This window comes from Micromonospora sp. DT31 (assembly GCF_049841795.1).
In the GTDB taxonomy this organism is placed as follows: Bacteria; Actinomycetota; Actinomycetes; order Mycobacteriales; family Micromonosporaceae; genus Micromonospora.
Genome location: NZ_JBNCKZ010000015.1, coordinates 56,357 through 113,260, shown reverse-complemented (window position 1 = coordinate 113,260; position 56,904 = coordinate 56,357). Strand labels below are relative to the sequence as shown.

At 73.7% G+C, this 56,904-nt stretch carries 50 protein-coding genes (1 of these 50 running past the window's edge); 25 read left to right on the top strand and 25 right to left on the bottom strand.

The features are described 5' to 3' along the window. A protein-coding gene (locus ACLQ2X_RS22375; protein WP_425683031.1) for a hypothetical protein crosses the window boundary here: on the bottom strand, nt 1–337 show its 5' end (the start). 509 nt of this gene lie to the left of the window's left edge; only the first 337 of its 846 coding nucleotides appear in the window; its start codon is at nt 335–337; its stop codon lies beyond the left edge, outside the window. 188 nt (nt 338–525) lie between these two features. On the opposite strand from ACLQ2X_RS22375, the gene ACLQ2X_RS22370 reads away from it, so the two are divergent. From ACLQ2X_RS22370 to ACLQ2X_RS22360, 3 genes are all read left to right on the top strand, one after another. Then, the gene (locus ACLQ2X_RS22370) at nt 526–1,194 is read left to right on the top strand and encodes a class I SAM-dependent methyltransferase (protein WP_425683047.1); all 669 of its coding nucleotides are present in this window, start codon (nt 526–528) and stop codon (nt 1,192–1,194) included. A gap of 102 nt (nt 1,195–1,296) precedes the next feature. Then, on the top strand, nt 1,297–2,229 hold the full coding sequence (locus tag ACLQ2X_RS22365; protein ID WP_425683030.1) for an ABC transporter ATP-binding protein: 933 nt from the start codon (nt 1,297–1,299) through the stop codon (nt 2,227–2,229). Continuing rightward, a complete protein-coding gene (locus ACLQ2X_RS22360) occupies nt 2,226–3,047 on the top strand; it encodes an ABC transporter permease (RefSeq protein WP_425683029.1) in 822 nt (273 codons plus the stop codon). Before ACLQ2X_RS22365 ends, ACLQ2X_RS22360 begins: the two co-directional genes overlap by 4 nt. A gap of 20 nt (nt 3,048–3,067) precedes the next feature. Here the strand turns inward: ACLQ2X_RS22360 and ACLQ2X_RS22355 are convergent, their stop codons facing one another. From ACLQ2X_RS22355 to ACLQ2X_RS22340, 4 genes are read right to left on the bottom strand one after another with little or no spacing between them, the layout of a single operon-like run. Then, a complete protein-coding gene (locus ACLQ2X_RS22355) occupies nt 3,068–3,745 on the bottom strand; it encodes a response regulator transcription factor (protein ID WP_425683028.1) in 678 nt (225 codons plus the stop codon). Next, nucleotides 3,742–5,259, bottom strand: a complete 1,518-nt coding sequence (locus ACLQ2X_RS22350) for a sensor histidine kinase (RefSeq protein WP_425683027.1) — start codon at nt 5,257–5,259, stop codon at nt 3,742–3,744. Before ACLQ2X_RS22350 ends, ACLQ2X_RS22355 begins: the two co-directional genes overlap by 4 nt. Nucleotides 5,260–5,305: 46 nt before the next feature. Continuing rightward, complete coding sequence (gene bioD / locus ACLQ2X_RS22345) at nt 5,306–6,037, bottom strand: dethiobiotin synthase (protein ID WP_425683026.1); 732 nt, start codon at nt 6,035–6,037, stop codon at nt 5,306–5,308. Beyond that, a complete protein-coding gene (locus ACLQ2X_RS22340) occupies nt 6,034–7,170 on the bottom strand; it encodes an 8-amino-7-oxononanoate synthase (protein ID WP_425683025.1) in 1,137 nt (378 codons plus the stop codon). Before ACLQ2X_RS22340 ends, bioD begins: the two co-directional genes overlap by 4 nt. Nucleotides 7,171–7,337: 167 nt before the next feature. Between ACLQ2X_RS22340 and bioB the strand changes: the two genes are divergently transcribed. Genes bioB through ACLQ2X_RS22325 form a run of 3 tightly spaced genes read left to right on the top strand, consistent with a single transcriptional unit; the run spans nt 7,338 to nt 9,072 of the window. Continuing rightward, entirely contained in the window at nt 7,338–8,333 is a 996-nt protein-coding gene (bioB, locus tag ACLQ2X_RS22335; RefSeq protein ID WP_425683024.1) for a biotin synthase BioB, read from the top strand. 7 nt (nt 8,334–8,340) lie between these two features. After that, entirely contained in the window at nt 8,341–8,562 is a 222-nt protein-coding gene (locus ACLQ2X_RS22330; protein WP_425683023.1) for a hypothetical protein, read from the top strand. A 3-nt stretch (nt 8,563–8,565) separates the two neighbouring features. After that, nucleotides 8,566–9,072 (top strand): GNAT family N-acetyltransferase, encoded by a 507-nt coding sequence (locus ACLQ2X_RS22325; RefSeq protein ID WP_425683022.1) that lies wholly within the window; start codon nt 8,566–8,568, stop codon nt 9,070–9,072. A gap of 224 nt (nt 9,073–9,296) precedes the next feature. Here ACLQ2X_RS22325 and ACLQ2X_RS22320 read toward each other — a convergent pair whose 3' ends face one another. The 3 genes from ACLQ2X_RS22320 to ACLQ2X_RS22310 form a co-directional block, all read right to left on the bottom strand. Then, a complete protein-coding gene (locus tag ACLQ2X_RS22320) occupies nt 9,297–11,756 on the bottom strand; it encodes a non-reducing end alpha-L-arabinofuranosidase family hydrolase (RefSeq protein WP_425683021.1) in 2,460 nt (819 codons plus the stop codon). Between the two features lie 212 nt (nt 11,757–11,968). Continuing rightward, the gene (locus ACLQ2X_RS22315) at nt 11,969–14,869 is read right to left on the bottom strand and encodes a glycoside hydrolase family 9 protein (protein ID WP_425683020.1); all 2,901 of its coding nucleotides are present in this window, start codon (nt 14,867–14,869) and stop codon (nt 11,969–11,971) included. Between the two features lie 180 nt (nt 14,870–15,049). Then, nucleotides 15,050–15,262, bottom strand: coding sequence for a hypothetical protein (locus tag ACLQ2X_RS22310; RefSeq protein WP_425683019.1), 213 nt, complete (start codon nt 15,260–15,262; stop codon nt 15,050–15,052). Between the two features lie 548 nt (nt 15,263–15,810). On the opposite strand from ACLQ2X_RS22310, the gene ACLQ2X_RS22305 reads away from it, so the two are divergent. Then, entirely contained in the window at nt 15,811–17,376 is a 1,566-nt protein-coding gene (locus ACLQ2X_RS22305; RefSeq protein ID WP_425683018.1) for an aldehyde dehydrogenase family protein, read from the top strand. Nucleotides 17,377–17,550: 174 nt separating this feature from the next. On the opposite strand, the gene ACLQ2X_RS22300 is transcribed toward ACLQ2X_RS22305, so the two are convergent. Continuing rightward, a complete protein-coding gene (locus tag ACLQ2X_RS22300) occupies nt 17,551–18,645 on the bottom strand; it encodes a GNAT family N-acetyltransferase (RefSeq protein ID WP_425683017.1) in 1,095 nt (364 codons plus the stop codon). A gap of 80 nt (nt 18,646–18,725) precedes the next feature. Further along, entirely contained in the window at nt 18,726–19,430 is a 705-nt protein-coding gene (locus ACLQ2X_RS22295; RefSeq protein WP_425683016.1) for an amino acid-binding protein, read from the bottom strand. Nucleotides 19,431–19,581: 151 nt separating this feature from the next. Between ACLQ2X_RS22295 and ACLQ2X_RS22290 the strand changes: the two genes are divergently transcribed. Both ACLQ2X_RS22290 and ACLQ2X_RS22285 read left to right on the top strand, forming a co-directional pair. Further along, nucleotides 19,582–20,646 (top strand): phosphotransferase family protein, encoded by a 1,065-nt coding sequence (locus ACLQ2X_RS22290; protein WP_425683015.1) that lies wholly within the window; start codon nt 19,582–19,584, stop codon nt 20,644–20,646. After that, a complete protein-coding gene (locus tag ACLQ2X_RS22285; RefSeq protein ID WP_425683014.1) occupies nt 20,646–21,857 on the top strand; it encodes an acyl-CoA dehydrogenase family protein in 1,212 nt (403 codons plus the stop codon). The genes ACLQ2X_RS22290 and ACLQ2X_RS22285 overlap by 1 nt, the downstream gene beginning before the upstream one ends. A 32-nt stretch (nt 21,858–21,889) precedes the next feature. On the opposite strand, the gene ACLQ2X_RS22280 is transcribed toward ACLQ2X_RS22285, so the two are convergent. The 5 genes from ACLQ2X_RS22280 to ACLQ2X_RS22260 form a co-directional block, all read right to left on the bottom strand. Further along, the gene (locus ACLQ2X_RS22280; RefSeq protein ID WP_425683013.1) at nt 21,890–22,936 is read right to left on the bottom strand and encodes a LacI family DNA-binding transcriptional regulator; all 1,047 of its coding nucleotides are present in this window, start codon (nt 22,934–22,936) and stop codon (nt 21,890–21,892) included. A gap of 87 nt (nt 22,937–23,023) precedes the next feature. Further along, nucleotides 23,024–24,457 carry a GH1 family beta-glucosidase gene (locus tag ACLQ2X_RS22275; protein WP_425683012.1) on the bottom strand — a complete coding sequence of 478 codons (1,434 nt, stop codon included), beginning with the start codon at nt 24,455–24,457 and terminating at the stop codon, nt 23,024–23,026. Continuing rightward, nucleotides 24,454–25,350: a carbohydrate ABC transporter permease gene (locus ACLQ2X_RS22270; protein WP_425683011.1), complete on the bottom strand. Its 897-nt coding sequence runs from the start codon at nt 25,348–25,350 to the stop codon at nt 24,454–24,456. The genes ACLQ2X_RS22275 and ACLQ2X_RS22270 overlap by 4 nt, the downstream gene beginning before the upstream one ends. A 9-nt stretch (nt 25,351–25,359) precedes the next feature. Continuing rightward, nucleotides 25,360–26,340, bottom strand: coding sequence for a carbohydrate ABC transporter permease (locus ACLQ2X_RS22265; RefSeq protein WP_425683010.1), 981 nt, complete (start codon nt 26,338–26,340; stop codon nt 25,360–25,362). A 119-nt stretch (nt 26,341–26,459) separates the two neighbouring features. Next, complete coding sequence (locus ACLQ2X_RS22260; protein ID WP_425683009.1) at nt 26,460–27,779, bottom strand: extracellular solute-binding protein; 1,320 nt, start codon at nt 27,777–27,779, stop codon at nt 26,460–26,462. 585 nt (nt 27,780–28,364) lie between these two features. Between ACLQ2X_RS22260 and ACLQ2X_RS22255 the strand changes: the two genes are divergently transcribed. The 10 genes from ACLQ2X_RS22255 (at nt 28,365) to ACLQ2X_RS22210 (ending at nt 40,501) form a co-directional block, all read left to right on the top strand. Beyond that, nucleotides 28,365–29,150 (top strand): pyrimidine reductase family protein, encoded by a 786-nt coding sequence (locus tag ACLQ2X_RS22255; RefSeq protein ID WP_425683008.1) that lies wholly within the window; start codon nt 28,365–28,367, stop codon nt 29,148–29,150. Nucleotides 29,151–29,888: 738 nt separating this feature from the next. Beyond that, nucleotides 29,889–31,637, top strand: coding sequence for an ATP-binding protein (locus ACLQ2X_RS22250; protein WP_425683007.1), 1,749 nt, complete (start codon nt 29,889–29,891; stop codon nt 31,635–31,637). A 12-nt stretch (nt 31,638–31,649) separates the two neighbouring features. Beyond that, nucleotides 31,650–32,798 (top strand): exonuclease SbcCD subunit D, encoded by a 1,149-nt coding sequence (locus tag ACLQ2X_RS22245; RefSeq protein ID WP_425683006.1) that lies wholly within the window; start codon nt 31,650–31,652, stop codon nt 32,796–32,798. Further along, nucleotides 32,798–35,272 (top strand): AAA family ATPase, encoded by a 2,475-nt coding sequence (locus tag ACLQ2X_RS22240; protein WP_425683005.1) that lies wholly within the window; start codon nt 32,798–32,800, stop codon nt 35,270–35,272. Before ACLQ2X_RS22245 ends, ACLQ2X_RS22240 begins: the two co-directional genes overlap by 1 nt. 16 nt (nt 35,273–35,288) lie before the next feature. Beyond that, complete coding sequence (locus tag ACLQ2X_RS22235) at nt 35,289–36,269, top strand: hypothetical protein (RefSeq protein ID WP_425683004.1); 981 nt, start codon at nt 35,289–35,291, stop codon at nt 36,267–36,269. Then, nucleotides 36,269–37,126 (top strand): spermidine synthase, encoded by an 858-nt coding sequence (locus ACLQ2X_RS22230; RefSeq protein WP_425683003.1) that lies wholly within the window; start codon nt 36,269–36,271, stop codon nt 37,124–37,126. The genes ACLQ2X_RS22235 and ACLQ2X_RS22230 overlap by 1 nt, the downstream gene beginning before the upstream one ends. A gap of 81 nt (nt 37,127–37,207) precedes the next feature. Continuing rightward, nucleotides 37,208–37,906 carry a sigma-70 family RNA polymerase sigma factor gene (locus ACLQ2X_RS22225; protein ID WP_425683002.1) on the top strand — a complete coding sequence of 233 codons (699 nt, stop codon included), beginning with the start codon at nt 37,208–37,210 and terminating at the stop codon, nt 37,904–37,906. Next, nucleotides 37,903–38,682: an anti-sigma factor family protein gene (locus tag ACLQ2X_RS22220; RefSeq protein ID WP_425683001.1), complete on the top strand. Its 780-nt coding sequence runs from the start codon at nt 37,903–37,905 to the stop codon at nt 38,680–38,682. Before ACLQ2X_RS22225 ends, ACLQ2X_RS22220 begins: the two co-directional genes overlap by 4 nt. Nucleotides 38,683–38,805: 123 nt before the next feature. Then, nucleotides 38,806–39,444 carry a hypothetical protein gene (locus ACLQ2X_RS22215; RefSeq protein WP_425683000.1) on the top strand — a complete coding sequence of 213 codons (639 nt, stop codon included), beginning with the start codon at nt 38,806–38,808 and terminating at the stop codon, nt 39,442–39,444. Nucleotides 39,445–39,586: 142 nt separating this feature from the next. Further along, on the top strand, nt 39,587–40,501 hold the full coding sequence (locus ACLQ2X_RS22210; protein WP_425682999.1) for a DNA-3-methyladenine glycosylase family protein: 915 nt from the start codon (nt 39,587–39,589) through the stop codon (nt 40,499–40,501). Between the two features lie 4 nt (nt 40,502–40,505). Here the strand turns inward: ACLQ2X_RS22210 and ACLQ2X_RS22205 are convergent, their stop codons facing one another. Further along, nucleotides 40,506–41,033, bottom strand: a complete 528-nt coding sequence (locus ACLQ2X_RS22205; RefSeq protein WP_425682998.1) for a DUF1990 family protein — start codon at nt 41,031–41,033, stop codon at nt 40,506–40,508. Between the two features lie 47 nt (nt 41,034–41,080). After that, a complete protein-coding gene (locus ACLQ2X_RS22200) occupies nt 41,081–41,503 on the bottom strand; it encodes an SRPBCC family protein (RefSeq protein ID WP_425682997.1) in 423 nt (140 codons plus the stop codon). A gap of 329 nt (nt 41,504–41,832) precedes the next feature. Between ACLQ2X_RS22200 and ACLQ2X_RS22195 the strand changes: the two genes are divergently transcribed. Further along, nucleotides 41,833–42,096 (top strand): hypothetical protein, encoded by a 264-nt coding sequence (locus ACLQ2X_RS22195; protein WP_425682996.1) that lies wholly within the window; start codon nt 41,833–41,835, stop codon nt 42,094–42,096. A gap of 265 nt (nt 42,097–42,361) precedes the next feature. Here the strand turns inward: ACLQ2X_RS22195 and ACLQ2X_RS22190 are convergent, their stop codons facing one another. Beyond that, complete coding sequence (locus ACLQ2X_RS22190; protein WP_425682995.1) at nt 42,362–42,574, bottom strand: hypothetical protein; 213 nt, start codon at nt 42,572–42,574, stop codon at nt 42,362–42,364. 135 nt (nt 42,575–42,709) lie between these two features. On the opposite strand from ACLQ2X_RS22190, the gene ACLQ2X_RS22185 reads away from it, so the two are divergent. Genes ACLQ2X_RS22185 through ACLQ2X_RS22175 form a run of 3 tightly spaced genes read left to right on the top strand, consistent with a single transcriptional unit; the run spans nt 42,710 to nt 45,919 of the window. Beyond that, the gene (locus ACLQ2X_RS22185) at nt 42,710–43,822 is read left to right on the top strand and encodes an ATP-dependent DNA ligase (RefSeq protein ID WP_425683046.1); all 1,113 of its coding nucleotides are present in this window, start codon (nt 42,710–42,712) and stop codon (nt 43,820–43,822) included. 34 nt (nt 43,823–43,856) lie between these two features. Continuing rightward, entirely contained in the window at nt 43,857–45,446 is a 1,590-nt protein-coding gene (locus ACLQ2X_RS22180; RefSeq protein ID WP_425683045.1) for an alpha/beta hydrolase, read from the top strand. Between the two features lie 20 nt (nt 45,447–45,466). Further along, nucleotides 45,467–45,919 carry a GNAT family N-acetyltransferase gene (locus tag ACLQ2X_RS22175; protein WP_425682994.1) on the top strand — a complete coding sequence of 151 codons (453 nt, stop codon included), beginning with the start codon at nt 45,467–45,469 and terminating at the stop codon, nt 45,917–45,919. Nucleotides 45,920–45,961: 42 nt separating this feature from the next. Here the strand turns inward: ACLQ2X_RS22175 and ACLQ2X_RS22170 are convergent, their stop codons facing one another. The 6 genes from ACLQ2X_RS22170 to ligD all read right to left on the bottom strand — a co-directional run bounded on the left by ACLQ2X_RS22170 (nt 45,962) and on the right by ligD (nt 55,508). Then, on the bottom strand, nt 45,962–46,678 hold the full coding sequence (locus tag ACLQ2X_RS22170) for an ABC transporter ATP-binding protein (RefSeq protein WP_425682993.1): 717 nt from the start codon (nt 46,676–46,678) through the stop codon (nt 45,962–45,964). Further along, complete coding sequence (locus ACLQ2X_RS22165) at nt 46,678–47,667, bottom strand: ABC transporter ATP-binding protein (protein ID WP_425682992.1); 990 nt, start codon at nt 47,665–47,667, stop codon at nt 46,678–46,680. Before ACLQ2X_RS22165 ends, ACLQ2X_RS22170 begins: the two co-directional genes overlap by 1 nt. Then, on the bottom strand, nt 47,667–50,390 hold the full coding sequence (locus ACLQ2X_RS22160; RefSeq protein ID WP_425682991.1) for an FtsX-like permease family protein: 2,724 nt from the start codon (nt 50,388–50,390) through the stop codon (nt 47,667–47,669). The genes ACLQ2X_RS22165 and ACLQ2X_RS22160 overlap by 1 nt, the downstream gene beginning before the upstream one ends. Then, nucleotides 50,387–53,572: an FtsX-like permease family protein gene (locus ACLQ2X_RS22155; protein WP_425682990.1), complete on the bottom strand. Its 3,186-nt coding sequence runs from the start codon at nt 53,570–53,572 to the stop codon at nt 50,387–50,389. Before ACLQ2X_RS22155 ends, ACLQ2X_RS22160 begins: the two co-directional genes overlap by 4 nt. Nucleotides 53,573–53,709: 137 nt before the next feature. Next, a complete protein-coding gene (locus ACLQ2X_RS22150; protein ID WP_425682989.1) occupies nt 53,710–54,453 on the bottom strand; it encodes a hypothetical protein in 744 nt (247 codons plus the stop codon). A gap of 29 nt (nt 54,454–54,482) precedes the next feature. Then, nucleotides 54,483–55,508 (bottom strand): non-homologous end-joining DNA ligase, encoded by a 1,026-nt coding sequence (gene ligD / locus ACLQ2X_RS22145; protein ID WP_425682988.1) that lies wholly within the window; start codon nt 55,506–55,508, stop codon nt 54,483–54,485. 47 nt (nt 55,509–55,555) lie between these two features. Here ligD and msrB point away from each other — a divergent pair, with 47 nt between their 5' ends. Both msrB and ACLQ2X_RS22135 read left to right on the top strand, forming a co-directional pair. Further along, a complete protein-coding gene (gene msrB / locus ACLQ2X_RS22140; protein WP_425682987.1) occupies nt 55,556–55,966 on the top strand; it encodes a peptide-methionine (R)-S-oxide reductase MsrB in 411 nt (136 codons plus the stop codon). Between the two features lie 163 nt (nt 55,967–56,129). After that, nucleotides 56,130–56,390: a Prokaryotic metallothionein gene (locus ACLQ2X_RS22135; protein WP_425682986.1), complete on the top strand. Its 261-nt coding sequence runs from the start codon at nt 56,130–56,132 to the stop codon at nt 56,388–56,390. A 10-nt stretch (nt 56,391–56,400) separates the two neighbouring features. Here the strand turns inward: ACLQ2X_RS22135 and ACLQ2X_RS22130 are convergent, their stop codons facing one another. Beyond that, nucleotides 56,401–56,883 (bottom strand): LuxR C-terminal-related transcriptional regulator, encoded by a 483-nt coding sequence (locus tag ACLQ2X_RS22130; protein WP_425683044.1) that lies wholly within the window; start codon nt 56,881–56,883, stop codon nt 56,401–56,403. Nucleotides 56,884–56,904 lie beyond the last annotated feature (21 nt).

Below are 56,904 nucleotides of genomic sequence, written 5' to 3'. Positions count from 1 at the left end.
GGCGGTCGGTCAGCCGGGCGGTGTCCCCGTCGGTGCGGACCTCCAACGGGAACGAGCCGGTCTCCTCCACCCGGTCCACCTTCAGCTGGTCCAGCCGTACGCCCTGCACCCGCACCAGCATCGACCAGCGGACCTTGACACAACCACCCCCGTCGGAGCGGGACACCACGGCGGAGAGCGTCTCTGCCCGGTCCCCGCCGGTGAACTCGTCCGGCAGGCCGCTGAGCTCCGTGGAGAAGACGGCCGCCGCCCGCGCCGGCTCGCCGCCGCCGTATCCGACGCCGGCCAGACAGGTCAGCACCAGTCCGATCCGCAGCGCGTGCCGCCACCTGTCCACCAGGCCTCCTCACCTCGGTCGTGCCCACGGGCAACGCTAGGAGCGCGCCCCGCCGGCCGGTAGACGGGCGTGTTCGCATCCCCCGCCACATCCGGGGGGCGATTTCACCGACCGTGGTGAACCGGTCACCACCCCACCACGACACGCCCGGGATCAGTCAGGGTCGGCGGGTGGGACACAATCTGGCGGTGTCCGAGCTGTCCGCCGCGTTCGTCCGGCTGCACGCCCGCCTCGCCCCGGTCGCGTTCGTCCCCGAGGTGCGGCTGCACCAGGCCGACGAGCCGATCGGCCTGTGGGAACTGACCGAGGGCGAGTTCCGAAGCGCCCAGCCGCCGCCGTTCTGGGCCTTCGCCTGGGCCGGCGGGCAGGGCCTGGCGCGCTACGTCACCGACCACCCCGAGCTGGTCGCCGGCCGCCGGGTGCTCGACCTGGCCTCCGGCTCCGGCCTGGTCGCCATCGCCGCCGCCCGGGCCGGCGCCGCCGCGGTGCGCGCGGTCGAGGTGGACGAGCGGGCCGTCGCGGCAGTCGCGCTCAACGCCGACGCCAACGGGGTACGCGTCGACGCCGAACTCGGCGACATCCTCGACGGCGACGCCGGCGACGCCGAGGTGGTGCTCGCCGGGGACGTGTTCTACAGCGAGGCGATGGCCCGGCGGATGCTGCGCTTCCTGCTCCGGGCCGCCCGTGCGGGCGCGCGGGTGGTGGTCGGCGACCCGGGCCGGGCCTTCCTGCCCCGTGAGCGCTTCCACGAGCTGGCCGCGTACGACGTGCCGGTGCCGGAGGCGCTGGAGAGCGTACGGGTCAAGCGCACCACCGTGTGGGAACTGGACCCGACCCCACCGGGGGCGCGTCGCTAGCCCGTCCCCCTGTCGAGAAGGGGCCTTTCCTGACGAAAGTCAGGGTGGGTGGGTGCCGAACGGTGGCGGTGACACGCCGGCGCCGCCGCCTAGCGTCAGGACATGATCACACTTCGTGGATTGACGAAACGGTTCGGCGGGCTGACCGCCGTCGACGACCTGACCGTCGAGATCCGCCCCGGCGAGGTCACCGGGTTCCTCGGCCCGAACGGCGCCGGCAAGTCCACCACCATGCGGATGGTGCTCGGCCTGGACCGGCCCACCGCCGGGCAGGCGCTCCTCGGCGGCCGGGAGTACCGCAGCCTGCGACATCCGCTGTACGAGGTCGGCGCGCTGCTGGAGGCCGGCGGCGTGCACCCGGCCCGCTCCGGCGCGGCGCACCTGACCGCGATGGCGCGCAGCAACGGCGTACCGGCCCGGCGGGTGGCGCAGGTGCTCGACCTGGTCGGCCTGGACGCCCGGGCCGCCGGCAAGCACGGCCGGGCGCTGTCCCTGGGCATGGCGCAGCGGCTCGGCATCGCCGGCGCCCTGCTCGGTGACCCGCCGGTGCTGCTGCTCGACGAACCCGTCAACGGGCTCGACCCGGACGGGGTGCGGTGGATCCGCGGGTTCACCCGCCGGCTCGCCGACGAGGGACGCACCGTGCTGCTGTCCAGCCACCTGATGAGCGAGATGCAGCAGACCGCCGACCGGGTGGTGGTGCTCGGGCGGGGCCGGCTGATCGCCGACGCGCCGCTGGCCGAGCTGATCGCCGCCCGACCCGCCGCCACCGTCCGGGTACGCGGCCCGGAGCCGGCCGCCCTCGCCGCGCTCGGCGACCGGCTGGCCGCCGAGGGCGCGACGGTCACCGCCGACGACGGCGGGCTGGCCGTGACCGGCAGCACCGCCGGCCGGGTCGGCGACCTCGCCCACGAGCTGGGCGTCCGCCTGCACGAGCTGACCCCCGTCGCCCCCTCCCTGGAGGAGGCGTTCCTGGAGCTGACCGCCGACAGCGTCGAGTACGCCGCCGGCCCGACCGAAGGCGGCACCCGATGACCACGCTGCGCACGCTCGACCCGGCCCGGCGGTCCGCCCGGCCGGCCCGGCCCAGGCACCCCCTCGGCGGGGCGGTGGCCGCCGAGTGGACCAAGCTCTGGTCGGTCCGGTCCACCTGGTGGACGCTGCTCGCGGCGGTGCTGACCATGGCCGCGAGCAACGCCCAGCTCGCCATCTACGTGCAGAACGCCAACACCGACGACGATCCGACGACCGACCCGGGTGTGGTAGACGTCGGCGAGATCGTGGTCAGCTCGCTGGAGCTGACCCAGTACGTGGTGCTGGCGCTGGGCCTGTTCGCGATCACCAGCGAGTTCACCACCGGCACCGTCCGCACCACGCTGCGCTGCACGCCGTCGCGGGGACGGGTGCTGGCCGCCAAGGCGATCGTGGTGGGGGCGGTGACGTTCGGCCTGGGGCTGCTGCTCGGGGCCGTCGGCGCGGCGGCGGCCCGGCCGGTGCTCGGCGAGTGGGGCCGTGCCCCGCTGGGCGGCACCGTGGCCGACGTGGTCGCCTGCGCCACCTATCTGGCGCTCATCGGTGTGCTGGCGCTCGGCCTGGCGTCCGCGCTACGCGGCGCGGTGCTCACCCTGACCGTGCTGTTCGCACTGCTGATGATCGTGCCGCTGTCGTTGCGGGAGCCGGACATCACCGTGCTCACCCGGATCTCCGACGCGTTGCCCGGGGTGGCCGGCAACCACTTCCTGCTCGGGGACGCCGAGCCGTACCCGGCGGCCGTGGGACTGCTGGTGCTCGCCGGGTGGACCGCCGCCGCGCTGGCGCTGGGCCGGTGGGCGCTGGACCGGCGCGACGCCTGAGCGACGCGGGGCGGGGCTGGTCAGCGGGTGGGCGGAACCAGCCCCGCCTCGTACGCGAGGATCGCCGCCTGCACCCGGTTGCGCACGTCCAGCCGGGTGAAGACACTCGTCAGGTAGCTCTTCACGGTGCCCTCGACCAGATGCAGCCGGCGGGCGATCTCGGCGTTGGACAGTCCCGCCCCGACCAACGCCAGCACCTCCCGCTCCCGGTCGGTCAGCCCGGCCAGCCGGTCCCGCGCGTACGGGCCCCGGGCCAGCCGTCCGCCGCTGAGTTCGATCACCCGCCGGGCCACCCGCGGCGACAGGTACGCCCCGCCGTCGGCGACCGCGCGCACCCCGGCCAGCAGTTCCCGGGGGTCGCCGGACTTCAGCAGGAACCCGGCGGCCCCGTGGCCGAGCGCCCGGGCGATCAGGTCGTCGTCGCCGAACGTGGTGAGGATGACCGGGGCGGTCTCCGGCACCAGCCGGCGGATCTGCGCCGCCGCGCTGAGCCCGTCGCAGCGGGGCATCCGGATGTCCAGCAGCGCCACCCTGGGGCGGTGGGCGCGCACCAGTTCGACAGCCGCGTGGCCGTCCTCGGCCTCCCCGACCACCTCGACGCCGGGGTCGGCGGCCAGGATCGCCCGGACCCCCGCCCGCACCAGGGCCTCGTCGTCGGCGAGCACCACCCGCAGTGGACCACCGTGCTCGTCGCTCATCGCTCGATCTGCTCCTTGCTGACCAGCCGCCCGTCGGCGAAGCAGAGCTGCCAGGTCGCCTGGGCGAACGGGAAGTTGCGGTCGGTGTAGTACTCACAGCCGGGGACGGCACCGGTCGACGGCGGACCGACCTGCCGGCGGGGCAGGCCGAGCGCGTCGCGCGGCTCGCCCAGCCGCAGCCGTTCGTAGCCGGCCTGGTCGAGCACCGCCCCGGCCGTGACGAGCGGGTAGTAGACCAGGGTCAGCGCCAGGGCCAGTCCGGCCGGCGCGCCGAACGCCACGAGCAGGCTCCGCCGCAGCCGCCGCCGGGCCTCCCGCAGCCGCCGCGCCGCCGCACCGGGTTCGGCCCGGTGGGGCCCGCCGGTCTCCGGGTCGACCGCCGGGTGAGCGGTGACGGCCGGCGGACCCGCCCCGGCGAGCGGAAGGCGGGCGGTGACCGCCCAGCCGCCGTCACGCGGGCCGGCGTCCAGGACGCCACCGGCGAGGCGTACCCGCTCGCGCAGCGCCAACAGGCCGGAGCCGTGCGACGCCGCTCCGGGCAACGGGCCGGTCGGGGGCGCCGGGTTCACCACCGCGACGGTCACCGTGTCGGCGGCCCGCGCCACCTCGACCGCGACCGGCGCGTCCGGGGCGTACCGGGCGGCGTTGGTGAGCGCCTCCCGGACCACCCGGTGCACGGCGTGCGCCACCAGCGGCGGCAGGCCTACGGCGTCGGCACGCAGGTCGACCGTCATCCCGGCGTCGCGCGCGCCGTCGACCACGTCCGCGACCGACTCCCCCGGCGGTCGCAACGTGTGCTCCTCGCGCAGCACCCCGACCACGTCGTGCAGCCGTTCCGAGGCGGCGGCGACGCTGGCCCGCAACTCCCCCGCCGCCGCCCGGTGCGCGGGGGACAGCTCGGGCGCCACCTCCAGCGCCCCGGCCCGCAGCGCGATGAGGCTCAGGTCGTGGCCGAGCGAGTCGTGCATGTCCTGGGCGATGCGGGCCCGTTCGCGCAGGCGCACCCGCTCCACCACCGCCCGCCGTTCGTCCTGCTCGTGCCGCCGCCCGGCGTCGGCGAGCGCCTGCTGCTGGCGCCGCAGCCGGCCCAGCAGCCAGGGGAAGACCCCGGCGAACAGCAACACCGAGGCGAGCATGAACCAGGTGGCCGGGTCGGTGCCGAGCAGCCCGAGGTTGAGCACGGTGCCGGTCACCGCGATGGCGGCGAAGACGACCGCGGCCGGCAAGGCCCGGGCGCTGCGCCGCCCGGCGAGGTAGCCGAAGACCGGGATGGCGAAGACCACGTTGCCGTCGACGAGCGAACCGGCGACCACGGCCAGCACCGCCACCAGCGGCCAGCGGCGACTCACCGCCACCGCCAGCGCGAGCAGCGCCAGCACGCCGCCGCACAGCGGCACGTCGTGCGGGTGCCAGGGCGGGCTGACCCGGCCGGCCATCACCGGCGTCGCGACGACCGCCCACAACAGCAGGTCACCGCCCCGACGTCGGGACACCGAGCCTTCCCGCACCTCCACGGTGGTCACGCTACCGACCGGGGTCGGGGCCGGGCACCGACGAAAGTCAGGTCTCCTCGGCCCACGCCCGCCAGTCGTCCAGCACCCCGTACAGGGCGGGGGTGAGCCAACCCGGCGCGGACCGGCGGAACACCCCCGGGTCCAGTCCGCCCGCGCCGTCGGGCACCGCGCCGAGCAGGTTCGGCACCAGGTCGGACAGGTTGAGCCAGTGCACCAGGTCCGGGTCGTTCGGCCAGGCGCCGATCACCACACCCGCCGGGACGGCCCGCCGCTCCAACGCCTCGAGCGTCAACGCCGTGTGGTTGAGCGTGCCGAGCCCGGCCCGGGCCACCACCACCGCCGGCGCGCCGAGCGACACCGCCAGGTCGGCCACCGTCCACGGCTCACCCGACGGCCGCAAGCCCATCGGTACGAGCAGCCCGCCCGCACCCTCGATCAGCACCAGGTCGTGCTTGTCCGCCTCCTCGCGGACGGCGTCCACGGCGTTGTACAGCTCCAGCGGAGGCAGCTCGGCGACCCGGGCCGCGGCGAGCGGGGCCAGCGGGTCCGGGTAGCTGGCCAGGGTCCGGCCGGTGAGCGGGGCGACCAACCGGGTCACCGCGTCGACGTCGCCGGGCTCGCCGCCGGCCGTGCCGGTCTGGCCCGGCTTGACCACCGCGACCCGCAGGCCGGCGGCCTGCGCGGCGGCGGCGACGGCCGCGGTCACCACGGTCTTGCCGACCTCGGTGTCCGTGCCGGTCACCAGCACCGGCCCGGTCCAGGCGTCGCCGACATTCATGGCGCACACTCCACGATCACGTCCAGGGCCCGGTCGAAGTCGGCCCGGTCCACGCCCGCGCTGATGGTCAGCCGCAGGCGTGGACGGCTGTCCGGGGTGGACGGCGGACGGAAGCAGCCGACCGCCACGCCCCGGTCCCGGCAGGCCGCCGCCCAGGTGGTCGCCGCCTCCGGCCCGGGCGCGGTCACCGACACCACCGCGGCGTCCGGAGCGGACACGGACAGCCCGGCCGCGCGCAGCCGGCGCACCGCGGACGCGGCCCGGTCGGCCAGCTCGGCGCGCAGCGTGTCACCGGCGCGGGCCAGCCGCACCGCCGCGCGCACCCCGGCCGCCACCGCCGGCGGCGGCGCGGTGTCGAAGATGAACGTGCGGCCGGTCTCCACCAGCTCGCGGACGAACTCGGCCGGCCCGGCGACCACCCCGCCGGCACCGCCCAGCGACTTGGACAGCGTCGCGGTGACCACCACGTCGGGCTCGCCGGCCAGCCCGGCGGCAGCCACCCCGCCGGCGCCCGCCGGGCCGGTGACGCCGAGCGCGTGCGCGTCGTCGACGAGCAGCAACGCGCCGTGCCGACGGGCTACCGCGTGCAACTCGGCGAGTGGGGCCAGGTCACCGTCGACGGAGAACACCGACTCGGTCACCACCACCGCCGGCCGGCCCGGCGCGGCGGCCAACGCGGCGGCCACCGCTGCCACGTCCGCGTGCGGCGTCACCACCGTCTCCGCGCGGGAGATCCGGCAGCCGTCGATCAGCGAGGCGTGGTTGTGGGCGTCGGAGACGAGCAGGGCGTCCGGCTGCGCCAGCCCTCGGACCGCGGCGAGGTTGGCCAGGTAGCCGGAGGAGAAGACGAGCGCCCGGTCCACGCCGAGCCAGTCGGCCAGGTCGTCCTCCAGCGCGTGGTGTGCATCCGTGGAGCCGCGCACCAGACGGGACCCGGTGGCGCCCAGCCCGTACGCGGACAGCGCCGCCGCGGCGGCGGCGGTGACGTCCGGGTGGGTGGCCAGGCCGAGATAGTCGTTGCCGGCCAGGTCGACGACCGCGTCGTCGACGCCCCGGGGGCGCAGCGCGCGGGTCAGGCCCGCCCGGGCGCGCAGTTCGGCGCGGTGGTCCAGGGCCGCCAGCCAGTCCGCCACCGTGCCGCCTTTCCCGCCGACCCGCCGCCCGCCGGACCCTCGTCCCGCCGGGCGCTTCCGCGGGGCGAAGTTACCACCCGTCCCGGCCGCTGCGGCGTGGCGCGGTACCGGCTCGCCGCCGCCGACGGCGGTTCCCGCGCTGCCCGCGGCCTGTTAGGTTACGAGCCATGCCAGAGATCCTCGACCAGGCCCGGACCCGGGTGCTGGAGCAGGGCGTCGGCCTCGACGAGCCCGGCATCCTCGCGGTGCTGAACCTGCCCGACGAGCACCTGCCCGCCGCGCTCCAGCTCGCCCACGACGTCCGGATGCGCTGGTGCGGCCCGGAGGTCGAGGTCGAGGGCATCGTGTCGCTGAAGACCGGCGGCTGCCCCGAGGACTGCCACTTCTGCTCCCAGTCGGGCCTGTTCACCTCGCCGGTCCGGTCGGTCTGGCTGGACATTCCGGCGCTGGTCGAGGCCGCGAAGCAGACCGCGGCGACCGGGGCGACCGAGTTCTGCATCGTGGCCGCCGTGCGCGGCCCGGACGCCCGGCTGATGAAGCAGATGCGCGAGGGCGTGGCCGCCATCCGCGCCGAGGTCGACATCCAGGTCGCCGCCTCGCTGGGCATGCTCACCCAGGAGCAGGTCGACGAGCTTGTCGAGATGGGCGTGCACCGCTACAACCACAACCTGGAGACCTGCCGCTCCTACTTCCCGAACGTGGTCACCACGCACTCGTGGGAGGAGCGTTGGGAGACGCTGCGGATGGTTCGCGAGTCCGGCATGGAGGTCTGCTGCGGCGGCATCCTCGGCCTCGGCGAGACGGTGGAGCAGCGCGCCGAGTTCGCCGCGCAGCTCGCCGCGCTGGACCCGCACGAGGTGCCGCTGAACTTCCTCAACCCGCGTCCCGGCACCCCGCTGGGCGACCGGCCGGTGGTCGAGGGCAAGGACGCGCTGCGCGCCATCGCCGCGTTCCGGTTGGCCATGCCGCGCACCATCCTGCGGTACGCGGGCGGGCGCGAACTCACCCTCGGTGACCTCGGCACCCGCGACGGCCTGCTCGGTGGCATCAACGCGGTGATCGTCGGCAACTACCTGACCACGCTCGGCCGGCCGGCGAACGCCGACCTGGCACTGCTGGAGGACCTGAAGATGCCGGTGAAGGCGCTCTCGGCGACCCTGTGAGGTGGCGGTGACCGAACGTTCCCCCGCCGCGGCCCTCCCCGGGGTGGCGGCGCGCTGGTGCGACAGGTGCGGGGAGTCGGTGGCGGCCGGGCCGCACCCGGCCTGCGAGGCGGCCCGGGCGTGGGAGCCACCGCGCTGGTGCGCGTCCTGCCGGCGGCGGATGAAGGTGCAGGTCGTACCGACCGGCTGGTCGGCGGTCTGCGTCGAGCACGGCGAACTGCGAGGCTGAGGCATGCTGCGAGGGCGTGCGGTGACGCTGCGACAGGTGACCGACGCCGACGTGCCGGCCCTGGCCGCGATCCGGGCCACCCCCGAGGTGCGCCGCTGGTGGCGCGGCGGGGACGACCTGGCCGAGTCGGTCCGGGCCGACCTGGCCGACGACGCGGTGACCGTCTACGCCATCGAGCACGCCGGCAAGCTGGTCGGCGCGATCCAGTGGTACGCCGAGACCGACCCGGACTACCGCCATGCCAGCCTGGACGTCTTCCTCGCCCCGGAGGTGCGCGGCGCCGGGCTGGGCGGGGACGCGATCCGCACGCTGGTCCGGCACCTGATCGACGAGTACGGCCACCACCGGTTCACCATCGATCCGGCAGCGGCGAACACGGCGGCGATCCGGGCGTACGCGAAGGTGGGGTTCCGCCCGGTGGGCATCATGCGCCGCTACGAGCGGGGGGCGGACGGGCGCTGGCACGACGCGCTCCTGATGGACCTGCTCGCCGAGGACCTGGCCGGCTGAGTCAGCCGGCCAGGTCCTCGGCGAGCAGGCGGCGGGCGCCCCCCGGCCGGCCGGTGCGGGCTGACCGACCGTCCGGCATGAGGTGCGACACCGGCACCCGCGACCGAGCACGGCCACGTCGGCGATCAGCCGCCGGTGGCCGGAAGGCGTGCCCGGCACCGCACGGGTGCCGGGCACGCCCGGGTTGATCAGCGGACGGGTGCGGCCGCGGCCGCGCCCCGTTCCTAGCGCTGGAGGGTCAGCACACCCGGCCGCCAGGGCAGCAGGTTGTAGTCGCCTCCGGCACTGGGGTTCTTGCCCTGGTACAGGAACTGCAGGTTGCAGGCGTCGATGGTCTTGGTCTGGTCGGGGTTGTTGCGGACCAGGTCACCGTGGCTGATGTCGTTGGTCCACGTCGCACCGCTGTTGGCCTTGCCGGCGAAGGGGTTGCTCTCGGTGGCGGCCTGCGGGGTCCACGAGCCGTTCAGGCTGGTGGACGTGAACGACCGGAAGTAACGTCCCTGGCTCCCGATCGCCTCGACGATCATCAGGTACTGGTTCTGGCCCTGCACCTTGTAGACCTCGACGCCCTCGAACAGGTTGTTCGTCGAGTCGGTCATGATCGTCGTGTAGCTCGATCCGAAGCTGCCCGGGAAGTTGCCCAACGGCATGCTGGAGCGGTAGATCTTGCCGTTGTCCCCGGCGAAGAACAGGTACATGTTCTGGTCGTCGCCGATGAGGGTCTGGTCGATCACGCCGTACGGGGCGTCGGGAAGTGTGGCGGTGGACAGCGTCTGCGCCGAGGACCAGCCGTTGGCGTTGGTCGGGTCGGTCGACGTCTTGTAGCTGAACGAGGTCGGTCCCCACTGGTACGCCAGCACCCAGATGTTCTTCGGGGCGAAGTACAGCAGCGTGGGCGCCACCGTGCCCTGGCTCATTCCGGTCTGGGGCGCCGAGGCCATGTCGGACCAGTTCGTGAACAGGCTGAAGTTCATCGAGCCGTACGAGCCGCTGCTGTTGACGTTCGACCCGTAGACGAGGTGCTTGCCGTTGTAGACCACGTTGGTGAAGTCCTTGAGCGAGACCCAGCCGTTCTGCGGGTTCGCCAGCGCACCTGTCGACGACCACCGGTAGGTCGACGGGAGCGCGCAGCCGCCCGGCGGCGGCGTGGTGGTCGGCGGCGGCGTGGTGGTCGGCGGCGGCGTGGTCGGGGGCGGCGTGGTGCCGCCACCGAAGTTGGTCCGCCACTGCTGGTTGGCCTGGCCGTGGCAGTCGTACAGCTGGATCTGCTGGCCGTTGCCGGTGCCCCAGACGTCCAGGCAGCGGCCGGACTGCACGCCGCTGATGGTGCCGTTGGAGTTGACGTTCCACTGCTGGTTCGGCTGGCCGTTGCAGTCCCAGATGATGATTCCGGTGCCGTTCGCGGTGGCCGCGCCGTTCGCGTCGAGGCACTTGGTGCCGTAGACCATCAACTGCTTGTTCGTGGTGTACGTCCACTGCTGGTTGGACTGGTTGTTGCAGTCGTAGAGCTGGACCCGGGTGCCGTTGGTCTGCGTGGCGTTGGGCACGTCGACGCACCGGCCCGACTGCACCCCGACGATCTGGCCGGCGCCGCCGCTCGGTGGTGGTGCCGTGGTCGGGCTCGTGGTCGGGCTCGCGGTCGGGGCGGCGGCGTTGAGCGCGTTGAGGACCGAGTTGTACGCGGCCTTCTTGTTGCCCCCGCCGTCGAACAGCAGCGGGTTCTCGTTGGAACGCCAGGAGTCGCTGTCGCGCACACCCCACACCGTGATGCCGATGCACCGCGGCACGTTCAGACACGCCTGGGTCAACCCGGCGTACTGGCTGGTGGAGGAGTTCGTGACGTCGACCTCGGTGAGTGCCACGTCCACACCCAGCGCGGCAAAACTGGACAGCGTGGTCTGGAAGTTGCTCGGCAGCGAACTGCCGCCGGTGAAGTGGGTCTGCAACCCCACGCAGTCGATCGGCACCCCGCGGGACTTGAAGTCCTGGATCATCCGGTAGACGCCCTGCGTCTTGCCGTACGACCAGTTCTCGATGTTGTAGTCGTTGTAACACAACTTCGTCGACGGATCAGCCGCCCGCGCGGTACGGAACGCCACCTCGATCCAGTCGTTACCCGTGCCCTGCAGGTTCGACGAACGACGACTGCCGTCCTCGTTGAACGCCTCGTTGACCACGTCCCACGCCGCGAGCTTGCCCTTGTAGTGGGCCATCACCCCGTTGATGTGACTGATCATCGCGTTACGCAACGTGCTGCCCCGCATGTTCATCATCCAGCCCGGCTGCTGCGCGTGCCACGCCAGGGTGTGCCCACGGACCTGCAAACCACGACTGGTCGCCCAGTTGTAGATCTGATCCCCGGCGGAGAAGTTGAACTGACCCTGGTTCGGCTGCGTGGCATCCGGCTTCATCTCGTTCTCAGCCGTGATCATGTTGAACTCACGCCCGGCGATCGTGCTGTACGTCGAGTCGTTCAACCGACCCGCCGCGATGGCGGTGCCGAAGTACCGACCGGACTGCGCCGCGGCGGCGCCCAGCGTGGCCGCCGCGGCGTTCGCCGACGGCATGATGACCGCGACGGCGGCCACGGTCACGACGCTGACCGCGCCGGCGAGCAGCGCTCGCACGGCGGGTGATCGGCGTCGCCGACTCCCGCCGCGAGGAACGGATGGGCTCATTGCCATCTTGGCCTCCTTACTGACCAACACCCAGGCCGTCTGAGGCGGGAACGACCGGACGTCTCGGTGGAATATCTAATTGGGTCGATGCTTGCATCACGCACCGGCCAGGACAACGAGTTTCGGAAAAGTTTCGGAAATGTTCTGGTCGCCCGGGGCGCGGGGTGGCGTGGCCGGTGCCGCACCGAGGCGACCGGCCACGCCACCCCGCGTCGACGTCAGGCGACGGTGCAGGCGGCCCCGTTGAGCGTGAAGCCCGTCGGCCTCGGGTTGGCGCCGGTGTGGGTGCCGTTGAAGCCGAAGCTCGTCGACGCACCCGGTGCCAACGGCCCGTTGTAGGACAGGTTCGACGCGGTCACCGCGGTACCGGTCTGGGTCACGTTCGCCGACCAGGCCTGCCCGACCTTCTGCCCGGCGTTGCCGAAGGTGAACGCCAGCGTCCAGCCGTTGATCGCCGTGGTGCCGGTGTTGGTGACGGTCACGGTGGCGGTGAACCCGGTGTCCCAGGTGTTCGCCGTCCACGTCACCGCGCAGCCGCCACCGGTCGGCGGGGCCGTGGTGGTCACCGTGACGCCGGACGAGGCAGGCGAGACGTTGCCGGCCGCGTCCACCGCGACCACCGTGAACGTGTACGTGGTGGAGGCGGTCAGGCCGGTCACCGCGAGCGTGGTGCCGGTGGCCGAGCCGACCAGGACGGTGCCGCCCCGGTAGACCCGGTAGCCGGTGACCCCGACCGCGTCGGTGGCCGGACCCCAGGTGAGGGTCAGCCCGGTCGGGCCGATCGCCGAGGCGGTGGGCGTGCCCGGCGCGGTTGGCGGCGTGGTGTCCGGCGCCGGGCCGGCCGGCGTGGTGACGCTGGCGGCGGCCGACGACGCGGACCGGTTGCCCGCACCGTCGAGGGCCCGGACGGTGAACTGGTACGTCCGCTCCGGCAGCAGCCCGGTCACCGCGAGCGTGTTCGTGGTGGCGGTACGCAGCACCAGCGCGTCGCTGCCCGTCTGCGACTGGGCGATCTCGTAGCCGGCCAGGCCGCTGCCGCCGGTGTCGGTGGACGCGGCCCAGGTCAGCGTGAGCCCGCTCGACGTGACGGCGGACGCGACGGGCGTGCCGGGCGCCGTCGGTGCGGTGGTGTCCGGGGTGGCCGGTCCGGGCTCCTCGCCCCAGACCCGCACCCCACCGGAGTAGAGCGGCACCGTGCGGTTCGGCCCGGCGGTGGCCTGGTACGACGGGTCGTTCGTCGGATCCCAGGTGCCGCCCTCCGGCACCCCGATCTTGAACTGGACCTCCATCCGGTGCTGCGACTGCCCGGCCGGCGCGATGGTGTAGCCGGTGCAGTCGACCTCGACGTACCAGATGTCCCCGGAGAACTGCTTCGCCGTCGACGGCGACGGGCAACCCTGGGTGTAGCCGGGGGTGACGGTGACCGGTCCGGTGCCGTCGGGGCGGAAGTAGTACCGGAACTTACCGGTGGTCAGCGCGCGGGCCGGGAACGCCGACCTGTTGTAGACGACCGCCTTCAGCCCGGTGGCGCGCGGCTCGGCCTGCATCACCGTGGTCTCCACGGTCAACTCGTCCAGGTCGGGCGTCTCCGCGGTCGGGAAGCCGGCGCGCGGGCTGCCGCCGTACTCGCCGGTCAGGCGGGCCAGCGCGGAGGTGAAGCCGGCGTTGTAGTCGGTGGCCACCTCGTTCATCACGTAGTCCGACCGGCTGTCGGTGTACGCGTCGTTGGCCGAGGACGGGCCGCCGACCAGCGCGCCGTAGAGCACGTGCCGGGTCTCGGTGGGCACGGTCTGGCTGTCCCACCAGGAGCCGTGCGCGGTGCGGTGGTGCGGGTTGCGCGGCGGGTTGGCGCCGAAGCCGATCATGTAGCTGGAGCTGCGCGGGTTGTCACCGAGGGCGTAGTTGACCTGCCGGACGGCGAAGTCGTGGTAGCGGGCCTTGCGGGTGGTGTCGGTGGTCTTGTCGCTGTAGACAAGCGCGGCGAACGCGGTGTTGGCGGCGTAGCGCAGCGCGCCCCACGAGTCGAGCACGGCCATCCCGCCGGGCGAGTACGGCACCCGCTGCCCGTTGACACCGACGGTCCAGTAGTCCAGCCAGCGGTTCGCGTCGTCGGCGTACTTCTGCTTGCCGGTCAGGTTGGCCAGCAGCACGTACGCGCCGAACTGCTTGTTGTCCCAGGCGATCGTCCACTTGTAGGAGCGGGTGGTGGACTGCGGCTCGGTGCCGAGCTTGTCGTACTCGCTCTCCGCCTTGGCCAGGTAGGTGGCGTCGCCGGTGGCCCGGTAGAGCCAGATCGCGCCCCAGACCAGCTCGTCCTGATAGCCGCTCCACGACTTGTAGAAGCTCGTCGCGTCGGTGATGCACTCGTGGTAGTTCTTGCGCACCGTGTCGGCGAACGTGTAGAGCTGCTTGGCGTGGCCGAGCAGCTTGTCCGCGTAGGTCGCGTCGGTGGGGCGGAACACCATGGACGAGGCGGCCATCGCGGCCGCCGTCTCCCCCGCCAGGTCCGCGCCGCCGCAGCTCGCATCGATCTTGTACGCGGGCCGCGCCATCGGCATCACCTCGGCCGGACCCCACCACTTGTGGTCGTCGTCGCCCTTGCCGACCTGCCCGTAGAGGACGTTCGGCGCGGGGTGCGCCTTGACGAAGTAGTCGTTGACGAAACGCAGGTTGTTCAGCAGGTGGGTGAGCTGGCCGGAGGCGACGTAGCCGTCGCGGTACTCGACCGCTCCCCAGGCCATCATGGTGGCGCTGAACGCCATCGGAAAGCCGAACTTGACGTGGTCGCCGGCGTCGTACCAGCCGCCGGCGAGGTCGAGGCCGGCGTCGGCACCGTCGGTCAGCGCCGAGTCGCCGCGCCAGGACACCCGGTTCCAGGCCGGCTTCTTGCCGGACTGCTGGGCCTCGTAGAAGAACAGCGACTTCTGCAACGCCTCGGCGTAGTTGAACGCCGGCGCGGCCTGCGCCCCGGCGGTCGCGGCGGAGTCCGCGGCGGTGGTGGCCGGCGCGGCCGCGGCCGGGTTTGGCACGGTCACGGCCAGCGCGGCCACCAGGGCGGCGCCGGCGGCGAGCAGCCGACGGGACGGGCCACCGCGCGGTGGCGGGGTCGGTCGGGGCATGGCGAGCTCCTGTGGAGGACGGGATGCCGCAGGGCGGCCCGACCCGACGGGGATGGTGCGGCCGGGCCACCCTGCGGCGGTGGTGGTGGGGTGGACCAGGAGGCGCGGGAGCGCTCCCATGGATAGTCGACAATGTAATCTCGTGACCGCCGGTTGGGAAGACGGCCGCCGCGCGCCGGGTCAGAACTCGACGCCGCGCAGGTAGACCTGCCGGGTGGCGCCGGAGTCGTCCCGGGTCGTCGTCGGCAGCGGCACCACCCGGGTGGGCCCGTTGGCGTCGCGGAACGCGTCCACGCATGCGGCGTCGGCCCGGAACGTCAGGTAGAAGACGTCGTCGAGGTAGTCGCCGTACCAGTAGCGCAGGTCAGCCCCGGCGCACTCGGGCAGCCGCACGTGGAACCGGTCGAGGATCTCCGGCAGCGACTTCGCCCAGTCGCTTGACGCGTACGCACGCCGTCGAACGGGGCGCGGTCGTGCTGGCGCAGCACGAAGGCCGCCGCGGCGACGGCCACCAGGATCGCGTACGGCAGCAGCCGGCGCGGCCACCGCCGGCGCGGCACGGTGGCCCGACGCTCCGCGCCGAAGCGCTCACTGCGGCCCATGCCCCCCACCCCGCGTGGCGTCCACCGCCGTCGATCCCAGCAATCGCGCGCCGGCCCGACCGCCCTCCGCCGGCCACCCCTACGAACGCCGGGAAATGCGCCGCCGTGGCTGCCGGAGAAATGTCACTTTATCGATAGGCGTCAATGTAATTCTGCGATCTCGCCAGCTCAGCGCCGGTCCGGCCGGGAGGACCGACGCCGCCGAGCACCGCCGCCGGCGTTCTCGCATCCTGACATACGAACGTACTGTTGCCCGCCGCGCGACCGGCACGGGACAGTCGCCACATTCAGCGGCGTCATCGACGCCGCCGCTCCCCGGACAACCCTGAGGAGAACGCGATGGCTCGACGACTCGCCGACGGCACCTCCTGGTCCGACACGCTCGCCCGGGCAGTGGCCGCCACGCCCGAGGCATTCGACACCACACCCGACAGCGCCCCCACGCTCCACAATCTCGTCCGGGGCGAGTGGCGCGCGCTCGGCACGCCGACGCCGGTGCGCACCCCGGTCGACAACACCGTGCTGATCAACCTGGCCCGCCTCGACGCCGAGGCGGCACGCGACGCCGTCGCCCACGCCGCCGTCGCGCACCGCGAGTGGGCGCAGACCCCGCTGGCCGAGCGCACCGCCCGGGTCACCGACGCGCTCGACGCGCTCACCGCGCACCGGGACCTGCTCGCCCTGCTGCTGGTCTGGGAGATCGGCAAGCCGTGGCGGCTGGCCTGCGCCGACGTGGACCGGGCGCTGGACGGCGTGCGCTGGTACGTGCGGGAGATCGAGCGGATGCTCGCCGACGGCCGCGAACCCCTGCCCGGCCCGGTCAGCAACATCGCCTCCTGGAACTACCCGATGAGCGTGCTGGTGCACGCCGAACTGGTGCAGTTGCTAGCCGGCAACGCGGTGATCGCCAAGACCCCGTCCCAGGGCGGCGCGGTCTGCCTCACCGTCGCGCACGCGTTGATGCGCCGGGCCGGGCTGCCCGCCACCCTGCTCTCCGGCGGCGGCGAGGAGCTGTCCGAGGTGCTGGTCCGCGCGCCGGAGATCGGCGCGGTGGCGTTCGTCGGCGGACGCTCCAACGGCGGCAAGGTCGCCGCCGCGCTGCTCGACTGCGACAAGCGGCACTTCATCGAGCAGGAAGGGCTGAACGCCTGGGGGATCTGGAACTTCTCCCAGTGGAACTCGCTGGCCGCGCACCTGCGCAAGGGCTTCGAGTACGGCAAGCAGCGCTGCACCGCCTACCCCCGGTTCGTGGTCCAGCGCGACCTGGTCGACGAGTTCCTCGACATGTACCTGCCGGTGGTCCGCTCGATCCGGTTCGGCCACCCGCTGGCGGTCGACGACGACTGGTCGGCCGGCGACCCGCTGCCGGAGCTCGACTTCGGCCCGCTGATCAGCGCGGCCAAGGCCGACGAGCTGCGCCGCAAGGTCGACGAGGCGGTACGCGGCGGCGCCGTGCCGCTGCACCGGGGCAAGCTCGACGGCGCGCCGTTCCTCGACGGACAGGACACCTCCGCGTACGTCGCGCCCGCCGTGCTGCTCGCCCCGCCCGGCCGGTCCCGCCTGATGCACGCCGAACCGTTCGGCCCGGTCGACACCATCGTGGTGGTGGACACCACCGACGAGCTGCTGGCCCAGATGAACGCCTCCAACGGCGCGCTCGTCGCGTCGCTGGCCTGCGACGACGAGGAGTTCGCCGGGAAGCTTGCGGTGGACCTGCAGGCGTTCAAGGTGGGCATCAACAAGCCCCGCTCCCGGGGCGACCGGGACGAGCCGTTCGGCGGCCGGGGCGCGTCCTGGAAGGGCGCGTTCGTCGGCGGTGACCTGCTGGTGCAGGCGGTGACCGTGGGCGGCGACGGCCGCCTCTACGGCAACTTCCCCGACTACAGCAGCTACCCGGCCACCTGACGACCCCGGGCACACGAACGGGGCCCCCGCACCGGGGGCCCCGCCGTGTCACCGTCCCCCGCATCGGAGGTCGGTCCGGGTGGCGCGTGACCGCGCCGGTTGCGACCGCCGGACGGTCCCGCCCACCGGGTCGCGCCGTTGCGACCCGGTGGCCGGGAACCGGCCGGACGGCCGTCAGCTCACTGTCGACCGCTGCGCCGGCACCGCCCGTCGCGCCGGCGCGCCGCCGTCGGGCGCCGCGCGCCGGACCAGCGGCACGGTCACGGTCAGCACCCCGCCGTCCCGGTCCACCACGGTCGGCCGGTCCAGCCGCCGCAGCGTCCGCAACATCGGGGTGTTCTCGCTCTGCACGTGCAACAGCGCCGCCGCGTACCCGGCCCGGTCGGCGTACCCGAGCAGGCGGCGCAGCAGCGCCGTGCCGAGGCCCCGGCGCTGCCAGTCGTCGCGCACCAGCAGCGCCACCTCGGCCTCGTCGCCCTCGCCGAGCAGGTTGGCCATCGCCACGACCGACTCCGCCGCCCCGTCGGGGCCCGCGGTGGCGAGCAGCGTCGTGCCCCGGGCCGGCTCCAGCAGCCTGCGCAGCCGGGTCGGCGACGGGTCCGCCGCCCCGCTCAGATAACGCCGCTGCCGGGTCCGCGCCGAGCAGCCGGCGTGCAGTTCGCGTACGCCGGGAACGTCGTCCGCGGTGGCCGGGCGCACCGACACCTCCGCGGCGTCCGGCAGCACCAGGGTGAGCCGCTCGGTGTCCCGGCTGGTCAACGTCGCGGCCAGCTCGACAAGTGCCTGCGCCCGGGCGTACTCGGCCGGGGTGAAGCTGGGCTCCCGGCGGCACAGCTCGTAGCCCCCGCCGGCCGGGTCGGCGAGCAGCATCGTCGCGCCGCCCACCCCGCCGGATCCGGTCGTCGGCGTGGGACGCCAGGTCACCGTGTCGGCGTTGAGCAGCGTTCGCAGCGCCGCCCCGGTGGACTCCGGGTCCCGAACCAGCCGCCCGGCCAGACCGAGCAGCCGGGTCGGCTCGTCGGCCAGCCCCCGGGCGCCGCTGCGCGCGACCCAGCAGTCCCGGCCCCGCCCCCGCTCCACGGCGGCCCGCAGCTCCGCCTCGGTCACCTGCTCGGGCGCGTCGACCAGGAAGTCGTCGACCGCACCGACCTCGGTGGTGTGCACCTGCACGCTGAGGATGTTGACCCCGCGCAACGCGAGGCTCGCCGTGAGCACCGACAGGTAACCCGGCCGGTCGTCCACGGTGGCTCGGATTCGCCACAGCGCCATGGTTGTCTCCCTTCCTCACCACCGACCATGCCGGCTGCCTGTTGCGGGCCCGTTGCCCCCGGGTGAAGCCGACCGTCCGGTCAGGTGACGCTGGTCACCGGGGGCCTGCCCACCAGGTCCAGCCGGTCGCCGAGGATCACCGCGCTGGCGCGGACCAGTTGGGCGAGCCGGTCCACCTCGGTGGCGTGGAACCCCGCCGCGGTGAGCGGCTCGCTGTGGTCGCGGGCGACCACAAGGACCAGGCCGGCCCGGCCGAACGGCGCCACCGCGTAGTGGTGCCCGTCCGGGACGGTCATGGCGCGGGCGCGCAACGGCGTCACCTCGGGCAGCCGGGACGGCGTCGGCGTCCGCCAGCTCGCGTGCCCGATCGTCGCCGCGCCGGCCTCGCCGCTGCGGGCCGCCCAGTCCACCGGCACGACCGCGGCCACCGCCCAGTCGGCGGCGAGCAGGCCGGGCGCGGCGTCGACGAGCGTCGCCATCCCGTCGGCCGGGTTGGCCGCCACCTGGGCCAGCAGTTCCGCGTCCTGGCCGGTGGTGGTCGGCGCGCCGATCGCCCGCCACACGCCGTCCACCCGCACGCCGGGGATCGCGGCGAGGCCGGCGAGCAGCCGCTCCACCCGTGCCGCACCGGGCCACACCACGGTGAAGTCGTCGACCGCTCGCCCGCCGAGGCGTTCCAGGACCACCACCTGCACGATGTCCGCGCCGGAGACGCCGAGCGTCCGGGCCACCTGGCCGAGCGTGCCCGGCCGGTCCGGCAGGGTCACCCGAACTCTGAGCAGCATGTCTGAATCCCTCCGCTCGGCGGGCCCGCCGAAGCGGCCGGCAGGCTGGGCACCAGCCTGCCGGCTGACCATTTCGCCCCTGTTGCAGTGGCATGTCCCGGCGGAAAAATCCGACCTTGACAGCAAGGCTGAGCTGCCATCAACTAATCGGATGACCGATCCGGCCGCCGACCCCGCCCGGCCACCGACCGGCTCGGCCCCACGCGGGCTCGACCTGGATCGGCTCGCCGCCCACCTCGCCGTCCACCGGCCGGACCTGGCCGGGCCGCTGTCGGCGCGGCTCATCGCCGGCGGCAAGTCCAACCTCACCTACCTGCTGCGGGCCGGCGACCGTGAGGTGGTGCTGCGCCGGCCGCCGCTCGGGCACGTGCTGGCCACCGCGCACGACATGACCCGGGAACACCGGGTGATCTCGGCGCTCGCGCCCACCGGCGTGCCGGTCCCCGAGGCGCTGCTGCTGTGCGCCGACGAGAGCGTGATCGGCGCGCCGTTCTACCTGATGGCCAAGGTCGACGGCGAGGTCTACCGACGGCGGGAGCAGACCGACGCGCTCACCGCCGACCAGCGGCGCGACCTCGCCCTGGCCATGATGGACACGCTCGCCACGCTGCACCGGGTCGAGCCGGCCGAGGTCGGGCTGGCCGACTTCGGCCGTCCCGAGGGCTACCTGGCCCGGCAGGTACGCCGCTGGGGCGGCCAGCTCGACCGGTCCCGCAGCCGACCGCTGCCCGGCATCGACGAGCTGCGCGACGCGTTGGCCGGCAGCGTGCCGGAGGGGGCGAACGCGGGCCGGATCGTGCACGGCGACTACCGGCTGGACAACCTGCTCGCCACGGTCGACCCGGTAGCGGTACGCGCCGTGCTCGACTGGGAGATGGCCACGCTCGGCGACCCGCTCGCCGACCTGGGCCTGCTGCTGACCTACTGGGACGTGCTGGGCGACAGCGAGGGCAACCCGGTGGCCGACGGCATCGGTCCGCGGGCCGGGTTCCCCACCGGCGCCGAGCTGATCGAGCGGTACGCCGGCCGCAGCGACGTCGACGTCGGCCCGCTGCACTGGCACGTGGCGCTCGGCTGTTTCAAGCTCGCGGTCATCTGCGAGGGCATCCACTACCGGCACACGCTCGGTCAGACGCTGGGCGAAGGTTTCGACCGGATCGGCGACATGGTGGCGCCGCTGGTCGCGTACGGCCGGCACGCGGTGAGGGAGAAGTGATGGATTTCGCGTACGACGACCGGACGGTCGAGCTGCGGCAACGCCTGGAGGCGTTCCTCACCGAGTGCATCCACCCGGCCGAGCCGGTGCACCACGAGCAGGTGCTCGCCGCCGGTGACCCGTGGGCCCGCCCGCCGGTGATGGCCGAGTTGAAGGCGCAGGCCCGCGAACGCGGCCTGTGGAACCTGTTCCTGCCCGACGCCCGCTACGGCGCCGGGCTGACCAACCTGCAGTACGCGCCGCTGGCCGAGCTGACCGGGCGCAGCCCGCACCTGGCGCCGGAGGCGCTCAACTGCGCCGCGCCGGACACCGGCAACATGGAGCTGCTGGCCGAGTTCGGCTCCGAGGCGCAGCGGGAGCGCTGGCTGGCGCCGCTGCTGGAGGGCGAGATCCGGTCCGCGTTCTGCATGACCGAGCCGGAGGTCGCCTCCTCCGACGCGACGAACATCGCCACCCGGATCACCCGCGACGGCGACCACTACGTGGTCAACGGCCGCAAGTGGTGGTCGTCCGGCGCGATGGACCCGCGCTGCGAGATCTTCATCGTGATGGGCAAGACCGACCCGGACGCCGACCGGCACCGTCAGCAGAGCATGATCCTCGTCCCCCGGGACACCCCCGGGGTGACGGTGCGGCGCGGGATGACCGTCTTCGGCTACAGCGACGCCTCGCACGGCGGGCACGCCGAGATCGACTTCACCGACGTACGGGTGCCGGTGGAGAACCTGGTCGGCGCCGAGGGCACCGGTTTCGCCATCGCCCAGGCCCGGCTCGGCCCCGGCCGGATCCACCACTGCATGCGCCTGATCGGGATGGCCGAGCGGGCGTTGGAGCTGCTCTGCCGGCGGGCCCTGGACCGGGTGGCGTTCGGCCGCCCGCTCGCCGAGCAGGGGGTGGTGCGGGAGTGGATCGCCGAGTCGCGGGTGCGTATCGAGCAGGCCCGGTTGCTGGTGCTCAAGACCGCGTGGCTGATGGACACCGTCGGCAACAAGGGGGCGCACACCGAGATCCAGGCGATCAAGATCATCACGCCGTCGATGGCCGAGTGGGTGATCGACAAGGCGATCCAGGGGTACGGCGGGGCCGGTGTCAGCCAGGACAGCCCGCTGGCCCAACTGTGGGCCAGCGCCCGCACCCTGCGCCTGGCCGACGGACCCGACGAGGTGCACCGCGCGTCCCTGGCCCGCCGGGAACTCCGCCGCTGGTCCTGACCACCACCGCCGCCCGTCCGGCGTCGGGCGGGTCAGGCGGAGGTGCGGTGGATGAGCTTGGTGTCCAGCACGACCTGCGGCGACGGAACCTCGTCGCCGCGGATGCGGGCCACGAGCATCTGGGCCATCTTGCGGCCCATCTCCTCCACCGGCTGGAACACGGTGGTCAGGAGCGGCTCGGCCTGCCGCGCGATCGGGGCGTCGTCGAAGCCGACCACCGCCACGTCCTCGGGCACCCGACGGCCCGCCTCGCGCAGCGCGCGCAACGCGCCGAAGGCCATCAGGTCCGAGGCGACGAAGACCGCGTCCAGGTGCGGGCAAGCCTCCAACAGCCGGCGCATCGCGGCCGTGCCGCTGCCCTCGCTGAAGTCCCCGTACGCGATCAGGCCCGGGTCGACCCGGCCACCGGCGGCGCGCACCGCCTCCCGGTAGCCGGAGAGCCGGGCCAGGCCGGCGCCCATGTCCTGCGGGCCGGCGATGGTGGCCACCCGCTCCCGCCCCTGGTGGAACAGGTGCTCCACCGCCTGCCGCGCGCCGCCGACGTTGTCCACGTCGACGAACCACGCCGGCTGGGCGTTCGGGTGCAGCATCCGGGCCGGCCGGCCGCCGAGCACCGTCGGCAGGCCGCGCTCCTCCAGCAGCGTGGGCAGCGGGTCGGCGTCGTGCAGGGACAGCAGCAGTACGCCATCCACGTGCTGGTTGGTCAGGTGGTGCTCGACCCGCTCCCGCTCGATCGGCGACTGCACCATGGCCAACCAGAGCTGCATCGGCGTCTCCAGCAGCCCGGAGCTGACGCCCCGGACGATCGCCGCGAAGAACGGCTCGGTGAAGACCCGCTCCCCCGACTCGGAGACGACCAGGGCCACCGAGTCGGTCCGCTGGGTGACCAGCGCACGCGCGGCACGGTTGGGCACGTAACCCAGCTCGGCGATGGCCTGCTGGACCGCGGCCCGGGCCTCCGGGCTGACCTGCGGCGACCCGTTGACCACGCGGGACACCGTGCCGCGCCCGACGCCGGCGCGGGCCGCGACCGCGTCAAGGGTCGGGCGCCCGAGCGAGCGGGTGCGCTGGGTTGTCATCGTCTGTGCTCCTCCGACGGTCGGGCGGGCCTCGGCGCCGGTTGAGGCGTCGGCGCCGAGGCCGCCCGTTACTGGCTGGCGCCCAGCTTATTGTGCGGGCAGGCCGTTGCGTCGGATCACGTCGGCGTACCACCTGGCGCTGGACTTCGCGATCCGGGCCTGGCTGTCGTAGTCGACATAGACCATCCCGAACCGCTTCGTGTAGCCCCAGGCCCACTCGAAGTTGTCCAGCAGCGACCAGGCGAAGTAGCCCTTCAGCGGCACCCCGGCCTCGATCGCGGCGTGCGCCGCGCGCAGGTGCGCGGCGAAGTAGGCCAGCCGGTCCGGGTCGTCGACCCGGCCGTCGGCGAGCGCGTCGACGAACGCCGAACCGTTCTCGGTGACGTAGAGCGGCAGGTCGGTGTATTCCTGGTGGACCCGCTCCAGCGTCTCCACCAGGCCGGGGGCGTCGATCTCCCAGCCCATGTCGGTCACCGGGACGCCGCGGGTGACGAACCGCACGTCCTCGCTGCCCGGCCAGCAGGACGGCGCCCGCCAGTACGGCTCCGGCTCCGCGCCCTCGACCGGCGCGGCGACCACGTGCCGGCTGTAGTAGTTGACGCCGACCATGTCCAGCGGGGTGGAGATGGTCGCCAGGTCCCCGTCGCGGACGTGCCCGAGGTCGGTGACCTCGCGCAGGTCGGCGACGAGGTCCGCCGGGTAGGCCCCGCGCAGCACCGGGTCGAGGAAGAACCGGTTGGCGAGCGCGTCGATGCGGCGGGCCGCGTCGACGTCCGCCGCCGAGCCGGTGGCCGGGGTGACCGGGTAGAGGTTGACCGTGATGCCGGCCTGCACCTGCGGACGGGACGCCCGCAGCGCCTGCACGGCCAGGCCGTGCCCGAGCATCAGGTGGTGCCCCGCCCGGACCGCGTCCGCGCCGTTGCTGCGGCCCGGCGCGTGCACGCCGGAGCCGTAGCCGAGGAACGCCGAGCACCACGGCTCGTTGAGCGTGGTGAAGTACTTCACCCGGTCGCCGAGCGCGTCGGCGACCAACTGGGTGTACTCGGCGAAACGGCCGGCGGTGTCCCGGGCCGGCCAGCCGCCGGCGTCCTCCAACGGCTGCGGCAGATCCCAGTGGTAGAGCGTCAGCCAGGGCTCGATGCCGTGGCTGAGCAGTTCGTCGACCAACCGGCGGTAGAAGTCCATGCCCTCCTGGTTGGCCCCGCCCGTGCCGCCCGGCTGCACCCGCGGCCAGCTCACCGAGAACCGGTACGAACGCAGCCCCAGCTCGGCCATCAGCCGCACGTCGTCGGGCATCCGGTGGTAGTGGTCGCAGGCGACGTCGCCGGTGTGCCCGCCCACCGTCCGACCCTCGGTGTGGCTGAAGGTGTCCCAGATCGACGGGGCGCGGCCACCCTCCGCCGCGGCTCCCTCGATCTGGTAGGCGGCGGTGGCCGCACCCCACAGGAAGCCGGGCGGGAAGGTCACGGCCGGGCCCGCGTCGAGGACGCCGACGGCGGGCGGGCTTACTGGGTTGCTCACGACTTGACGGCGCCTTCCATGATGCCGCCGATGATCTGGCGGCCGAACAGAACGAACACGATGAACAGGGGCAGGGTCGCGATCAACGTACCGGCGAAGATCTGCGAGTTGTCGGCGAAGTACGCCGTATTCAGGCTACGCAACGAGATCTGGACGGTGGGGTTGGACGGGTCGGCCAGCACCACGAAGGGCCAGAAGAACTGGTTCCACTGCTCCATGAAGGTCAGCAGGCCCAGTACGGCGGCGGCCGGACGCAACGCGGGCATCACCACGTGCCAGTACACCTTCCACGTGGAGCAGCCGTCCACCCGGGCGGCCTCGATCAGCTCGTTCGGCACCGCCTGCTCGGCGTACTGGCGCATCATGAAGATCCCGAAGCCGCCGATGAGGAACGGCACGGTCACCGAGGGCATGGTGTTCAGCCATTCGAGCTTCGCCATCAGGATGTACAGCGGCAGCACGCCGAGCTGGATCGGGACCATCATCGACGCGAGGATGATCAGCAGCAGCGCGTTCTTGCCCCGGAACCGCAGCTTGGCGAACGCGAAGCCGGCGAGCGAGCCGAAGAACACCGTCGCCACGGTGATCGTCCCGGAGACCAGGAACGAGTTCATCAGCCCCTTGACGATGTTGGCGTCGCCGTTGGCGAGCACCCGCTCGATGTTCTCGCCGAGCTTGCCGCCGGGCAGGAACGGCGGCGGCCAGGAGTTGGCCGCGTCGTTCGTCCGGCTGGCGATCACGATCATCCAGTAGAACGGGAACAGCGACAGGATCACGCCCAGGACCAGGCCGATCCAGGTCAGCGGGCTGGCCTTCCAGAGGCCCTCGGCCCGGTGGGTGGCGCGTGGCGGGGCGGTGGGCTGGATCGGCGGCCGGACGGTGGTGGTCGTCATCTCGTCACCTCACTTGTCGGAGCTGATGCGGCGGGCCAGCAGGTAGTTGACCGTCGACATCAACGCGATGAGCACGAAGAGCACGAGCGCGACCGCCCCGGCGTAGCCCCACCGGAAGCGCTGGTTCATGACGTCGAGCAGGTACATCGTGATGGTCTGGAACTGCCCCTCCGAACCGCCGGAGAGACCGCCCGAGCCGCTGGTGAACAGCAGGGGCTCGGTGAAGAGCTGGAGGCCGCCGATGGTCGAGATGATCAGTGTGAAGATGATCGTGGGGCGTAGCTGCGGAACGGTGATCGACCAGAACTGGCGTCGCCGGGACGCGCCGTCCAGCGCCGCCGCCTCGTACATGTCCTTGCTGATCGACTGCATGGCGGCCAGGTAGATGAGCGCGTTGTAGCCGATCCAGCGCCAGTCGACCATCGTGGAGATGGCGAACCAGGAGGCGAAGCGGTTCGCCCGCCAGTCGATCGGGTCCAGGCCCACGCTGTCGAGCAACCAGTTGACCAGGCCGAACTCCCTGGCGTAGATCATCGAGAAGATCAGCGCGACCACCGCGGTCGAGGTGATGATCGGCATCGCGATGGCCATCCGGAAGAACGTCTGCGCACGCAGCCGCCGGTTCAGCGCGTTGGCCAGCATCAGCGCCAGCAGCAGCTGGGGCACGGTGGAGAGCAGGAACATGCCGAACGTGTTCACCACCGCGTTCCAGAACTGCGGATCCTCGGTGATCAGTTCGACGAAGTTGTCCATCCCGACGAAGGAGATCGTCGAGTTCAGCGGCGACCGGTCGGTCAGCGCGATCCAGACCGTGTATCCGATCGGGTACGCGCTGAACACGGCGAAGATCAGGAAGAACGGCAGGACGTACAGGTACGGCGAGTACTTCAGGTCCAGCCGCGTCAGTGAGGTGGCGCGGCGGCGAGTGTGGCGGGCAGCGCGCGGCGGTCCGGGCTCAGGCGGCGCCACGGCGTGCAGGTCGAGGCTCATGGGGGGTCCTTCTCCTCGGCCGGCGCCACCCGCACACGGGCGACACCGGGCTCTGCGGGCACCGCGGGTGGCGCCGGCAGCGTGGGGCTGCCGACGCCACCCGCGGGCGGCTCAACCGGTCACTTACCGGCGGCCGCACCGTTCTTCAGGGCCGCCTGCCACTGCTCGTCGGCCGACTTGCCCTGCTCCACGGCGCGCAGCGTGTTCTCCACGGCGGTGCGGACCGCGTTGTTCTTCGGGCCGAGGTAGACCGGCTTCAGCTCGCTGGCGCCGGCGGCGAAGATCTTGCCGACCGGGGCCTTGGTGAAGTACTCGTTGGTCGAGTCGGCCACCGCCGGGTCGGTGAGCGCCTGCGGGTTCGACGGCAGGTTGCCGACCGCCTTGTACGCGCCGATCTGGCCCTTGGCGCTGGTCAGGAACTTGACCAGCTCCGCGGCCTCCTTCTGGTGCTTGCTGGCCTTCGGCACGCCCAGGAAGGAACCGCCCCAGTTGCCGCCCGAGCCGGGGGCCTTGGCGATGTCCCACTTACCGGCCGCCGCCTCACCGGCCTGACCCTTGATGACACCGGTCATCCAGGCGGGGCAGGCGATGGTGGCGAAGGTGCCGTTCTTGAAGCCGCCGTTCCACTCGTTGGAGAAGGACTGCAGGTTGTTCGACAGCCCGGCGGCGATCATCTTGGTGGTGAGCTGGTACGCGGTCTGCACGTCCGGGTTCTGGTCGATGACCAGCTTGTTGCTCTTGTCGTAGTAGGTGTAGCCGGTGCCCTGGCCCGCCGTCTGCATCAGCACCACGTTGAAGAAGTTGGTCGCCGAGTCGACGAACTTGTGCTTCTTGTCGGCGGCGGCGAACTTCTGGCCGGTGGCGATGAACTGGTCCCAGGTCGGCCAGAGCGCGCCGACCTGCTCGCGGTCGGTGGGCAGCCCGGCGGCCTTGAACAGGTCGCTGCGGTAGCACAGCGCCATCGAGCCGACGTCGGTGCCGAGGCCCAGCACCTTGCCGTCGGGGGTGGTGCCCTGCTCCCACTTCCACGGCAGGAAGTTGCCCTTGAGGTCGTTCGCGCCGTGGTCGGCCAGGTTCACGAACTTGTCGGCCTGGGCGTAGAACTGGACGATCGTGCCCTCTTCCAGGGCCACCACGTCGCCGGCACCCGACCCGGCGGTGATCTGCTGGGTCAGGCGGGTGTTGTAGTCACCGAGGTTGAGGCCCTTGCCCCGCTCCTGGATCTTGACGTTCGTGTGCTCCGCTTCGTACTGCTTGTACAGCTCTTCGTAGCCGAAGCCCTGGTCGCCGAAAACGTCGACGACCAGGGTGATCGGGCCGTCGCTGCCGCCGCTGCTGTTGCTGTCCGAGTCGTCGCCGCAGGCGACGGCGGTGGTGAGCACGACGGCGGACGCGAGCGCGATGGCCGCGAACCGCCGACGACGGATTGGGACGCTCATCCGAGACCCCTCTTTCGGTGGTGAGGCGAAATCTGCTGTGTGGTGGGGGGTGCTGTGGCGCCGGCCGGAGCGGGGCAGGGACGATATCCACGCCGCCTCGGGAGCGCTCCCATGAGGTTGCCGGGAGGTGACAGGGGTGTCAATAGACCGTTGGGAGCGTTCCCATTTCGTTACCGCCTCGCCGTGCGGGAGTCCTGAGGCCGGCCCGCGGGGGCCGCGGTCAGCAACAGCGGCGCATCAGGACGGTGGCAGCGGACCACGTCGGACGTCGCCGATCGGTCCACTCGCGCACCGTCGGGTGCTCCGGCCCCCCGGGTCGGCGAACGCGGCCGGCCGGATGACGTAGCGCTCACCCGGGTCGTCGGCGCAGCAGTCCTCCACCGGCGGCCGGGCCCCGGTCGGACACACCATCGACGGGAAGGCCCGACGCGACACGACATCCCATTCTTGCTGGGCATAGGCTGCCTGCATGATCTGCCGAGCGTGCCGGGAACGGCGGCACGACGACTGTCCCGGCCGGAAGTGGTGCAACTGCCAGCACCGTGACCCCGAGCCGACCCCTCCGGTCACCGGCCCGGTCGGCGAATGAGCGTCGCCACCCCGATCGAACGGATCTGGCCCGCGCCCGCCACCGGCGCGCTCACCGATCCGCAGCTCACCGCGCTCTACGGCCGGGCGGACCGCCCCCACCTGCGGGTCAACTTCGTCGCCAGCGCCGACGGCGCGGTCACTCTGGACGGCTACTCCGCAGGACTCTCCGGTGAGCCGGACAAGCGGGTCTTCGGGCTGCTGCGGATGCTCTGCGACGCCCTCGTGGTCGCCGCCGGCACGCTGCGTCACGAGGGTTACCGGGCGGTCCGACCGAGGCCGGAACGCCGGGCCTGGCGGCGCGAGCAAGGGCTGGCCGAGTTCCCGACACTCGTTGTCGTCTCCGGCTCGCTCGACCTCGACCCGGCGCAGGCCGCGTTCGCCGACGCCCCGGTCCGGCCGGTCGTGCTCACCCACACCGGCGCCGTACCGCCGCCCGGCCTGACCGACGTCGCCGACCTGGTCCGCTGCGGCACCGACCGGGTCGACCTGGCCGCCGGCCTGGCCGAGCTGCGCCGACGCGGGCTGGACCAGTTGCTCTGCGAGGGCGGCCCGCACCTGTTCGGCGCGCTCACCGCGGCCGACCTCGTTGACGAGCTGTGCCTGACCGTGGCACCACTGCTCGCCGGCGCCGGCCCGGGGCGGATCACCGCCGGGGACGCCGGCCCGCCCCGGCACCTGCCGCTGCGCCACGTGCTGGCCGCCGCCGACGGGGTGCTGATGCTGCGGTACGCCCGCGACCCGGCCGACCCACCGTCGGCCGGTTCCACCCCCGCCGCCTGAGCCCCGACACCGCCACGCCGCCCCAGTCCCAGCCCCAGTCCCCTCACCCGCCACCCGCCACCCGCCACCCGGCCGGGATCTTGGTACGAAATGGCCCTTATAGGGGCCGTTTCGTACCAAGAGCTCCGGGCTCCCGTCAGGCGGGACGGGTGTCCTCCCTGACGGGACAGCCCGGATGACGATCTAGGTGAGTTGTGGTCGGACCTCGGGTGGCGACCGCTGGGTGGAACGCCATGTCGTCGTCGGCGCGCGGAAGCACCCCCTGGTGTTCGACCGAACGGTCGCGAGGACGCATCGCCGGATGGCACCTCGCCCCTGGCGGCCATCGGGTGCGCGGCGCGCGAAGGCCGGCAGTGCGAAGGCCGGCAGCGCGGCAGGCGGCGCAGGACCAGCACCGCGACGGCCAACGCGGAACCCGGCGACGTCGCAGCCGGCGCGAGAGCCGGCAGCGTGTCAGGCCACGGCACTCGACGCGCACGCCGGGCACGACGCGCAAGCCGGCCACGCGTCGTACCCGGCGGGCGCAGGAGGGTGGAGGGCGCCTCGATCGGCATCGCCCCGCACGACGGGCCGCGGAAGGCAAAAGCGCACGCACCGTGGCGGGGTGAATCCGCGCGGCTACCGCTCGGCGCACGGCGGCGTGGCGTCCGCCGCGTCGCGTGGCAACCTGTCGCATCCCTCGGGCAGGATGCACGACGTGCACCGCCTACGGGACGACCAGCCGACCGGAGACCACCGATGACCGACGACCAGCTCGACGGCCCCGGTGAGGGTGTCGGCCGGGTGCTCGGCACCGCCGACGCCACCCCGCTCACCTTCTGGACGGCCGTCGCCCCCGGCAGCTACCTGCAACTCGACGACGTGGTGGTGACCCGCCGCGAGCTGCCCGACCGCGAGCCGGTGACCATCGCCGGGGTGGTGACCCAGGTGCGCGCCCGGCACGAGGGGGCCCAGTTCGAGTCCGACGTCTTCGCCATCGCCGACGGTACGCTGCCGGCGCAGGTCCAGGAGGCCGCCGAGATCACCACCACCCGGGTCGACCCGGAGTTCTACGTGCCGCCCACGCCCGGCGCCGTGGTGCACCGGGCCGAGGGCGACGCCCGGGCGCGGGCGCTGCACTTCGACCGGATGGAGCGGCGGATCCCGATGGGGATGGGTCGCGACGGCGTGCCGGTCTACCTCAACGCCGACTTCCTCGACGGCACCCGGGGCGCGCACGTGTCCATCTCCGGCATCTCCGGTGTGGCCACCAAGACCAGCTTCGCCACGTTCCTGCTCTACTCGGTGTTCCGCTCCGGGGTGCTCGGCGGCGACGCGGTCAACGCCAAGGCGCTGATCTTCAACGTCAAGGGCGAGGACCTGCTCTTCCTCGACCACCCGAACACCCGGCTCGACGACCCGACCCGGGCGGCGTACGCGCGACTGGGTCTCGACGCCGGGGCGTTCCCGGACGTGCGGGTGTACGCCCCGCCCCGCGTCGGCGACTCCTCCGGCACGCCGGATGTGAGCAGCCGGCTCACCGGTGTGGACAGCTTTTACTGGACGCTGTCGGAGTTCTGCGCCGACCGGCTGCTGCCGTACGTCTTCGCCGACGCCGACGACGAACGCCAGCAGTACACGATGGTGGTCCACTCGGTGGCCGCCCACCTGGCCCGGTACGCCCAGCCCGCCGACGGTGGGGTGAGCATCGACGGGGTGCGCCTCGGCTCCTACGCCGACCTGGTCGACCACGTGGTCGAGCGGCTCAACGACGACGAGACGCGGGGCGAGTGGGCCGGCAGCGCGGTCGGGCTGGGCACGGTCAACGCGTTCGCCAGGCGGCTCATCGGCAGCAAGAAGGACCTGGGCCGGTTGATCCGGGGCGACCTGGCCACCCGCCGCCCGCACTCGATCAACACCGCGGAGAGCGCCCAGGTCACCGTGGTCGACCTGCACAACCTGCCGGACCGCGCGCAGCGCTTCGTGGTCGGTGTGACGCTCAAGAGCGAGTTCGAGCGCAAGGAGAAGGCCGGCACCGCCAAGCCGTTGCTGTTCGTCGTGCTCGACGAGTTGAACAAGTACGCGCCCCGGGAGGGTTCCTCACCGATCAAGGAGGTGCTGCTCGACATCGCCGAGCGGGGCCGCTCGCTGGGGGTGATCCTGGTCGGCGCGCAGCAGACCGCAAGCGAGGTGGAACGGCGGATCGTCACCAACTCCGCGATCCGGGTGGTCGGTCGGCTCGACCCGGCCGAGGCGTCCCGCCCGGAGTACGGCTTCCTCCCGCCCGCGCAGCGCCAGCGGGCGCTGCTGGCCAAGCCGGGCACCATGTTCGTCAACCAGCCGGACATCCCGGTCCCGCTCTGCCTGGAGTTCCCGTTCCCGGCCTGGGCCACCCGGGTGTCCGAGGCGGGCCGCGCGCCCTCGGAGACGCTACGGTCGATCACCCAGGCCGCCGACCCGTTCGCGGTGGTCGGCTCCGGCTCCTCCGACGACGACATCCCGTTCTAGGCGGCACCCACCATGAAGATCCTGCACACCTCCGACTGGCACGTCGGCAAGGTCCTCAAGGGGCAGTCCCGGGCCGAGGAGCACAAGCAGGTCCTCGGCCAGGTGATCGAGATCGCCCAGCGTGAGCGGCCCGACCTGGTGCTCGTGGCCGGTGACCTCTACGACACCGCCGCGCCCACCCCGGAGGCGACCCGGTTGGTCACCCGGGCGCTGACCGCGCTGCGCCGCACCGGGGCCGACGTGGTGGTGATCGGCGGCAACCACGACAACGGAGCCGCGCTGGACGCGCTGCGCCCGTGGGCCGACGCCGCCGGGATCACGTTGCGCGGCAGCGTCCGGGAGAACCCGGACGAACACGTCGTCGACGGGGTCACCACCGGCGGCGAGCGGTGGCGGGTCGCCGCGCTGCCGTTCCTGTCCCAGCGGTACGCGGTGCGCGCGGTGGAGATGTACACGCTCACCCCCGCAGAGGCCAACCAGACCTACGCCGACCACCTGGGCCGGGTGCTCGACCGGCTCGCCGAGGGGTTCACCGAGCCGGACCGGGTGCACCTGGTCACCGCCCACCTCACCGTGGTCGGGGCGAGCACCGGCGGCGGCGAGCGGGACGCGCACACCGTGCTCGGCTACGCGGTGCCGGCCACCGTCTTCCCGGGCAACGCGCACTACGTGGCGCTGGGCCACCTGCACCGCTCCCAGCGGGTGATCGGTCCGTGCCCGATCCGCTACAGCGGCAGCCCGCTCGCGGTGGACTTCGGCGAGCAGGAGAACATCAGCTCGGTGACGATCGTGGAGGTGACCGCCGCGACGGCCGCCCGCATCCGGGAGGTGCCGGTGCCCGGCGCGGTGCCGCTGCGCACGCTGCGGGGCACGCTGGCCCAGCTCGCCGAGGTGGAGCCGCCCGAGGGCTGGCTGCGCGTCTACGTCCGGGAGCAGCCCCGGGCTGGGCTGCGCGAGGAGGTGCAGGAGCTGCTTCCCCGCGCGCTGGAGATCCGGATCGACCCGGAGCTGGTGCCCGCCCCGGGCAGCGGCGCCCGCACCGCCCAGCGGGCCGGCCGCTCGCCGGGCGAGTTGTTCGCCGACTACCTGGACAGCCGCGGGCACGCCGACGAGGGTGTCCGGGATCTCTTCGACGAGCTGCTCGAGGAGGTGGAGCACTGATGCGGCCGATGCGCCTGGACATGGCGGGTTTCACCGTGTTCCGCGACGAGACCACCGTCGATTTCACAGACGCCGACTTCTTCGCGCTGGTCGGGCCGACCGGCTCGGGCAAGTCGACGGTGCTCGACGCGATCTGCTTCGCCCTCTACGGCACGGTGCCGCGCTGGGGCGGCGCCCGGGGGTTGGCCAACGCGCTGGCGCCGTCGACCACCGAGGCGCGGGTCCGGCTGGTGTTCGAGTCCGCCGGGGACCGCTACGTCGCCACCCGGGTGGTGCGCCGCGACGGGCGGGGCACGGTGAAGACGACGAACGCCGGCTTGCAGCTCATGCCGCCCGGGTTCGACGTCACCAAGCTCGACACGGGGCTCAGCCCGGAGGACCTGGGCGAGGTGGTGGCGGGCACGCCGGCCGAGATGGAGCAGGCGGTGCTCGACGCGGTCGGGTTGCCGTACGAGCAGTTCACCTCCTGCGTGGTGCTGCCGCAGGGGCAGTTCGCCGACTTCCTGCACGCCAAGCCGGCCACCCGCCAGCAGATCCTGGTCAACCTGCTCGGGCTGGGTGTCTACGAGCAGGTGCAGAAGAAGGCCGTCGAGCGGGCCGGGCAGGCCGAGGCGAGGCTGGAGGCGGTCGACCGGATGCTCGGCGGTCTCACCGACGTCGACGACGACAGCCTGGTCGACGCGCGGGGCCGCGTCGACCGGATGCGGGAGCTGGCCGGGGCGGTCACCGCCGCCGTACCGGAGTTGGAGCGGGCCCGGGCCACGGCAGGTGAGCGGGCGGCGGCGTTGGCCGCCCTGGACGCCGAGTTGGGGGTGCTGGCCGGGGTCCGGCCGCCGGCGGGCACCGCGGAGCTGGCGCAGGCGGTGGCCCTTGCCCGGGTGGCCGCGGACGAGGCGGCGGCCGCGGTGGGGCTGGCCGAGGAGCGGGAGGAGAAGCTGCGCGGCGAGCTGGCCGCGGCCGGCGACGAGAGCGCGTTGCGGCTGCACCTGCGGGCGTACGCGGATCGGGACCGGTTGCTCGCGGAGGCGGCGGCGACCGGCGCGGCGGTGGAGGTGGCGCGCGCCGAGCACGACGCGGCGGTGGCGGCGCTGGCGTCGGCGCGGGTGGACGCGGAGCGGGCCGAGGCGGAGCTGGAGGCGGCGTTCCGGGCGCACGAGGAGGCGAAGGCGGCCGACCGGGCGGTGGCGTTGCGGGCACACCTGGCCTCGGGTGCGCCCTGCCCCGTGTGCGAACAGGTGGTGTCGGTGGTGCCGGCGGTGCCGACGGGTTCGGCGGTGGGCCGCGCGGTCGCCGCCGGCAAGACCGCCCGGGCGGCCAGCGAGGCGGCCGGGCGGGTCGTGCAGGAGCGCGACGCCGCGGCCCGGGACGTGGAGCGGGTGCTGCTGCGTGCCCGGACCGCGCAGGACGGGCTCGCCGCGCGCCTGGCCGAGCTGGACGGGCAACTCGCGGACGCTCCCGCGGCGCAGCGGTTGCGTGAGGCGCTGGCCGAGCACGCGCGGCTGCGCACCGCGTTGGAGGAGGCGGCCGGCGCGGTACGGGCCGGCCGGGAGGCCGCCCGCCGGGCCCGGGGCGCACTGGACGGCGCACAGGAACGGCTGCGCCGGGCCTGGCGCGACTTCGACGCGGTACGCGACGGCCTGGCCCGGTTCGGGCCGCCGGCCGCCGACCGGGACGACGTGGCGGCGGCCTGGGCGGCGTTGGCCGGCTGGGCGGACGACCAGGCGCGGGCACGCCGCGCCGACCGCGACGGGCTGGCCGCCTCGGTGGACGCGGCGCGGCAGGCGGCGGCCGAGGTGGCGGACCGGATCGGCGGGTTGTTCACCGCCGCCGGGCTGGACGCGCCGGCCGACGCACCACGCGACGTGGCGGTGGCGGTGGAGCGGGCCGAGGCGGACCTGCGGCGGCTCACCGAACGCCGGGAGCAGGCCGCCGAACTGCGGGAGCAGCGGGCCGGGCACGAACGTGAGGCGCAGGTGGCCCGAGCGCTCGCCGCGCACCTGCGGGCCAACAACTTCGAGCGGTGGCTGCTCACCGAGGCGCTGGACCTGCTCGTCGACGGCGCGTCGCGGATCCTGCGGGAGCTGTCCGCCGGGCAGTACGACCTGATGCACGACAAGGGTGAGTTCTTCGTGGTCGACCACCACGACGCCGGGCTGCGGCGTGGGGTGCGGACGCTGTCCGGCGGGGAGACGTTCCAGGCGTCGCTGGCGTTGGCGTTGGCGTTGTCCGAACAGCTCGCCGGCATGTCCACCACGGCCGCGAGCCTGGAGTCGATCGTGCTGGACGAGGGTTTCGGCACGTTGGACGCGGCGACGCTGGACACGGTCGCGGCCACCCTGGAGAGCCTGGCCGCGCGGGGTGACCGGATGGTCGGGGTGGTCACCCACGTGCCGGCGCTCGCCGAGCGCATCCCGGTGCGTTTCGAGGTCCGCAAGGACGCGCGGACGGCCCGCGTGGAACGGACCGGCCTGTGAGCGCTGGGAGCACCGCGTGACGGGGCCCTCGCCGGCGGGCGCGCGGTTCTTCGTCGACGCGTGGGACCCGGCGTACGGGGCGTCGTTCGAGGCGGCGGGCGGGTCCGGCCCGGCGGCGCCGAGCAGCGCCCAGGTCGACGCGGACGTCGAACTGCCGGCCACGGACTGGCGGGCGATCGACACGGCGCCGGGGGTGCGGGCGCCGGACGTGGTGCTGCTCGTCGACGGGGTGCGCCGGATCGACGCCAGCGTGTGGACCGCCGAGGAGGACGGCGGCTCGTTCCCGGGCATCGCCGCCTCGTACGCGGCCGGGGTGGTCCGCTGCGACCTGGACCGGGGGGCGGCGGAGCTGGCCGGTTCCCGGGTGGGCCGGGGACTGTTCACGGCCAGCCCGTCGGCGCAGGACGTCGTCGCCGGCACGGTCCGCTATCCGGTGCACCGGGTCGGCGGCACCGGTGAGCTGAGCAAGCTGCCGGCGGCGGTGCAGGGCCCGCTGACCGCGCTGGAGGTGGCCGTGTCGGACGCGGTGCGCACCGACGGCGACCTGTTGGTGGTGGACGGGCCGCTGCGCAGCCGGCGGAACCTGCCGCGCACGCTCGGCTACATCAAGACCCAGCACAGCCAGTACCTGGACGCCCGGCTCACCGCGGTGGTGACCGGGCTGGCCCCGGGGCAGCGGTGCCCGGTGTTCCGGCTGGGCACCGCGTGGGGCGGCTGGTCGTGGTATCTGCGGCTGCCGGTGGCGGTCGGCGCGCCGTGGGCGGGGATCGTGCGGGTGGAGTGCTCGGCGGACCTGACCGTCCCGGAGGCGGTGGCGCTGGCCGACCTGTCACTCGTGACGCTGCCCCGGTTCGCCTCCAGCCCGTACAAGGATCCGCGGGCCCCGCAGAACCTGGTGCCGATCGCCGGATTGGAGCGCCGGCTGCGCGGGATGCTCGGCGACGCCCGCCTGCTGCACCGGGTGCTCACCGCAGCCGCACGCGGGATGCGGCGCTGATGGGCCGGCGACGCGACACCGACCGGGTGGTGGCCGACGTCGACACCGGGCGGGCCGAACTGGTGCCGGACCGGGACCGCCCGGGCTCCTGGACGCTGCTGCTCGACGGTGCGCCGCAGTCCCATGTGGACCTGGCCGACTCGACCCACCTGGAGTTCGAGTACGTGCGGCGGCTGGCCGCCGCGTTGGACCTGGTGGCGCCGGCCGGCACCCCGCTGCGGGTGCTGCACCTGGGCGGCGGCGCGCTCACCCTGCCGCGCTACGTGCAGGCCACCCGGCCCGGTTCCACCCAGCGGGTGTCCGAGGTGGACGGCGCGTTGGTGGAGCTGGTGCGGCGGGAGCTGCCGTGGCCGTCCGACCCGCGGCTGAGGGTGCGGGTGGCCGACGCCCGCGCCACGCTGGCGTCCAGCCGCGACGGCGCGTACGACGTGATCGTGGCGGACGTGTTCGCCGGCGCCCGCACCCCGGCCCACCTGACGTCGGTGGAGTACGCCACGGAAGTGGCCCGGGTGCTGGCCCTCGACGGCTGCTATCTGGCGAACATCGCCGACGGTCCGCCGTTGCGGCACGCGCGGGGACAGGTGGCGACCGTGCGTACCGTCCTGCCCCGGGCCTGCCTGGTGGGCGACGCGGCGGTGCTGCGCGGCCGGCGGTACGGCAACCTGGTGCTGGTGGCGTCGCGGGTGCAGCCGCCGGTGCCGGAGCTGACCCGGCGGGCGGCCGGTGACTGGTTCCCCGGCCGGGTGGTGGCCGGCGCGGAGCTGGACCGGTTCGCCGCCGGCACGCCGGTGGTCTCCGACGCGGACGCCGTCGACTCCACCCCGCCGCCGCCGGGAATCTTTTCGGTCAAACGTTGATCCGATCGGCTGATCGCTGCGTACCACCGGGCGGCCACGCCCGTGGGGGCCGGCTGATGTCATCGGACAGCGGAGGTCTGCATGCATGCGGTGGCGGCCGGCTGGCACGGCGAGGTGGCGCGGCCCGGGTGGATGTTCGCCCGGGCCCAACCGCGCTCGCACGCGTCGCGTGTGGACCGGGGGGTCGACGCGCGCAGCGTCGATCGCCAGAATGGCCCGGTGCCGCCGAGCCCCGCACCCGGACGCCATCAGGCGGCCTCGGCCGAGAGCGTCCACTCCGACCAGTTGATCAGGATGCTGTACGCCGAGCACGCCGGCCCACTGCTGATGTTCGTGATGCGGCTGACCGGTGGGGACCGGCAGCGCGCCGAGGACATCGTGCAGGAGACGCTGCTGCGGGCCTGGCGTAACGCGCACCGCCTCGGCGTGCAGGGGCAGGGTTCGCTGCGTCCGTGGCTGGTGACGGTGGCCCGGCGGATCGCCATCGACGAGCACCGCAGCGAGCAGGCCCGCCCGCCGGAGACGTACGACCGGGATCTGACCGCGTTCGCGGAGGCGGACAGCACGGACCGGGTGCTGCGCACGATGACCGTGGCGGACGCGCTGCGTACGCTGAGCCAGTCGCACCGGGAGATCCTGGTGGCGACGTACTTCCGTGGTCGCACCGTGCCGGAGGCGGCCGAGGAGTTGGGGCTTCCGCTGGGCACCGCCAAGTCGCGGGTGTACTACGCGCTGCGCGCGCTGCGCACGGCTCTGCAGGAGAGGGGGGTGACCGAATGAGCCGGGCCGATCACATGGACGTCGCGGCGTACGCGTTGGGCGTGCTGGATCCGCAGGACGCGGAACGGTTCGAGGAACACCTGGCGGCCTGCTGGGCGTGCGCGGCGGAACTGGAGACGATGGTCCCGGTGGTGGGGTTGCTGTCCGGGATCGACGGCGAGGCGATGGCCGCGCTGGAGCAGACGCACACCGACCCGGCCCTGCTGGACCGGACGCTGGTGGCGGTGCGGCGGGACCGGCGGCGTACCCGGGTACGGCAGTTGCTGGCCACCGCGGCGGCCGTGGTGGTGTTCGGCGGGGTGAGCGCGGTCGCGGCGGGGATGCTCGGCGACGACCCGGCGGTGCCGCAGGCCGTCCCGACCACGGCCGCACCGACCGCGGCGCCCAGCGGCGGGCCGGGCGACCCGAACGGCCCGGGTGTCGGCGGGGAGAAGGAGATCGAGGGCGACCAGCACGACGCCACCGACCCGGCCACCGGCGTGCAGACCACCATGTGGTTGGCGAGCAAGGAGTACGGCACGCAGATCGCCGTGCAGCTCGGCCGGCTGCCCGGGCCGCGCGTCTGCCGGCTGGTGGTGGTGCGCAAGAACGCCACGAGCGAGGTGGTGTCGTCCTGGTCGGTGCCGGCCGCGGGTTACGGCACGAACCAGAACCAGCTTCCGCTGGAACTGAGCGCGTCCACCTCGGCCCCGGTGCGTGACATCGAGAAGATCCAGGTGCAGTCGGTCGACGCGAACGGGGTGGCGAGCCCGCTGGTGACTGTGGACGACATCTGACGCACGGGCGGCGGCGCCTGTCGGTTCAATCAGTCCACTGTGAAACTTGCCACCGTTTCGACTTCAACCTTGACAGCTTCCCGACCGTACTACTCGGCGAACTGCCAAGTATGAGGAGGGCACGTGGCACACCACAAGCGGACGACCGTCATCGTCGCGAGCGCGATGGTCGCACTCACGGCCTGCGCCCCCGCGGGCTACGACGGGGCCAACACGGGCGCGGCCGAGCCGGTCGCCGTCGCCGCGGCCGAACCCACCCCGGCGGCCGAACCGGAGGCGTCGGCCTCCCCCGACACGCCGGTCGCCGACAAGGCGCCCCCGTCCGACGTGAAGCTGACCGACGAACTGGTCGGCAAGAAGCTGCCCAAGATGGGTCGGGTCGTCACCGACCAGAAGGGCTGGGTGCTGTACCGGTTCGACAAGGACTCCGCCGACCCGCCGCAGTCGAACTGCGTGGACAAGTGCGCCCAGGTCTGGCCGCCGGCGCTGACCGACGGCGACCCGACGCTGCGGGGCGTCTCCGACGACCGGGTCGGCACCGTCACCCGCCAGGACGGCACCCGGCAGCTCACGCTCGGCGGCTGGCCCGTCTACCGCTACATCGGCGACAAGAAGCCGGGTCAGTGGAAGGGCCAGGGGGTCGGCGGCACCTGGTTCGTGGTCGACCCGAACGGCAAGAAGAACCTGACCTGCCTGCCGACCGGCACCCCGAAGGCGGTCGCCCCGCCGGCGTCGGGCAGCGGGTCGGACTCCTCGTACTGACCGCACGGACACGGTGACCGATCGCCGCCGGGGTGGGCGGCGGCCGGTCACCGCCGTGTTCCGGGAGACGGGGCGCATCGGCCTGGGCCCCACCGCCAGGCGTGTCGGCCGTCACGACCGGTTCGCATGGCACAGTGGCGGGGTGACCCCGCCCGCCGCCCGCCGCACGCTGCGCCCTCCGGTCGGCTACCGGCTGGCCGCCTCGGTGCGGGCGTTGACCTTCAGCCCGTACGACCCGTGCGCGCGGATCGCCGCCGGCACCTTCTGGTGGGCCACCCGCACCCCGGACGGCCCGGCCACGCTGGCGTTGCGCCCGCTGGCCGGGGAACTGGTCGCCGAGGGTTACGGCCCGGGCGGGGCCTGGGTGGTGGAGCGCGCCGACCGGATCGCCGGTCTGCGCGACGACCTGACCGGGTTCGCCGCGCTGGCCGCCGCGCATCCGCTGGTGGCCCGGCTGGCCCACCAGCACCACGGAGTCCGGATGCCCGCCACCGGCCAGGTGTTCCCCCGGCTGCTGCGGGCGGTCTTCGAGCAGAAGGTCACCGGCAAGGAGGCGTACCGGGCGTACTCGGCGACCGTGCGGCACTTCCGCGAGGCGGCACCCGGCCCGCTCCAGCCGCTGCTGCTGCCACCGGAGGCCGCCGCGGTGGCCGCCACCCCGTACTGGGTGTTCCACCCGTTCGGCGTGGAGCAGCGGCGCGCCGACACGCTGCGCCGGGCGGCGGCCGTCGCGGACCGGCTGGAACGCTGCGCGGACGCCGCCGAGGCCACCCGCCGGCTCACCGCGATCCCCGGCATCGGGCCGTGGACCGCCGCCGAGGTGGTGCGGATCGCGTACGGCGACCCGGACGCGGTGAGCGTCGGCGACTACCACGTGCCGAACACGGTGGCGTGGGCGCTGGCCGGGGAGCCGCGCGGCGACGACGCCCGGATGCTGACGCTGCTGGAACCGTTCCGGGGGCACCGGGGGCGGGTCTGTGTGCTGTTGGAGGCGGCCGGCGTCCAGGCGCCGAAGTACGGCCCGCGCGCCCCGATCCGCTCCTTCGCCCGCTACTGACTCGTCACCGGCGGGCGCACAGCCGGCGCAGCGTACGCCCCAGCCACCAGGCGTACGCCCGCTGGAAGCCGGCCGTGACCGGCCCGGCGGCGCGGACGTACCAGTGCGCCGGCCGGCTGAACGCGGTCACCTCGAACCAGGTGCCGTCGGCGTCGCGGGTGACCAGGAAGGCCTCCTCGCCGACCTCGGGATGCCCGGCCAGCGTGCCGTAGCCGAAGCCGGCCCGGTCCGGCTCGTCCACCGTCCAGACCACCTCGGTCGGCCCCCACAGCCGCACCGGGCCGACACCGAGCCCCGGCGTGACCCGTACCCCGGGGGCGGCGCGCGGCGCGTCGGCGCGCATCACCACGCCGGCGGCGCGGTGCAGCCGCCAGCCGAGCACCGCGTCGGCCGCGATCGGGAAGCCGCCGTCGGGCAGCCGGACCCGGTGCCGCAGGTGGTGGTAGCCGGCCGGCAGGCCGCCGTCGCGGGTCGCCCCCACCTCGGGGTACGTCAGCTCGGGCACGGCGGCCACCTCCTGGTTCGGAAACACCCGCCAGGGTACGGCCGCGCCGGCCGGCTGCGGCGCGGTGGCGCCGGTCAGGCCTGCTCGCAGCGGCGCCTGAGCCCGTCCGCCTCCTGTCGCAGATAGCGACGCATGGTCGAACCGGCGATCAGCCCGACCAGCCCGGCCAGCGGGCCGGTCTGCACCAGGGCCAGCTCGGCGCGGGTCCGTCCGTCGGCAAGCGGCACCAGCCGGTGCTCGCCTCGGCTGCGCACGCCTGGGCTCGCGGACTCCCAGACGAACGAGTGCGGCGGGTCGATCTCGGTGACCCGCCACACCGCCGGGCGTAGCCGGGGCTGCGCCAGCCGGGTGGTCGAACCGAGGGCCAGCGGGCCCGGCTCCAGCCGGTGGGCGGAGGTGACCGAGGGTGTCCACTCCGGCCAGTGCTCCACGTCGGTCTGCACGACCCAGACCCGGTCGATGTCGGCGGCGATCTCGACGGACTCGGTGAAACGCATCGCTGTTCCTCCCCGTGGACGCGTCAGCTCAGGCTACGCCGGTGTCTGCGGCCCACCGGGAAAGAGCACCCTCGCCCGCACCATCAACGCGACGGAAGGCTCGACGGTCGATCCCCATGAGACGGAGGCGCTCGGGCTCGAGAAGCACGCGAATGGCGAGCGAAGGCACGTTTCTGGCCCCGTCAGCGTCGCACCTCAGATCTCCGCGACACGCCGAGTTCTGATGTCCCGAAAATCTGAACCGCAACCCAAGACGGCCCCGAAATGTCGCGTAGAACATTTTCGGGATGGTCGATAGTGTGGAGCAGGAGTGCGAAGGGAAGCCAGTCGTGGTGGAGAAGTTCGACATCGAGAAACGCTGGCCCGAGCTGTTCGGAAAACTCGACCCGAGCCAGCGCAACCAGGTGGTGCAGAACCTCGCGATGGCCTGGCACGATGGCTGGATCCCGAATCGGGAGGACGTCGAGGACCTGATTGACCTGACTCGCGGTGCGATCGACGGCGAGGAGTACATCCGACGGGGCCGCGAGGAAGCCGAGCGGCATCGCATGTTCTGGGTGCCGCGTGACCCGTACGTGCCGATCCCGGAGTGATGGGCACACTACCCACGGCGCGCTGACATCGTGACGACCTTCGACACCTGGGAGTCGTACTTCCACCCCGATGGACCAGGCGACGATGCGCCACCTGTTCGACGAACGGGACAGCGCCGTGTGGCATGCCATCGAGTACGGCGAGCCGGGCGCGCGACGGCAAGGACTCAAGGCTGATCCGACGGTAGTGGACCACACGGTCGACTCGGCGCACGTGCGAGCGATCCACAGGCATCTGGTCGGGGACGACGGGGCAGCCGGGGCGTCAGGCGGCCTCGCGCAGGTCGGCCAGGCCGATCGGGGCGTACCGGCGCAGCAGCCGTTCCAGCTCCACGACCGAGCCGACCTCGCCCACGACGTTCGCGCCGCCGCCGTGCTCGCCCGGGTAGCGGTGCACGAGGCGGTAGCGGTGGCGCCCACGGATCAGCTCGACGCTGACCCGCCAGCGACCACAGCAGTCGCAGCTCCACTCCGGCACGCCGCGACGGTAGCTCCGACCTGCGGTTCCACCATCCGGTCGAGGATGACGAAACGGCCCGCGGCCGGACACGCCGCCCGGACACCGACCGTGATCTGCCTCACCACTGTCGGTGCCGTCTGGTTGACTGTCGCCGTGGACCTGCCGATCAATCCCCCCGTCGAGCCGATGCTCGCCAGGAGCGTGGCCGAGCTGCCCACCGACCCCGGCCTGACCTACGAGCCGAAGTGGGACGGCTTCCGCTGCATCGTCTTCCGCGACGGCGACGAGGTCGAGTTGGCCAGCCGGGGCGGCAAGTCGATGACGCGCTACTTCCCCGAGGTGGTCGAGCAGGCACGCCGGCAGCTCCCGGCCCGCTGCGCGGTCGACGGCGAGCTGATCGTGATCCGCCGCGACGGCCCTGGCGGGCAGCCCCGGCTCGACTTCGAGCTGCTGGCCCAGCGGATCCATCCGGCCGCCTCCCGGGTGACGCTGCTGGCCGAGACCACACCTGCCGACTTCGTCGCGTTCGACCTGTTGGCGATCGACGACGAGCTCCTCACCGAGCAGCCCTACCCGCGCCGCCGGGCACGGCTGGAACAGGCCCTCGCCGGGGTCCGCCCGCCGGTGCACGTCACCCAGGTGACCACCGACCCGCAGACGGCCCGCCGGTGGTTCGAGGTGTTCGAGGGCGCCGGCCTGGACGGGCTGATCGTCAAGCCGGCCGACCTGCCGTACGAGCCGGGCAAGCGGCTGATGGCCAAGGTCAAGCACGCCCGCACCGCCGACGCGGTGGTGGCCGGCTTCCGCTGGCACAAGTCCGGCCCGGTGGTCGGTTCGCTGCTGCTCGGGCTCTACGACGACGACGGCGTGCTGCACCACATCGGCGTCAGCTCCTCGTTCACGATGGCCCGCCGCAAGGAACTGCTCGACGAGTTGGCCCCCTACCGCGACGTCGGCGACGAGCATCCGTGGGTGCACGGCGACCACGAGCGGGGCCAGCGCATCCCGGGCGGGGTGAGCCGGTGGACCGGTAACAAGAACCTCGAATGGGAGCCGCTGCGCCCGGAGCTGGTGGTGGAGGTGGCCTACGACGCGATGGAGGGCGACCGGCTGCGGCACACCGCCCGGTTCCTGCGCTGGCGGCCGGACCGCGACCCCCGTTCCTGCGGCTACGGTCAACTCGACCGTCCGATCCGCTACGACGTCGACGAGGTGTTGCGCGGCGACCCGGCGGCAACGGTCGATGGCTCAGGCGGCCGGGCGTAGCCTGGCGGTCGACCCGATCATGGAAGGCGTGCCCGTGACCCGCTTGCCCGACCGGACCCGTCGCATCCGGCCCACCCTGGCCGCCTTCGTCGCGGCGGTGGTGCTGACCGCCGGGTGCACGCTGCCGGTGTTCGCCCCGCGCGCCGAGACCGACCTGGAGGCGGCGCCGCCGGGCTCCTCGCCCACCTGGCGGGCCTGCCCGGAGGTCCCCAACCAACTGGTCGGCCGGGGCGCCGCGGACATGCGCTACGAGTGCACGCGGATCGCCGTGCCCCGCAACTGGGGCACCGGGGCGGCCACCGGGGCGACCGCCGGGCCGGGCACCGGTGAGACGTTCGAGATCGCACTGATCCGGGCCCGCTCCACCAAGCAACGCGACCGGATCGGCTCGCTCGTGGTCAACCCGGGCGGCCCCGGCGCCTCCGGCGTGGACACCGCGGTCTACCTGTCCTTCGGCCCGTCGTTCGGCGGGCTGCCGACGGCGGTCACCGACCGGTTCGACATCGTCGGGTTCGACCCGCGGGGGGTGGCCCGGTCCAGCCCGGTCAAGTGCATCCCCGACGCCGACCTGGACGCCAGCTTCGGCTACGACCCCGACCCGCGGAGCCAGTCGTCGTTCGACGGCTTCGTCGACCTCAACCGGCGCATCGGGCAGGGCTGCGGCGCGAAGTACGGCGACCAACTCCCGCTCTACGGCACCGAACAGGCCGCGCGGGACATGGACGCGGTCCGCGCGGCGGTCGGCGACGACAAGCTGACCTACCTCGGCTACTCCTACGGCACGCTGCTCGGCGCCACCTACGCCCAGCTCTACCCCCAACGGGTACGCGCCCTGGTGCTCGACGGCGCGGTCGACCCCCGGCAGAAGCTCATCGCCGGTTCGGAGAGCCAGGCCAAGGGCTTCGAGCGGGCATTCGGCAACTTCACCAGGTGGTGCGCGGCGAACGCCGGCCGCTGCCCGATCGCGCCGGACGCCCGGGGTGCGATCACCGCCGAGATCGACAAGGCGAGGGTCTTTCCGGTACGCGGGCAGGGCGGCCGGGAGGCCACCGCCGGTTGGATCTTCTACGCGGTGATCTCGTCCCTCTACACCGAGGAGGGCTGGCGGGAGCTGGCCGGGGCGATCGACGAGTTGCAGGGCGGTGACCCGGACGGCGTGTTCGCCCTCGCCGACGCCTACGCCGGCCGCGAGGACGACGGGCACTTCTCCAACCTGTTCGACGCCAACCTGGCGGTCAACTGCGCGGACGAGACCGAGAAGCCGACCCGCGCGCAGGTCCGGTCGTTGCAGTCGCAGTGGCGGGAGAAATATCCGCTGTTCGGCGCCGCCCTGGCGATGGGGATGCTCGGCTGCGTGGAGTGGCCCGGCGAGCGGGACCCGTACCCGACCGGCCCGGCGGTCGGCGCGCCACCGATCCTGGTGGTCGGCACCACCGGCGACCCGGCCACCCCGTACGAGCAGACGCCCGCGCTGGCGTCGATGCTCGGCGTCGGGCGGGTGCTCACCTGGGAGGGCGAGGGGCACACCGCCTACCCGCAGACCCCGTGTGTGACCTCGGCCGTCGACGCGTACCTCATCTCACTGACCGTGCCCCCGGAAGGGCTGCGCTGCCCGGCCCGGTGACGCTGTGGCACGCTGCTCGGATGACCGAGGTGATCTTCCGGGAGGCCGTGCGGGCGGACCTGCCGGCCGTGCTCGCCCTGCTGGCCGACGACGTGCTCGGCCGTGGCCGCGACCTGCCCGAGGTGGACGAGGCGTACGAGCGGGCCTTCGCCGACCTGGACGCCGACCCACGCAACCAGCTGATCGTCGCCGACGACGCGGGTGCGGTGGTGGGCTGTTTCCAGCTCACGTACATCCCGGGGTTGGGCCGGCACGGCGCGCAGCGGTGCCTGATCGAGGCGGTGCGGGTCCGCGCCGACATGCGCGGTCGCGGGCTGGGCCGGACGATGATGCGCTGGGCCATCGACCAGGCCCGGGAGCGCGGCTGCGCGCTGGTGCAGCTCACCACCGACAAGCAGCGCACCGACGCGCACCGCTTCTACCGTGACCTCGGTTTCGTGGCCAGCCACGAGGGCATGAAGCTGGCGCTGTGAGCCGGGCCGCCGGTGAACGGCCTGACGGGCCGCTGCCCCGGGTCAGTCCTCCGCCGCCAGTCGGCCGTCGCGCAGGGTGAGGGACCGGTCGGCCATCTCGATCAACGCCGGGTCGTGCGTGGCCACCAGTGCCGTCATGCCGCGCGCGTGCACCACGGCCCGCAGCAGGTCCATGATGGAACGGCCCGTCTCGGAGTCGAGCTGACCGGTCGGCTCGTCGGCGATCAGCAGGTCCGGCTCGTTGGCCAACGCCCGGGCCACCGCCACCCGCTGCTGCTGCCCGCCGGACAACTCGTACGGGCGCTGCGCGGCGTGCCCACCCAACCCGACCAGTTCCAACAGCACCGCCACCCGTTGCTCCCGCTCGCCGGCCGGCACCTTCGCCAACCGCAGCGGCACCCCCACGTTCTCCGCGGCGGACAGGATCGGCACCAGCCCGAAGGTCTGGAAGACGAACCCGACCGTGCCCCGGCGCAACGCGAGCAGTTCCGCCTCCCCGGCGGCGGTGACGTCGTGCCCGGCCACCTCGATCCGCCCGGCGTCCGGCCGGTCCAGGCCACCGATCAGGTTCAGCAGGGTCGTCTTGCCCGCCCCGGAGCGACCCCGGACCGCGACCAGTTCACCGCGCCGCGCGGTGAACGACACGTCCCGCACCGCGTGTACGGCGTGCTCGCCGTGGCCGAAGGTGCGGCTCACCCCCCGCACCCGCACCACGTTCTCCACGGCGGTCACCGCCGGCACCACGACCTGGTCGGTCATCACTCACCCTCCTCGGCGCGCGCCCGGTCACCGGGGTGCACCTGCACATGATCCGGTTCCAGGTTCAGCCGCACCCGGTCACGCAGCGACAGCGCGGACACGAACGGCGCCGGCAGCTGCATCCGGCCGGTCCGGTCCAGCACGGCGTACTCCTCGCTGACCAGCTCGGTGCCACCGTCGGCGGTGACCCGGGCGGTCCGATGCACCTCCGAGGCCGTCCGGCCGTCACGGATGGCGACGGTACGACGGACCTGACCCGCCACCGCGTGATCGTGGGTGACCACCACGATGGTCACCCCCAACTCGGCGTTGATCGTCCGCAGCGCCGCGAACACCTCGGCCCCCGTGGCCTCGTCCAACTCACCCGTCGGCTCGTCGGCGAAGAGGATCTCCGGATCGTTGGCGACCGCCACCGCCACCGCGCACCGCTGCTGCTCACCGCCGCTCATCTGGGCGGGCCGACGATCCGCGCAGTACCCGACACCGGCCATGTCCAACAGTTCACGGGCCCGCTCCCGTCGCCGACCCCGCCCACCACCGCGCCCGGCAAGCGTCATCGGCAGCTCCACGTTCTCCTGGGCGCTCAGGTACGGCAGCAGGTTCCGGCCGGTCTGCTGCCACACGAACCCGACCACCTGACGCCGGTACGCCAACCGCCGCCTGGCCGACAGCGCCAACAGGTCGTAGTCGGCGACCCGGGCGATCCCCGCGGTCGGGGTGTCCAACCCCGACAGGATGTTCAGCAGTGTCGACTTTCCCGACCCGGAGGCGCCCACGATCGCCACCAACTCGCCCCGGTCGATGACCAGGTCCAGGCCCTGCAACGCGAACACCTCCACCCCCTCGGTCTTGAAGATGCGCACCAGCCCGTCACAGACGATGTGCCCACGCAGCCGGTCCTCGCCCCCGGCCCGCTCGGCCGCCCGTCGGGCCGCCTGCCGCTGAAGCGTGGCCAGGTCCGGTACGGCGCTGCTCGCGGTAGCGGTCATCAGCTCTCCTCTCCGAGCCGCAGCACCTCACCGAGGCGCATTCGGCGGTTGTTCACGGCCTCCACGGTGATCGCGAAGACAAGGGCCAGCATGGCCAGGGCGGACACCCCGGCCACCAGGGCCGGTTCGAAACGGGGACGTACCTCCACGCCGCCGGTGAACGTGGGCAGCCCCAGCACCGGGGTGAGCAGCAGCGGCAGCAGCGCGCCGACCACCGCCCCGGTGAGCACCGACACCAGCACCAGCGGGCTCAACTCGACAAGCAGCAGCCCGCGCCACTGCCGCCGGGACAGGCCCATGGTGCGCAGCCGGGACAGCACCTGCCCGCGTTCGCGGGCCCCCGCGAGCACCGTGAGGGCCAGCGCCAGCAGTCCCAGCGCCGCGCCGCCCACGGCGCCGAGCGCGAAACCGAACACCAGCAGGCCGTTGACCCCGCTGCCGCCGAGTTCCGCGCGGACGGTGGCGCGGCTGATCACCTCCGGTGACCGTGCCATGTCCGCGGCGGCGACCGTCCCGATGCGCAGATAGCGGCGCTGCCCGTCGACCGCCACCCGCTTCACCTCGGCCGGGTCGGCGTCGGTGCCGGCCAGCACGAAACCGGTCGGCGCGAGGGTGCGCGGGGCGTCGGCCGACAGCGCCGGCCAGGGCAGCACGACGAACCGGCTTACGTTCCGGTCGATGAGCGGGAACTCGTCCACGGTGGCGGCGGTGCGAACCGGCAGCCGGTTGCCCCGCACGTCCAACCAGGCCGGACGGCGGCCCTGCGGGTCTGCGAGCCCGGCGGCGGCGAGGTCCGCGCCGACCGCCGGGGACACCAGCGCCGGTAGCGACGTGCGCCCGTCGCCGCGCAGCGGGTCGGGCACCTCCACCGGAACGCCGGCCCGGCGGGCCACGTCGGCGAACCGTTGCACGTCCACGAGTACCACCCGCGTCTCCACGACCGGGGCGGGCCGGCCGGCCTGGTCGGCGTACGGGCGTACGGCCGCAAGGGTCAGCACCGGGGCGACCGCGTCGACGCCGGGCAACGCGGCCAGGTTCTCGGCGGTGTCCGGCGCGAAACGTTCCCCGGCGACCAGCAGGTCGCCGGGGACCCGCTGGGCCGCGGCGGTGTCCCGGCCGGACTCGATGCCGGTGGCCACCACCCCGCAGAACGCGGTGGTGGCGACCGCCAGCACCACCACGACCAGCGGCCCGGTGCTGGCGGCCCGGCCCGCGCGGGTGGTCCCGAGGAACGCCACGCTGCCGCGCGCCCGCGCGGCGACGCGGCTGAGCAGCCGCAACGGCCAGGGGTACGCACGCAGTGCGAGGAGCGCCGCGGCGACCCCCAGCAACACCGGCACGGACACCAGCAGCGGGTCCACCGAGCCCGCGGTGAGGCCGCGTCGGCGCAGCAGGAACGTGCCGAGCACGGCCAGTCCGAGCACGAGCACCTCGACGGTGAGCCGGATCGCGGGCGACCGGCCGCCCAGGTCGGCGCGGCCGCCGGTCCGCCGGCCCACGGCCAGCGCGGCGAGCGGTGGCAGCAGGGTGGCCAGGAGCGCCGCGATGAGCACCCAGGCCGGTGACACCCCGGTGCCGGGCAGCAGCCCGCCGAGCAGCCAACCGATTGCCGCGGCGGCGGGCAGCACCAGCAGCGACTCGGCCAGCCCGCGCCGCAGCAGGTGCGCGGTCGAGGCGCCGCGCGCCCGGATCAGGTGCAACTCGGCGCGGCGGCGGCGCGCGGCCAGCAGCGCGGCCAGCAGCGACAGGCCGCCAAGCGTGGCGAGCAGCCCGGCGGCGATGACCGCGAGCAGGGTACGGGCGGCGGCGAGCGCGTCCGCGAAACTCCGCAGCGGGATGTCCACGCCCTGGGTGAGGGTGACGGACACCTCGGCGGGGATGGCCCGTTGCAGCCCGTCCACGCCCTCGATCATCTCGTCCAGCCGGCTCGGGTCCAGCCGGTCCGGGGCGATCCGGTACCGCCAGTCGAAGATCGCCGGCCAGCCGATCGCGGTCGCGGCGTCGACGCCTCCGCCCGCCGTGTAGGCGACCGCCACGAAGGGGTCGGCGTCGTTCTCGGGCGGGGTGAGCCTCAGCATCGACGGCAGCGCGTCCCAGACCCCGGCGCCCGGGTCGATCGGCCGCCACACGCCGATCAGTACCACCTGGCGGGACTTAAGCGGGAGGCCCTCGGGGTCCAGCAGCGACAGGCGGAACCGGTCGCCGACCGCGACGCCCAGCGTGGTGGCGATCGTGTCGGCAAGCGTCACCTGGATCTCACCGGTCGAGGTCACGCCGGCTTCCGGCCACCGCCCGGCGACCAGGGTGGCCGCCTCCCGGATGCCGGTGCCGGCGCGCAGTTGCACGTCGATCAGCCCTTTTTGGTCGCTCAGCGTCGGGCCGCGCAGGCGTCCGGGCACGGTCCGCGCGGCGTACCAGCGTTCGCCGACGGTGTCGCGCACCGCGTCGGGCATCTGCTTCTCGATGTTCGCGAGTTGGGTCGCGAAACCGGCGACGGCGGGCTGGGCGCTCGGCGGGAGGACCGTCGGGCCGGTGGCGTACGTGAGGTCCCGGCGGGCCGTGGGCTGCCCCGCCATGTACTCGGTGAGCCCCTGCCCGGTCAACCGGTCGGCGATCCGGGGCACGGCGGTGACCAGCAGGGCGCTCACCACGGTCAGGGCGGCGAGCAGCAGGAACTGCCCCCCGCACGCGCGGACCCGGCGCGCGGCACCAGGAAGGCTCATCCCTCTCCCCCGATCCGGAGCTGCACGGCGGCCACCCGCTGGCGGATGCCGGTGGTGATGACGGCGGCGAAGCCCAGCGCGGCGAGCAGCAACCCGGCGGCGGTCAGCCCGACAGGTGTCCAGGGCAGCGTGAACGCCGCCTCGGGCACCGGCCGGCCGGCGGCCGGGGTGAGGATCACCAGCGGCACCATGGTCGCCGCGACGGCGGCACCGACGAGCAGCCCGACGCCGACGCCGATCGCCGCGAGGAACGTCTGTTCCGCGAGGTAGGAGCGGGCCAGCAGCCGGGTGTTCGCGCCGAGCGTGTGGAACACGGCCAGCTCGCCGAGCCGCCGTCGGGTGGTGGCCCAGACGTCGACCGCCAGGCCGACCAGGGCGAGCAGCACCGAGCCGAGCGCGGCGGCGAGCAGGCCGGTGCGGGCACCCTGCCAGTACGGGTCCCGGGCGGCGTCGTCCGCCACCCGTTCCCGGTCCAGCAGCACCGTGCCGCCGACGGCGGCGAGGGCGTCGGCCGCGGCGGCCCGCCCACCGGAGTCGGCGCGCAGCCACCACTCGGCCACCGGCCGGACGCCGCCGCTGCGTTGCAGGAGTTGGGTGGTGGCGGTGGGCAGGTCCAGCAGGACCCCGTCGCCGCCGGTGCCGGGCACCGCGGCGACCTGGCCGACGACGGTGACCTCCAGTGTCACCTCGGCCACCGACAGCTTGACGGTGTCGCCGGTGTGGACGCTCAGCGCGGCCGCGACTCCGGGTGTGACCAACGCCGGCACCGGCCCGTCCGCGGCCTGGGGCACCACGGCGAACCGGGCGGTGGGAACGACCATGAACTGCAGGAGCTCCGCTTGGACGCGGAAGTTCTCCTGCGCGTCCACCCGGGTGGGGCTGGCCTTGGCGAGGCCGCCCGGACCACTAACCGGGTCGATCACCTGCCAGGTGCCGTCCACCGGCAGCGGCAGGACCGCCCCGCCCGCGCCGGTCAGCGTCAACCCGTCCAGGAGCAGCCGGTACGTGGAGTTGATCGCCTCCCCGCCGTAGGCCTCGAACCCCACCAGGCGCAGCGGCACACCGCCGGCGTCGGGCAGCGGCACCGAGAACCGTACCGGCGGACCTGCGCCTCTGGCCTCGCCCAGCGGCACCCGCCAGGTCGCTCCGGCGTCGGTGGCGAACAGTGCGGTGACCGTCACCAGAGGCGAGGCGTAGAGGCTGTCGACCGGGGTGCGGAGGGTGCCCGCCAGCGTCGTCGCCCCGGCCGGTAGGACGCCACCGACCGGTGCGGCGCGGGCGGCGGCCAGCCGGCCCAGCAGCGCGGCCGTGGACGCGCTGCCCTCGGCGTCGTCGAGCCGGATCATCCCCTGGGCGCCGGCCGCGTCCAGGCCCACCACGGTCGCCTGCCGGGCCTCCCGGCCCAGGCGGACGTCGTCGCGCCAGGCCGGCAGCACCCGGTCCAGGCCGGGCACGGCGGCCAGTTGGCCCGCCCGGCCGGCGGGGGCGATGCCGTTGCGCTCGGTCAGCCGCAGGTCCGCGCCGACGGTGTGCTGGGCCTGGTCGCGCTGCGAGCGTTCCCACGACGCGACGAGCGACCAGGCCAGCGTGCTGCCGCCGACGGCGAGCGCGAGCAGCAGCACCGGGCCGGCGTGCGGGCGGCGGCCCGCCTGCCACATGCCGAACATGGTGGCGTTCCAGGGCCGCCGGTCGACGAAACGTTCCGCCGCCCGGGTGGCCGGGGGCAGCAGCCGCAGCGCGATCACCCCGCCGGCCAGCACGCCGAGGATGGGCGCCGCGGCCAGCAGCGGGTCGATGCCGAGACCGCCGTCGGCGCCGGCCAGCGGCGAGGAGTACTGCCGCAGCTGCGTCCAGGCGAGCACGGCCAGCGCCACGAGCGCCACGTCGACGCTGGCCCGCTGCACAGCCGCGCCGCGGGTGGGGCGGGAGCGGGTCGCCATGTCGGCGACGTAGGTCCCGGCGCGGCGCATCGCCGGCACCACCATGGCGAGCAGGCAGCCGACGGCCGCGCCGACCGCGACCAGCCAGACCTGGGCGAGGTCGCCGTCGGCCAGCCGCAGGTCCGCTCCGAGCAGCCGGACCGCCTGACCGGTCAGGGCCGGGGCCAGCAGCAGCGCCGGCGCCACCACGAGCGTCGCCTCGCGTGCGGCCAGCCCGGCGATCTGTCCCCGGGCGGCGCCCCGGGCCCGCAGCAGCGCGGTCTGCGCCCGCCGGTCCTCGTTGAGCAACGCGGCCACCAGCACCAACGCGTACCCGCCGAGCACCACGATCAGCAGCAGGGGGGTGAGCAAAGCGGACCGGCCCACCAGGTCGGCGCGGCCGAGCCGGTCGGCCAGCCGGTCCAGGTGGCTGACCTGCTGCGCGCCCGAACCCAGGCCGGTGGCCTCGGGCAGCTTCTCGGTGATCTCGTCCAGTGCCGCCGTCACCACGGGCATCCGGGCCGGCTCGACGGCCGCCAGGTCCGGGTCGACCAGCCAGACCGCGGAGGTGGAACCGGTGAAGGTGCGGGCGAAGTCTTCCGGGTCGAGCGCGAACGGCCCGTACGAGGTGACCACCGCGTCGCCCTGGCTCAACCCCACCCCCGGGGCGAGCCGCCAGTACGCCTCGGCGGCGTCCCGGGGCCGCCAGGTGCCGGCCACCACCACCGTGCCGGCCCGCTCCGTGCCCCGGTCGAACAGCGGCACCCGCTCCCCCACCACCAGGCCGAGCTGCGTGGCGACCTTCTCCGGCAACGTCACCTGCAACGGGTTGCTGCCCGGCGTCGGCCACGCACCGGCGACCAGCTCGGCGTGCGCGGGCAGGTCTTCGAGGGTGGCGAGGTTGGCGAACATCGGGTCGTCGTCGACGCGCGCGGCCCCCACGTCACCTGTCAGCTCCCGGCCGGTGCCGGAGCGGACGGCGGCCACGGTCACCGGCGCGCCGCCCAGCCCGCCGGCGAACTGGGCCCGTAGGGCCCGGTCCCGTTCGGCGTACGCGGCGGCGTTGGCGCCACCGGAACCGCTGACCAGCAGGCTGCGCTCCTCGGCGGGGGCGGCATCGAGCACCGCGCGGGCGCCCGCGTCGACCGCCCGGCGGTTGTAGTCGGACAGTCCGGTGACCAGCCCGACCGCGACGAGTGCCGCGACCGCCGCGGCGAGCAGCAGCCCGCGAGCCTCGACCGCCCGTCTCCACACCAGCTTCATCCGGCGTCCTCCCCTGACCCGACGGGCCGATGCTGAGGAAGAGCCGTCACACCCGGGAAAAGGTTCGCGCCCGTTACATGATCGTTATCCGACACGGGCAAGCCGCGGGCGGCCGCCCGCGGCTCCGTGCGCCCGGATCAGGAGGTGAGAAGGGTGTCGATGTCGGCACCGGCGCGGAGCCGGGTGACGAGGCGGAGCACGGCCTCCGGACCGCCGCCCGCCTGGACCCAGCGCTGCACCCGGCAGGCGGCCCGGGCGTACACCTGCTCGTCGGCGGTGGCCGCGCGCAGCCAGGCGTCGAGTGTCTCCGGCAGCGGCCCCGGCGCGGCGTCGCGACAGCGGTCCGGGGCGGTCGGTGGCAGCAGGTAGCGCCGGTCGTCCGCGACCAGGACGGCCAGCCCTTCGTCGAACCACTGCGGCACCTCGTCGGCGTGCGAGCCGAGCCGCGCGTGCAACTCGACGTGGGAGAGTTCGTGCGCGGCGATCACCGGGTCGATGCCCCGGGGCGAGAGCATCAGCGCCTGGTTGCGAACGGCCATCCCCCGTTCGCCGCCGCCACCGATGCGGGCGTAGCAGTCGGCGCTGAAGCAGGCGAGCACGGTGGGCGCGCTCTCGCGCCCTCGGTAGAAGTCATCGACCTGCCGGGTGGCGGCGTCGTACACCTCGACGAGCCGCCGCCGGTCGGCGGCCGACAGACCGGGTTCGGCGTAGAGGCGGTCGCGCACCGGGGTCATGCCGTAGCAGCGGGGGCAGGTCGTGGCGGCGACCGACGGGTATGCCCGGACCAGCACCCCGCCCGCGACCAGCGCCACGGCCACCAGGGCGGCCACCACCCACGGCCAGCGTCGTCGTCCCCGTGCCTGCGGTGCCGTAGCCTCCACCGGATGCCACACCTCCTCGGTCGACGCGGTCAGGGGCGGGGCCGGTCGCGGTCCTTGGACGGTTGGACACGTTTCGGCTCACCCGGCATCTTCGGATATTCCGGCGGGTAGGGCAGGTCGCCCAGGCCGTCGGCGGCGTCCCGCTCGGCCCACTCCAGCAACGGCGTGATGTCCCACGGGGCGTCGTCGATGCCGGCGTGCGGGTCGCCGCGCTCGGCGAACCGGGCCGGCACCGTGCCGAGGTGGAAGTCGTCCGGGTCGACCCCGGGCAGCTCGGCCCAGTCGACCGGGGTGGAGACGGTGGCCCGGCCGGTGGCGCGCAGCGAGTACGCGCAGGCGATGGTGCGGTCCCGGGCCATCTGGTTGAAGTCGACGAAGACCCGCCGGCCCCGTTCCTCCTTCCACCAGGCGGTGGTGACCAGCTCGGGCCGGCGCCGCTCCAGCTCGCGGGCCAGCGCGATGGTGGCCCGGCGCACCTCCACGAACGTCCAGCGTGGCTGGATGCGCAGGTAGACGTGCACGCCCCGGCCGCCGGAGGTCTTCGGCCAGCCGGGCACGCCCAGCTCGGCCAGCAGGTCGCGCAGCTCCCCGGCGGCGGTCACCGCGTCGGCGAAGTCGGTGCCGGGCTGCGGGTCGAGGTCGATCCGCAGCTCGTCGGGCCGGTCGGCGTCGGCGGCGCGCACCGGCCACGGGTGGAACACCACCGTGCCCATCTGCGCGGCCCAGGCCACGTGGGCCAGGTCGGCGGGGCACAGCTCGTCGGCCGGGCGCCCGCTGGGGAAGCTGATCCGCGCGGTGCGGACCCACGGGGGCACGCCACGTGCCGGCACCCGCTTCTGGAAGAACATCTCCCCCTCGATGCCCTCGGGGAAGCGTTGCAGGGTGGTCGGCCGGTCGCGCAGGGCCCGCATGATCCCCTCGCCCACCGCCAGGTAGTAGCGGAACACGTCGGCCTTGGTGAAGCCCCGCTGCGGGAAGATGACCCGGTCGGGGCTGCTCAGCCGGACCGTGTGCCCGGCGACCTCGATCTCCTCGACCGCACTCCTGCCCGCCATCACGCGACCATATGCGATGGCGCCGACAGTCGACGTACCGTTGACGGGTGAGTCTTTCCGACAACGAACTGCCCCGAACCGAGGACGAGTGGCGCGTCCGGCTCAGCCCGGAGGAGTTCCGGGTGCTCCGGCAGGCCGGCACCGAGGCGCCCTGGACCGGCGAGTACGTCGACACGAAGACCCCCGGCGTCTACCAGTGCCGGGCCTGCGGGCTGGAGGTGTTCCGCAGCGAGGACAAGTTCGACTCGCACTGCGGTTGGCCGAGCTTCGACGACGCCGTGCCGGGCGCGGTGAAGGAGATCCCGGACAACACGCTCGGCATGCGGCGGGTGGAGATCCGCTGCGCGCGGTGCGACAGCCACCTCGGGCACGTCTTCGAGGGTGAGGGTTTCACCCCGAAGGACACCCGGCACTGCGTCAACTCGATTTCGGTGCGGTTGGCGCCGAACGGCGGCTGACCCCGGGTCCACCGCCGTAGCGCTCGGCGGTCACCAGGGTCGGCGCGCGACACGCCGGGGGCGACTCGCCGTCGGGCCGGACCAGGTTCGCGGTTCCGGTTGCCCGGCGGCGTCGGCTGCGCCACCCTGCGAGGACTGGTCCGTTTTCGGGGGGTTTGTGTACATGGCTACCTGCGAGGTCTGCGGCAACGACTACTGGATGACGTTCGAGGTGCACACCGTCGACGGCTCCCGGCACACGTTCGACTGCTTCGAGTGCGCGGTGCACAAGATGGCACCGATCTGCGAGCACTGCCAGACCAAGATCGTCGGCCACGGTGTCGAGGTCGCCGGCCGGTTCTTCTGCTGCGCCCACTGCGCCCGCGCCGTCGAGGGCGCGCAGGGCGCCGAGGTACGCGACGCGGTCGGTGCCCGCCCCGCCTGAGGGCGACCCCTCAGTCCTGCGGTGAACCGGGGCTGACGAGGCCCGTCTCGTATGCCACCACCACCGCCTGCACCCGGTCGCGCACATTGAGCTTGGCGAGGATCCGGGCGACGTGGGTCTTCACGGTCGCCTCGGACAGGTGTAACGCGTCCGCGAGTTCGGCGTTGCTCATCCCGCCGGCCAGCAGCCGCAGGACCTCCGTCTCGCGCCGGGTCAACGCGGCCAGGTCGCGGTGCAACGTCGCCGTCTGCGGATCACGGCGGGCGAAGCGCCGCACCAGGCGACGGGTGATCGCGGGCGCGAGCAGCGCGTCACCCTCCCGCACCATGTGCACGGCGGCGACCAGGTGCTCCGGCGTCACGTCCTTGAGCAGGAACCCGCTGGCCCCGGCCGCGAGCGCCGCGTACACGTACTGGTCCAGGTCGAACGTGGTGAGGATGATGATCCGCGGCCCTGCGACGGTCCCGGTGAGGATGCGGCGGGTGGTCACCAGGCCGTCAGCCCGATGCCGGAG

Coding starts and splice junctions, on each gene's coding strand:
- ACLQ2X_RS22170 (WP_425682993.1), bottom strand. CDS start 46,678: ATGACCGACCAGGTCGTGGTGCCGGCGGTGACCGCCGTGGAGAACGTG.
- ligD (WP_425682988.1), bottom strand. CDS start 55,508: ATGGCGGGCAGGAGTGCGGTCGAGGAGATCGAGGTCGCCGGGCACACG.
- ACLQ2X_RS22290 (WP_425683015.1), top strand. CDS start 19,582: ATGACCGATCCGGCCGCCGACCCCGCCCGGCCACCGACCGGCTCGGCC.
- ACLQ2X_RS22315 (WP_425683020.1), bottom strand. CDS start 14,869: ATGCCCCGACCGACCCCGCCACCGCGCGGTGGCCCGTCCCGTCGGCTG.
- ACLQ2X_RS22255 (WP_425683008.1), top strand. CDS start 28,365: ATGAGCGTCGCCACCCCGATCGAACGGATCTGGCCCGCGCCCGCCACC.
- ACLQ2X_RS22320 (WP_425683021.1), bottom strand. CDS start 11,756: ATGGCAATGAGCCCATCCGTTCCTCGCGGCGGGAGTCGGCGACGCCGA.
- bioB (WP_425683024.1), top strand. CDS start 7,338: ATGCCAGAGATCCTCGACCAGGCCCGGACCCGGGTGCTGGAGCAGGGC.
- ACLQ2X_RS22325 (WP_425683022.1), top strand. CDS start 8,566: ATGCTGCGAGGGCGTGCGGTGACGCTGCGACAGGTGACCGACGCCGAC.
- ACLQ2X_RS22265 (WP_425683010.1), bottom strand. CDS start 26,340: ATGAGCCTCGACCTGCACGCCGTGGCGCCGCCTGAGCCCGGACCGCCG.
- ACLQ2X_RS22360 (WP_425683029.1), top strand. CDS start 2,226: ATGACCACGCTGCGCACGCTCGACCCGGCCCGGCGGTCCGCCCGGCCG.
- ACLQ2X_RS22175 (WP_425682994.1), top strand. CDS start 45,467: ATGACCGAGGTGATCTTCCGGGAGGCCGTGCGGGCGGACCTGCCGGCC.
- ACLQ2X_RS22220 (WP_425683001.1), top strand. CDS start 37,903: ATGAGCCGGGCCGATCACATGGACGTCGCGGCGTACGCGTTGGGCGTG.
- ACLQ2X_RS22165 (WP_425682992.1), bottom strand. CDS start 47,667: ATGACCGCTACCGCGAGCAGCGCCGTACCGGACCTGGCCACGCTTCAG.
- ACLQ2X_RS22355 (WP_425683028.1), bottom strand. CDS start 3,745: ATGAGCGACGAGCACGGTGGTCCACTGCGGGTGGTGCTCGCCGACGAC.
- ACLQ2X_RS22225 (WP_425683002.1), top strand. CDS start 37,208: ATGCATGCGGTGGCGGCCGGCTGGCACGGCGAGGTGGCGCGGCCCGGG.
- ACLQ2X_RS22295 (WP_425683016.1), bottom strand. CDS start 19,430: ATGCTGCTCAGAGTTCGGGTGACCCTGCCGGACCGGCCGGGCACGCTC.
- ACLQ2X_RS22230 (WP_425683003.1), top strand. CDS start 36,269: ATGGGCCGGCGACGCGACACCGACCGGGTGGTGGCCGACGTCGACACC.
- ACLQ2X_RS22240 (WP_425683005.1), top strand. CDS start 32,798: ATGCGGCCGATGCGCCTGGACATGGCGGGTTTCACCGTGTTCCGCGAC.
- ACLQ2X_RS22200 (WP_425682997.1), bottom strand. CDS start 41,503: ATGCGTTTCACCGAGTCCGTCGAGATCGCCGCCGACATCGACCGGGTC.
- ACLQ2X_RS22160 (WP_425682991.1), bottom strand. CDS start 50,390: ATGAGCCTTCCTGGTGCCGCGCGCCGGGTCCGCGCGTGCGGGGGGCAG.
- ACLQ2X_RS22245 (WP_425683006.1), top strand. CDS start 31,650: ATGAAGATCCTGCACACCTCCGACTGGCACGTCGGCAAGGTCCTCAAG.
- ACLQ2X_RS22250 (WP_425683007.1), top strand. CDS start 29,889: ATGACCGACGACCAGCTCGACGGCCCCGGTGAGGGTGTCGGCCGGGTG.
- ACLQ2X_RS22270 (WP_425683011.1), bottom strand. CDS start 25,350: ATGACGACCACCACCGTCCGGCCGCCGATCCAGCCCACCGCCCCGCCA.
- ACLQ2X_RS22300 (WP_425683017.1), bottom strand. CDS start 18,645: ATGGCGCTGTGGCGAATCCGAGCCACCGTGGACGACCGGCCGGGTTAC.
- ACLQ2X_RS22280 (WP_425683013.1), bottom strand. CDS start 22,936: ATGACAACCCAGCGCACCCGCTCGCTCGGGCGCCCGACCCTTGACGCG.
- ACLQ2X_RS22135 (WP_425682986.1), top strand. CDS start 56,130: ATGGCTACCTGCGAGGTCTGCGGCAACGACTACTGGATGACGTTCGAG.
- ACLQ2X_RS22155 (WP_425682990.1), bottom strand. CDS start 53,572: ATGAAGCTGGTGTGGAGACGGGCGGTCGAGGCTCGCGGGCTGCTGCTC.
- ACLQ2X_RS22260 (WP_425683009.1), bottom strand. CDS start 27,779: ATGAGCGTCCCAATCCGTCGTCGGCGGTTCGCGGCCATCGCGCTCGCG.
- ACLQ2X_RS22305 (WP_425683018.1), top strand. CDS start 15,811: ATGGCTCGACGACTCGCCGACGGCACCTCCTGGTCCGACACGCTCGCC.
- ACLQ2X_RS22365 (WP_425683030.1), top strand. CDS start 1,297: ATGATCACACTTCGTGGATTGACGAAACGGTTCGGCGGGCTGACCGCC.
- ACLQ2X_RS22285 (WP_425683014.1), top strand. CDS start 20,646: ATGGATTTCGCGTACGACGACCGGACGGTCGAGCTGCGGCAACGCCTG.
- bioD (WP_425683026.1), bottom strand. CDS start 6,037: ATGAATGTCGGCGACGCCTGGACCGGGCCGGTGCTGGTGACCGGCACG.